This is a genomic window from Clostridium sp. MCC345 (assembly GCF_018785345.1).
In the GTDB taxonomy this organism is placed as follows: domain Bacteria; phylum Bacillota; class Clostridia; order Lachnospirales; family Anaerotignaceae; genus Anaerotignum_A; species Anaerotignum_A faecicola.
Genome location: NZ_WQPP01000003.1, coordinates 169,338 through 227,008, shown reverse-complemented (window position 1 = coordinate 227,008; position 57,671 = coordinate 169,338). Strand labels below are relative to the sequence as shown.

Here is a 57,671-nt window from a genome sequence, read left to right as displayed (position 1 = left end):
CAGACCACGCATACCTGCCAGCTGTTTGATCTGTCTGTTGGAACCACGGGCACCGGAGTTCGCCATCATATAAATGTTGTTATATTTCCCCAGACCTGCCAGCAGTGCTGCCGTAATCTTATCATCGGCAATGTTCCATGCCTCGATAACCTTCTGGTGACGTTCCTCGTCCGTCATCAGACCACGTCTGAATTTCTTTGTAATCATATCAACCTTGGATTCTGCTTCCTCCAGATATTCTGCCTTTTCCTTAGGAATTTCCATATCGGAAACAGATACGGTCATTGCCGCTCTTGTGGAGAATTTATAACCCAGAGATTTGATTTTATCCAGTACGGATGCTGTTTCTGTTGCACCGCAGCGGTTGATGCACTTATTGATAACCTTACCGATTGCCTTCTTATCTACCAGGAAGCTGATTTCGTAATCGAATTTTGTTTCCTCGTTTGTTCTGTCAACGTAGCCCAGATTCTGAGGAATTGCCTCATTAAAGATAATACGGCCAACGGTTGTCTGTACCATTCTTGTTTCGGGTACGCCGTCAAATTCCAGCGTTCTTCTTACTCGGATGATTTCCTGCAGGCTTACCTCGTGGTTATCGTATGCCAGTATTGCTTCCTTTTCATCCTTGAAGGGACGAATCATCAAATCGCCTGCTTTTTTGATTACATTGCCTTCCGCATCCAGAATATCCTCTGTGTATCTCTGGTTCAGATCGTCTCTTTCCAGAGTCAGGTAATACATACCCAGAATCATATCCTGAGAGGGTACGGTTACAGGCGCACCATCGGAGGGCTTCAGCAGGTTATTGGGAGAAAGCAGCAGGAATCTGCATTCTGCCTGTGCTTCTACGCTCAGAGGAACGTGAACCGCCATCTGGTCACCGTCGAAGTCGGCGTTAAATGCGGTACATACCAGAGGATGCAGCTTAATCGCACGGCCTTCTACCAGAACGGGTTCAAATGCCTGAATCCCCAGTCTGTGCAGTGTCGGCGCACGGTTCAGCATAACGGGATGCTCTCTGATAACCTCCTCCAGAATATCCCAAACCTCTGTCTGCAATCTTTCTACCATTCTCTTAGCGGATTTGATGTTGTGAGCCAAGCCATCCTCTACCAGCTTCTTCATTACAAAGGGCTTAAACAGCTCGATTGCCATTTCCTTCGGCAGACCGCACTGATAGATTTTCAATTCGGGACCTACAACGATAACGGAACGGCCGGAGTAGTCAACACGTTTGCCCAGCAAGTTCTGACGGAAACGGCCCTGTTTGCCCTTCAGCATATCAGAAAGAGATTTCAGCGCACGGTTGCCGGGGCCCGTTACGGGACGACCGCGGCGACCATTATCAATCAGTGCGTCAACTGCTTCCTGCAGCATTCTCTTTTCGTTTCTTACAATAATATCGGGTGCGCCCAGATCCAGCAGTCTTTTCAGACGGTTGTTTCTGTTGATAACCCTTCTGTACAGGTCATTCAGGTCACTTGTTGCGAAACGGCCGCCGTCCAGCTGTACCATAGGACGAATTTCGGGCGGAATTACCGGAATCGCATCCAGAATCATCCATTCGGGCTTATTGCCGGAAAGACGGAAGCTTTCGATTACCTCCAGCTTCTTGATAATACGCACGCGCTTCTGCCCTGTGGTGTCCTGCAGCTGTGCCTTCAGCTCTACGGATTCCTTTTCCAGATCAATGTCCTGCAAAAGCTTCTTAATCGCTTCTGCGCCCATTGCCGCCTCAAAGGTATTGCCGTATTTATCATAAGCCTCTCTGTATTCTCTTTCTGTCAGAAGCTGTTTGTACTGCAATTCTGTATCCCCTGCATCCAGTACAATGTAGGATGCAAAGTACAGAACCTTTTCCAATGCTCTGGGGCTCATGGAAAGGATCAGACCCATTCTGGAGGGAATCCCCTTGAAATACCAGATATGGGAAACGGGAGCGGCCAGCTCAATATGGCCCATTCTCTCACGTCTTACCTTTGCTTTTGTTACCTCAACGCCGCAGCGGTCGCAGACAACGCCTTTGTAACGGATTCTTTTATATTTACCACAATGACATTCCCAGTCTTTTGTGGGCCCGAAAATTCTTTCGCAGAACAGACCGTCCTTTTCAGGTTTCAGTGTTCTATAGTTAATGGTTTCAGGTTTTTTGACTTCACCTCTGGACCATTCATGGATTTTTTCGGGAGATGCCAAACCAATCTTGATGGAATCAAACACGATTCCCTGATCTGTATTCTGTGTGCTCATGGGTTTGTTCTCCTTTCTTATTCTTCATCCTCGTAATCGAAATCGTCAGCGGAATCGCCGGAGTAATCATCAGAAAGCAGGTCGCTGTTGTCCGCCTCCACGCCGGTTTCATCGTCAAAGAGGAATTCTCTCATCAGCTCCTCCTCTGCTGTCATGCTACGAGGCTGACGGTATTCGTCCTCTTCATAGCCGTCGATGTTTACATTCAGATCATCCACATCTTCGATACATTCCTTAATTTCAACCTCTGTCTGATCCTCACGCAGCACGCGAATATCCAGTGCCAGAGCCTGCAGCTCCTTCAGCAGTACCTTGAAGGATTCGGGAACGCCGGGTTCAGGGATATTTTCACCCTTTACGATTGCTTCGTATGTTTTTACACGACCAACGATATCGTCGGATTTTACTGTCAGAATTTCCTGCAAGGTATAGGCTGCGCCGTATGCCTCCAGTGCCCAAACCTCCATTTCACCGAAACGCTGACCGCCGAACTGCGCTTTACCGCCCAAGGGCTGCTGGGTAACCAGAGAGTAAGGGCCTGTGGAACGTGCATGAATCTTTTCGTCTACCAGATGGTGCAGCTTCAAGTAGTGCATGAAGCCAATGGTTACGCGGTTGTCGAAGGGCTCGCCGCTGCGGCCGTCTCTCAGCTGAACCTTACCGTCTCTGCCAAGTGCAACGCCCTTCCATTCTTCTCTGTGGTCTCTGTTTGCATACAGTTCATCATAAATGTCACCATTCAGCAGAGGCTTCCATTTTTCAGAGAATTCCTCCCAGCTTGTGTTGACATAATCATTTGCCATTTCCAGTGTATCCATGATGTCGATTTCGTTTGCACCATCGAATACAGGTGTGCTGATTTTCCAGCCCAGTGCCTTTGCCGCCAGGGACAGGTGGGTTTCCAATACCTGCCCGATATTCATACGGGAAGGAATACCCAGAGGGTTCAGCACGATATCCAGAGGACGGCCGTTCGGCAGGAAGGGCATATCCTCTACAGGCAGTACACGGGAAACAACACCCTTGTTGCCGTGACGGCCCGCCATCTTGTCACCAACAGAGATTTTACGCTTCTGTGCAATATAAACACGAACCAGCTGGTTTACGCCGGGGCCTACATCATCGCCGTTTTCTCTTGTGAATACCTTTACGTCTACAATGATACCTGTTTCGCCGTGAGGTACACGCAGGGAGGTATCTCTAACCTCTCTTGCCTTTTCGCCGAAGATGGCACGCAGCAGTCTTTCCTCTGCTGTCAGCTCTGTTTCGCCCTTCGGTGTTACCTTACCAACCAGAATATCATTGGGGCGTACCTCAGCACCGATGCGGATAATACCTCTGTCATCCAGATCCTTCAGCGCATCCTCGCCCACGTTGGGAATGTCTCTTGTGATTTCTTCAGGCCCAAGCTTTGTATCTCTTGCGTCTGCTTCAAATTCACTGATATGAACGGAGGTATAAACGTCCTCCTGTACCAGCTTTTCGCTCAGCAGAACGGCATCCTCGTAGTTGTAGCCTTCCCATGTCATGAAGCCGATCAGAGGGTTCTTACCCAGTGCCAGTTCGCCCTTGCAGGTGGAAGCACCGTCTGCGATAATCTGGTCTGCCTCTACTCTCTGTCCCAGGTCTACAATAGGCTTCTGGTTCAGACAAGTGCTCTGGTTAGATCTCTGATATTTGATCAGCTTATATACATCTCTCTGGGAGTTATCATTTCTGATTACAATTTCATCTGCGGAAACTCTTTCTACAATGCCGGGGTTCTTCGCAATAATGCAGATACCGGAGTCCTTCGCAGTCTTATATTCCATACCTGTGCCGACAACAGGGGAATCTGTTACCAGCAGAGGTACTGCCTGACGCTGCATGTTAGAGCCCATCAGCGCACGGTTCGCGTCATCGTTTTCCAGGAAGGGAATCAATGCAGTCGCAACGGATACCATCTGCTTGGGCGAAACGTCCATCAGCTGTACCTGTTTTCTGTCTACCTCGATGATTTCCTCTTTGCGTCTACCGGAAACCTTCTTATGCACAAAATGTCCTTCCTCATCCAGAGGCTCATTCGCCTGTGCTACGTTGTAGATTTCTTCCTCGTCCGCAGTCACATAGATAAATTCATCTGTAACAACTGGTTCGTCGCCGCTCTGGTCAACCTTTCTGTAGGGTGCCTCAATAAAGCCATATTCATTGATGCGTGCGAAGGTTGCCAGTGTATTGATCAGACCAATGTTCGGGCCTTCTGGTGTCTCAATGGGGCACATTCTGCCGTAATGAGAATGGTGAACGTCACGCACCTCGAAGCCGGCTCTGTCTCTGGACAGACCGCCGGGGCCCAGTGCGGAAAGTCTTCTCTTGTGTGTCAGCTCGGACAGAGGGTTATTCTGGTCCATGAACTGAGACAGCTGAGAGCTGCCGAAGAATTCCTTAATTGCCGCTGTAACAGGGCGCACGTTAATCAGTGCCTGTGGTGTTACCACAGCCAGATCCTGTGTTGTCATTCTTTCGCGCACCACACGTTCCATTCTAGACAGACCGATGCGGAACTGGTTCTGCAGCAGCTCGCCAACGGAACGGATACGTCTGTTGCCCAGATGGTCGATATCGTCCACATTGCCGTAGCCGTAATCCAGATGGATCACATAGTTAATGGATGCAAAAATATCCTCCAATGTAATATGCTTGGGCAGCAGCTCGTGGATGTTTTCCTTGATTGCCGCCTTCATTTCCTCTGCGGTTGCGTTTTCCTCCAGCAGCTTCGCCAGCATGGGATAGTAAACTCTTTCCTTGATGCCGAATTCCTCTGCCGTCAGCCCGAACTCCTCCAGATAGCCGTCAATCTTAACGGTCTGGTTGCTCAGGATTTTTACCTTCTTTTCTTCCGCCATGATATACAGATAGCCTGCACCGCTGTCCTGAATCCGGTCGCACAGCTCCAGTGTCAGAACTGCGCCCTCCTCTGCGATAACCTCGCCTGTCATGGGGTCAACCACGTTTTCTGCCAGAACTGCATCACGAATACGGTTTCTCAGCGCCAGCTTTTTGTTGAATTTATAACGACCAACCTTCGCCAAGTCATATCTCTTGGGATCAAAGAGCATGCCATTCAGCAGAGAAGCGGAGCTTTCTACTGTAGGGGGCTCGCCGGGACGCAGCTTTTTATAAATCTCAATCAGACCTTCTTCATAGGATTTTGCAACGTCCTTTTCCAGTGTTGCCAGAATCTTAGGCTCTTCGCCAAACAATTCAATGATTTCCGCGTCGGAACCAACGCCCATCGCACGAATCAGAACAGATACAGGCACCTTTCTGGTTCTGTCAACTCTTACATAAAATACGTCGTTGGAATCTGTTTCATATTCCAGCCAAGCACCTCTGTTGGGGATGACTGTGGAGGAAAGCAGCTTCTTGCCGACCTTATCAAATTCAGATGCGTAATAGATACCGGGAGAACGAACCAGCTGGCTGACAATAACACGTTCCGCACCATTGATGATGAAGGTACCTGTTTCTGTCATCAGAGGAAAATCACCCATAAAGATTTCCTGTTCTTTCAATTCATCCAGTTCTCTATTGTAGAGTCTTGCCTTCACACGCAGGGAAGCGGCATAGGTCGCGTCTCTTTCTCTGCATTCTTCAATAGAGTATTTGGGTTCGGAATCCAAAGAAAAATCAATAAATTCCAGTATCAGATTGCCGCTGAAGTCTGTAATGGGGGAGATATCCTCAAATACTTCCTTCAGACCTTCGTCCAAAAACCACTGATAGCTGTTCTTCTGCACCTCAATCAGGTTCGGCATTTCCAGAACTTCGTTGATTTTGGAATAACTGATTCTGGTTGTGTCGCCCGAACGGAGCGCACGAATTCTGTTTTTTTCCATCTTGTCACCTCTCGTAATCTAAACTGCACCGACAAAATCGCCGCCGTGAAGCGGAGCAAAGAGACCGTTTCGTCTCTTCATTTCTTTTTTTACCCATAAAAACGGTTCGTCTGCATCCCTTTACACAAAAATTTAGAATTTCTCAAACAAAGCAAGACCTTTGCCTGCCCTTCCTTTGATCAGAAGTCATGACAAAAGCCTGTTTTATTCAAAAAATTCTATTCCTACCGTTGCAAAACTCACACCGAAGTGCGCCGTTTTTATATAATCTGAACAAAAACCACATCTCTTTCCGCATTTTACAGGGCATTTTGCCTGTAAAAGCTGCCAATTTCAAAACTTTCTGTTGAAATTTGTTTCCCCCTGTGCTATACTCAATAGCAACATGGGTTGATGTGCGTATCTGCTAATGTGGAAATTATTTTACCACGCTTAGCGCCGCCTGTCAAGCCTTTTTTTGTGCCTTTCCCCTTGGAATCAGGGGTTTTCCCCCTTCTCGCCCTCCCCCCCCTTCGGGAAGAAATCCCCTCCCCTCTACAGGCAGTTTTCCCTCTCGTTTTCCCTCTTTTCAGTGATGTTTGACACTTGATTTTCTGTCGAAATTCCAATTTCACTAAAACAAACATGACTTTCTCCAGAAATTTCATAAGATATTTTTTGTTTTTCCATTTCAAATTTTTGCATTTTTGTGAATTATTTTTGCACTTTTTTCAGTACAATCAAACCTTCCTTTACTTCTCCCCCTTTTCCTGTTAAACTGAATGATATGATTTTCTACAGAAAGAAGGAGATTTCTTGAAACAGAATTACCAACTCGTGCTGGAGAAAACCCTCAAGGCTCTACAGGCAGAGGACAAACGCCCATCTCTGCTGCTGCATAGCTGCTGCGGACCCTGCTCCTCCTATGTCATGGAATATCTGGCACAGTATTTTGATATCACCATCTTCTATTATAATCCCAACATTTCCCCTGCGGCGGAATTTCAGTTTCGCGCAGAGGAACAGCAACGGCTGATTCGGGAAATGGATCTCGGCGTGTCCTTCCTCCTCGGAAAATATGAGCCGGAGCGCTTCTTTTCCTTGGCAAAGGGACACGAAGCGGAACTGGAGGGCGGCGAACGCTGCTTCAAGTGCTATCGTCTGCGTCTGGAGGAAGCGGCAAGAGCTGCTAAGGCAGGCGGCTTTTCTTATTTTACCACCACCCTTTCCATCAGTCCCCACAAAAACGCGCAGGTCTTAAATGAATTGGGAAAGGAAATTTCCGATGCCTTCGGCGTTCCCTATCTTTATTCCGATTTCAAAAAGAAAAACGGCTATCGTCGCTCCTGCGAATTATCCACAGAATATCATCTTTATCGACAGGATTACTGCGGCTGTCCCTTCTCCAAAGCAGAGGCAGAGGAACGCAAACGCCGCGCACAAGCCTGAGCCACGCATACAAAAGAAAGGAAGTCTTGAAATGTCACAAAAAAATAAAGGGGTCTGCTGTATCCTGCTTTCCTCCTTCTCCTTCGCGCTGATGAATTTATTCGTCCACCTTTCCGGAGATTTGCCCTCTGTCCAGAAAAGCTTTTTCCGTAATTTCGTTGCAATGCTTTTCGCCCTGTTTATCCTTCTGAAGGAACGCCCCACAATCAGGCTGGATGGAACTTCCAAGAAATATCTTTTCCTCCGCTCCTTCTGCGGTACCGTCGGCATCCTGTGCAATTTCTACGCGGTCGATCATCTCGTTCTCGCGGATGCGTCCATGCTGAATAAGATGTCTCCGTTTTTCGCCATCCTTTTCGGCATCCTTATCTTAAAGGAAAGAATCAATCTCTTTCAGGGACTTTGTGTGGTTGCCGCTTTTATCGGTACGCTGTTCGTCATCAAGCCTACCCCCTCCAATCTGGCATGCTTCCCTGCGTTGATTGGTCTGCTCGGCGGCTTGGGTGCCGGCATTGCCTATACCTGTGTGCGCGCCTTGGGCATGAAGGGTGTAAAAGGGTCATTCATCGTGTTCTTTTTCTCCGCATTTTCCTGCGTTGTCACCCTGCCCTATCTCATTTTCCGCTATCACCCCATGACGTTGCAGCAGCTCGGCATTCTCCTGCTTGCAGGACTTGCGGCGGCAGGCGGTCAGTTCACCATCACCGCAGCCTATACCTACGCCCCCGCCAGAGAAATTTCCGTCTATGACTATAGCCAGATTATCTTTTCGGCAATTCTCGGCTATTTCATCTTCGGTCAGGTTTCCGATGCTCTCAGCTGGATTGGCTACATCATCATCACCTCGACAGCCGTTGCCATGTTCCTGCGCAACAATAGAACGCATCATCCCGAACAGGCTCAAACAAAAAGGGTAATATAATCAAATAAAAGGAGATTTTTATGCTATTGGAATCTGTTTTTGAAACACTCAGAAGAATCGAAAATGAACGCCTGCAGCTCCCGATTTTCTACGAAAGCCCCATAGCCCTGCGCTTTGAAACAGGTGACCCTTCTCTGGATATTTTTCTGGATAAAACGCACCTCAATCCGAAGTATCTGCGGAGTGCCTTCTGGCGCGTTTCCTTTTTATATGAAAAAATCGCGCCGTTTGATACGCTCCTTTGGGTACTGTATCGCACGCCGGATTTGGAAACAGATGTCACTGCCATCATCGACCGCTTCTGTACGCTGACGCATCTGCCCTCCCCTGCGGAGGTCTATCAGCAGGAGGTCACAACCTCGGATGAGGAACCCATGACGCGCATTTTCCTTCTTTGGGATATGAAGCAAACGCCTCCCCTCATTGCCCCCTTGCTGAAAGGCATTTTGTCTGCCGATTTCAAGGGCTTTCGGGAGCTGTCCTCTGCCGTTTTCTTTTTCGATACCGAAAGACACCTCCTCTTTCATCCCTATGATGATCGGGGTGCAGATGTCGTTGCGGAAAAAGCAGAAACCATCCGCTTTCTGTATGAGGACTGCAAAAACTGGCTTTTAGAATACGATTTACAGCGCATGCAGAAAATTTTCGAGAACTAAAAAAGACCCTTTCGGGTCTTTTTTTATTTCTCCGCCATTTCAATTAAGTCCTTCAGCTTATAGCTTACCGTTTCATTCCCGTAATTCACATTGACGGTATATTCGTCCGTATCAAATTCGGATTCATCGCCAAGCACAACCGCCGTCACGCTGTCGCCTTCCTCAAACATTACTGCGGCATTTGTCGTTCCGCTCTCGTTGTCAATCGTCACGCTGTTCTCGTTCGGCACCTCCACAACCGCAAGACCGCCATCAATCAGCTGCATCTCCATGCGTTCCCCACTGCCAACCGTCAGCGCGCGCAGATTCATCCCCCAGCGAAACCGATTCGGTTCGTTCTGCTCCGCGTCCCCGGGCGAAGCCCAAGCCTTCCGCAAATCAATCGAAGCCATGGTCTGATCGTACATCGAAGCACTATGCACCAGCACCCCGTCCTTCACCTCGAAATTCAGATAAAGCATATCTCCATCCAGTGTCGGTTCCATCGTAATCTCGTTGGGGTTGATGGCAAAGCCCCTCGCAAACGCCTTGTATCCAAAGCCGCCCACGCCAATGCAAATCACAACCGCCATGGCAACCGCCCTTCTCATTCTGCGGTTAAACTTCCGAAACGGGTTGATTTTCCGTTTTTCCTTCGGTGCCTTCTCCTGCACCTCCTCCTGCATTTGCTCCAAAATTTCCTTGCAGGGCGCACATTCCGCAACGTGTGCCATAATCTCCCGATTGCTTTCCTCGCTCGTCAAGCCGTCCACATAGCTAGGCAATAAATCTCTGATAATTTCACATTTCATCTCCGCCAACCTCCTTCATAATCCTTTGCTTTGCACGATAAAAGGTCACTCTCGCCCAGTTTTCATTCCTTCCGCAGATTTCCCCAATCTCCTTAAAGGAAAATCCTCCCGTAATGCGCAAGAGAAAAACCTCTTTCCCACTTTCCTCTAGGATATGCACTGCCTTCATCACTTCCATCGTCTGTTCTTTCCTGCAATAGTCATTTTCCAAGCCATCCCCCGTTCCGTTTTCCTGCAACGGTTCGGTTTTCTTTCTCCTTCGCCGATCCAATTCTTGATACCAGATATGCTTTGCAATCTGGCAAAGCCATGTGGAAACCTTGCAGCTTCCGTCAAATTTCCCCGAAGAACGAATTGCCCGATAAAAGGTTTCCTGCGTCAATTCCTCTGCAAGGTCTGCATTGCCGCAAAGGCTCATCAAATATTTAAATACAAACATTCCATATTCTTCAAAATCCTTTTCGGGCTGAAACATTTTTTCTCCTCCTCTCTTGTGGATTCGCTTATATATCCGTTTGCAGCAGATTTCGTTACACACATTTCCAGATTTTTTTAAAATAAAAAGAACCTCAGCCCCCTTAATACATGATGCAAGCTGAGATTCCTGAGATTCTTTTTATTCCAAAAACAGGAAAAGGGACGGATCTCTCCGTCCCTTCCGAGTATTTTGCTTATCGTCTTTGTGTAATCGAACGCAAATTTTTCAAATTAGGTTAAATTATACCAGACCCTGAGCCATCATTGCAGCTGCAACTTTCTTGAAGCCTGCGATGTTAGCACCAGCAACCAGGTTGTAGCCCAGACCAGCGCCTTCTGCTGCTTCTACAGAAATCTTGTGGATGTTCTTCATGATACCAACCAGTTTAGCGTCAACTTCTGCGCCATCCCAGCTATATCTCATGGAGTTCTGAGCCATTTCCAGAGCGGAAACTGCTACACCACCAGCGTTAACTGCTTTAGAAGGAGCAACAATCATGCCGGGTTCTGCCATAGCACGAGCCAGACCTTCGTTTGTTGTAGGCATGTTAGCTACTTCGATGTAGTACTTTGTGCCGTTAGCGATGATCTGTTCGATTTCGGGAACGTCCAGTTCGTTCTGGTAAGCTGCGGGCATGCAGATATCTACTTTCTGGCCCCAAGGTTTCTGTTTAGGGAAGAATTCGCAACCGAACTTGTCAGCGTAGTCCTGCGCACGGTTTCTGCCGGAGCTTCTCATTTCCAGCATGTAGTTGAATTTTTCTTCTGTTGTGATACCTTCGGGATCGTAGCAGTAGCCGTCGGGACCGGACAGAGTAACAACTTTACCACCCAGCTGAGCAACCTTCATAGCAATACCCCATGCTACGTTACCGAAACCGGACATAGCAACTGTCTTGCCTTCGAATGTGTCGCCGCAGTGTGTCAGAACTTCGTTTACATAGTATGTAGCGCCGTAGCCTGTTGCTTCGGGTCTGAACAGGGAACCGCCGTATTCCAGACCTTTACCTGTCAGTACGCCATTTTCCCAGCAGCCTTTGATTCTCTTGTACTGGCCATACAGGAAGCCGATTTCTCTGCCGCCTACGCCGATGTCACCAGCAGGAACGTCAACGTCGGGACCGATGTGTCTGTAAAGTTCTGTCATGAATGCCTGGCAGAATCTCATGATTTCCATATCGGATTTGCCGTTAGGGTCGAAGTCGGAACCACCCTTGCCGCCGCCGATAGGCAGACCTGTCAGGGAGTTTTTGAAGATCTGTTCAAAGCCCAGGAATTTAACAACGCCGGAGTATACGTTGGGAGCGAAACGCAGACCGCCCTTGTAAGGCCCGATTGCAGAGCTGAACTGTACTCTGAAACCTCTGTTTACGTTTACCTTACCAGCATCGTCTACCCATGTAACTCTGAAAGAAACCTGTCTTTCAGGCTCTACCAGTCTTTCCAGCAGACCCATTTTTTCATATTCGGGGTGCAGTTCTACTTCTTTTTCGATAGAAGCGAAAACTTCTTCTACTGTCTGGATGAATTCAGGTTCATGTGCGTCACGTCTTTTAACCTGTTCGATTACGCGTTCAATATAAGCGTTCATAACTCTTTGACCTCCTATTGTTTATACAATAACAATTAGTATTTTTCCGCACGGTTAAAATGCGGTTCTGCCCCATGCGGTTAGGGCAAAATGAAGAGAAAGCTCCGAGGAAAACTGCTGCTTTTGTGTAGCATAACAAATCCTCTTGCCTCTTTCCGAAAATATTATAACACATATTTTAAACTTGTGTAGTATTTTTTTCAATTTTTGGGATAATTTTTACACAAATTTTGACCCAAAAAATTATGCAAAAAAACGTTTCTTTTATTTTTCCGTCATATATTCCAACGAATTTCCATTATTTCACCTTTCTTTTCAGCAGTTCGCACCGATTTCACAAAAAAACTGCATTTTCATCCATACAACACCAGCTTTTTGTCATGCTCCGCCCCATAAGAAATTGTTATTTATCTGTCACGATTGTACTTTATTTCAGTCATAGCAGCCCTTCTCTAAAAGAAAAACACCTGCCTTTCAACAGGTGTTTGATGGTATCCGTAAAGTTAATGCTCGTGTCGAAATCCTGATTTCGCCTTAAGATTCCGTTTTCTTTCTGAACAGTCCGCCGATGTCAAATCCGTGTTTTTCCTTCTGCTCCTCATCGCCGCCTTCAGAAATAAATTCGATATAACGGCCCGTGCCGATGGCAACGCAGCTAACCGCATCCTCCGCAACCATCGCGTGGATGCCCGTTCTGCTCTGAATCAGCTTATCCAGACCATACAGCAGGCTGCCGCCGCCCGTCATAACAATCCCTCTTTCGTAGATATCCGCCGCCAGCTCAGGGGGTGTTTTCTCCAGAACGCCATGCACCGCCTCCGCGATTGCCGCAACGGATTCCTGCAATGCCTCCAGCATTTCGTCCGAGGTTACGGTAAAATTCTTCGGCAGTCCCGTAATCAGGTTCCTGCCGCGCACATCCATGCTTACCGGAATGGTACGCTCAAATGCCGTACCGATTTTAATTTTCAGATCCTCCGCCGTTCTTTCGCCAATCAGCACATTGTGCTTCTTTCTGATGTAGCGAATGATGGCATCGTCAAAATTATCCCCCGCAATCTTCAGGGAGTAGCTGACTACCGTTCCCCCAAGGGAAATCACCGCAATATCCGTTGTGCCGCCGCCGATGTCCACCACCATACTGCCGCACGCACGGGAAATATCAATCCCCGAACCAATCGCCGCCGCAATCGGCTCTTCAATAATATGCACCCTCCTTGCGCCTGCCTGTCGGGTTGCATCCTCAACGGCTCTTTTTTCCACCTCTGTTACGCTGCTTGGTACGCAAACCGCAATGGTCGGCTTCACGAAGGAACGCTTGCCCATCGCCTTTTCAATAAAATACTGCAGCATTTTTTCCGTTACCTCATAATTGGAAATAACGCCTTCACGCAAAGGACGAATCGCAACGATATTGCCGGGAGTTCTCCCCAGCATACGTCTCGCTTCCTCACCCACAGCTAAAATCGTATTGGTGTCTTTATCGATGGCAACCACAGAGGGTTCCCGAATCACGATGCCCTGCCCCTTAATATATACCAGAACAGTGGCAGTACCCAGGTCAATGCCGATATTCTCGCCAAAACTCATAAAATTAAACATACCGCCGCTCCTTTGTTCTTTCCGTCAAAAATTTTTTCTATGTCTTTTCAGTATACTGGAATCTTGCGCTCTTGAAAAGCCCCGTTTATAGAAAAAACAACATTTTTCTTCTATATGAATCGGAATCTGCGTTATTTTTTCTTATTTCAGCTGTTCTTCCATCACCTGCAGACCCTTTTGCAGCTGCGTATCCTGCTCTGCGGGGATCTCTGTCAGCGGTGTGCCGCTGTATGCTTCGGGCAGCTCCACCTTTTCATCCGGTTCAATGCCAACCCCATGGATGGAGGTTCCGTTCGGCGTATAGTATTTCTGTACCGTCACATTCAGACCGGAGCCGTCCGGCAAAACAAACAGCCGCTGCACCAGGCCCTTGCCGAAGGTCTGGTTGCCCACCAGTGTGCCGCGCCCCGTATCCTTCACCGCGCCTGCGAAAATCTCCGACGCACTGGCGCTGTTTTCATTCACCAGCACTACCAGCGGAATATCCAGATATTTCTCATCACATTTCAAATCATTTCTGTTTTGCTTTTTGTCCAGAGTATAAACCATCGTGCCCTCCGGCAGCAGCTCATCCCCGATTTCATATACAGAACGCACCAGACCACCCGGGTTATCCCGCAAATCCAGAATCAGCCCCTTCATGCTGTCCTTCTGCAGTGCCGTCAGTGCCTCCTTGAATTGGCTGTAGGTGTTTTCCTTAAAACCGCTGATGGAAATATACCCGATTTTGTTCTCCATCATACGGGAGGAAACGCTTTCCACCTCAACCGTTGCACGTTCCATGGTAAATTCCTTCTCCTCATCGCCGCGCTGCACCCGAATCGTAACCGCAGTGCCCTTCTCACCGTGAATCTTTGCCGCAACATCCGAAAGCAGCTTTCCCTTCATATCCTCGCCATCCACGCCGATAATCACGTCGCCCGCCTGCAGGCCTGCCGTTTCCGCCGGCTGTCCCGGCATCACGCTGCTGATGACAACCTCACCGTCCTGCGTAGTGTAAATCTCAATCCCCACGCCGTCAAAGTTCCCGTTGGTGTTGGTAAGATATTGCCGCAGGTTTTCCTTCGGCATATAATATGTATACTTATCTCCCACGCCGGCAAGCATCCCTGCAAAAAGCGTATCCTCCAGCTTGCCTTGGTCTATGTCCTCCACATAATATTTATCCAGATAGCTCTGTATCATATCCACCTTTGCATCCTTGCTCATGCTAATTTCAAAGGGAAGGAGATGCCATGGAATTGCGCGGCAGATGGGCTTCCATGCCAGATTCAGCACCACAACCAACGCCAGTGCCACACCAAAGCCCTTCCAAAAGTCTTTTCTTTTCATTGTATCACCTCTTTTTCAATCTTGCTTTATCCTATGTTTCCCCAAAGGGAATTATCCTATAAGAAAGGGGAAGTATTCTCCAAAACACTTCCCCTCTTTTTTCATTGTTATTTTGTTTTTCCGACTGCTTATACCCGCAGATGCTTACGAATCGAGGATACGCTGCCGATAACCCCCAGTGCCACACCAAAAACGATGCCGAAGGGGAACAGGAATCCAAATACATCCCCCGTCAGACGGAACTGGATAAATTTAATCATAGGCAGATAATCAAAAATCGCACTCGTCACCTTCGTATAAATCGGAAGTCCCAGCACCAGCGGCACCAACGCACCGATGATACCGATGATAATGCCTTCCACAATGAAGGGCCACCGGATAAACCAGTCTGTCGCCCCAACATATTTCATGATGTTAATTTCCACCCGTCGGTTCATCACGGAAATACGAATGGTGTTAATGATAATCATAATGGAAATCACACCCAGCAGCAACATAACCAGTACGCTCCCGACATTGAACACACGGCTCGCCTTCAGCAATACCTCTGTCTCTGTCTGCCCATGCCGAATGTTGTCAATCCCGTCAATTTTTTCCAATGCAGTCAGCACTGCATCCTGATTTTCAATATTGTCCAAGGAAATCGAAAAGGAATGGGACAAAGGATTGTTCTCCCCATCCAGACCCACAAAGATATCCTCGTCCGCGCCCCAGTCCTTTTTCAGCTCCACCAGAGCATCCGAAGGGGAAATATATTCCACACTCTGCACATGGTCTATCTTTGCAATTTCATCTTTCATATTTTCAATCTGTTCCCCGCTCAGGTCTCCCTTCAGGAAAACGGAAATGCCAATGGAATCCTCCATCTGCCCCAGCATATACCGCAGATTGCTCCCTACGCAGTAGGAAAAGGATAAAATAGAGATGCAGGCTGCAACAGCGACAATGGAAGCCATGGTCATTAGCATATTCATCTTCAGCCCGCTGAGACCCTCTCTTATAAAATATCTAATCGTACTAGGCTTCATCGCTATAACCACCTTTTTCAATATCTCTTATAATGTGACCCTTATGCAGCGTAACCACGCGCTTCTGCATCGCATCTACAATATCTCTCGCATGGGTTGCCATAACGATGGTTGTCCCACGCTTGTTGATGTCATCCAGCAGCTTCATAATGCCGTATGCTGTTTCGGGGTCAAGGTTCCCTGTCGGCTCGTCGCAGATTAAGATAGGAGGATTATTCGCAATGGCTCTTGCCAGTGCCGTTCTCTGCTGCTCCCCACCGGAAAGCTGATTGGGATAGCTTCTGCCCTTCTGTCCCAGTCCAACCAGAGAAAGCACGGCAGGCACGTTTCTGCGTATAATGCGTCCGGGTGCCTCGATCACACGCATCGCAAACGCCACATTTTCATATACCGTTTTATTGGGAAGCAGACGGAAGTCCTGAAACACAACCCCCAGATTACGCCGCAGATAAGGGATCTGCCTTCTGTTCAGTTCATTTGTTTTCACTTTATTGATGATAATATCCCCTTCGGTCGGGTCAAGCTCCTTCAAAAGCAGCTTCATCAGCGTGGATTTCCCCGAACCGCTCGAACCAACGATGAATACAAATTCACCCTTGTTGATGTGCAGGTTGATGTTTTCCACACCCGTAGAACCGTTGGGATATACCTTTGTTACGTTATTCATGTGAATCATAACGTATCTCCCTCTTTCTGAAAAAGTTTTATTCTAAAAAACGACGGATGTTCCCATATTTCGTCTTTACACATTTTAAGATTATACCATAAATAAAATAAGCGAACAAGTAGCAGAGCCTTGGTAAACCTTTCGATTTTATTAAAATCCTCTTAATTTTTCCGTTTTCCACAAAAAAGAGGGAGCAAAGATGCCCCCTCAGTTTTTCAGTTTTGCTTAATATGCCATTTTATCCATGTAAATCATATATTTGCTTACCATCAGCGTAATCTTGAAGATAATCGCATCATCAAAATTCCGCAGATCCAAGCCCGTCATCTTCTGCAGCTTATCCAGTCTGTATACCAGTGTATTTCTGTGGATATACAGCTGACGGCTTGTTTCGGATACGTTCAGGTTGTTTTCAAAGAATTTATTTACCGTTGCCAGTGTTTCATCATCGAAATCATCCATCGTCAGCCCATGCAGAACCTCCTTGATGAACATCCGGCACAGCGGCAGAGGCAGCTGATAAATCAAGCGGCCGATGCCCAGCTTTTCATAGTTCACGATATATTTATCCGTCTCGAAGATTTTGCCAACCTCCAGCGCCATCTTCGCTTCCTTATAGGAACGGGAAACATCCTTCAAATCGCTTACAATCGTACCGCTGGAAATATAAACACGGCTGTTTGTTTCCGCATTCAGTGTTTCCTCGATGGTCTTTGCAATGCGGTCGATTTCGTCCGCGGTTTCCTTCTCGCGCAGCTCCTTCACCAGAATAATGCTGTGCTCATCCACCGCCGTTACAAAATCCTTTGTTTTTGCAGGGAAAATGCTCCGTACAATTTCCACCACATTCATTTCCTTATCAATATTCGTTTCAATTAAATACACGATACGATGTACGTTATTTTCAATATGCAGCTTTTTCGCGCGGCTGTAAATATCCACCAGCAGCAGGTTATCCAGCAGCAGATTCTTGATAAAGTTGTCCTTATCATATCTTTCTTTATACGCAACCAGAAGGCTCTGAATCTGGAATGCGGCAATCTTGCCGATCTGATAGCCGGATTCGTCCTCCCCCTTCACCTGAATCACATACTCAGGCACGCCGTTGTCATAAATCTTAAAATACTGATAGCCCAGAATTAACTGACTTTCCGCAGGGGAACTGATAAAATTCTCCACCGCATCAATCTGACGGCCGATCATATTTTCCTCTGTGGTGGCAATCACCTTGCCTTCCTTTTCCACAACGCTCAGTTCTTTTCTCGTGATACTTTTCAGTCCGTCGATGGTACTCTGCAAAATCTGATTTGAAATCATCGCTTTCACCTCAATACTTTTCTCTGCATCTGAAATGCAGCTATTCTGTTTTTGCTTCTCTGTATAAATTGCCTAAAAACCTCTCTGCAAAGAGGTATCAAATTCGCCTATGCTCATTTTATAACAAAATGACAAAAAAAGAAAGAGGAAAGTATAAAAAAACAGTAAAAATCTCTTTCAGCTTGATTTTTACATAAAAATAGGGCCTGTTTTTTATTAAAACTGACCCTTGCTTTTCCGAATACTACGGTAAAACCTCAATTTTTCGTTCTCTTTACGCTGTCATTTTTTACTTATCCCCGACCACGTTTCTCAAAACTACCCGAATATCCGTCAAACGAAAAAGGGCATTTCGGTCGATATTCATAATAATCCTTTTTCCGAAATGCACTTCTTTCTTTGAAAAAACACAAAAGAATGTTTCCCGTCCTTCACCGGTGTACTTTTCCGTTGTCGGAACTGCCGTTTTCCCCTGCACAATTCCGACAAAAGTCCTGCCGCATTCTCCTCTTTTTTGTCCAAAATGATTCGCGCCGCATGGGGCGCTTTCGCTTAACGTCCCCTTGTTCTGAGAACCGTCAGCGCAAATTTCGGCAGACGCATCATGCGCCGCCATCTCGTCGGCTGTGTAATCAGGCGGTGGAACCATTCCAGTCCCAGTCTGCGGAAAATCTTCGGTGCCCGCTTCACATTGCCTGCCATTACGTCAAAGCTGCCGCCAACGCCAATGGCTACCTTCGCCCCAACCAGACGAATGTTGTCATAAATCCATTTTTCCTGCTTGGGCGCACCCAGTCCTACCAGCAGTATGGACGGAGCCTTCTTTTTTATGTCCTGAATGATTTTCTTTTCCTCTTTTTCATCGAAGTAGCCGTTATGCACGCCCACAATCTTCAGTCCGGGGTATTTCTTCATCATTTTTCTTGCCGCCGTTGCCGCAACTCCGGGCGCGCCGCCAAAGAAATAAAAGGTTTCCTCGCTCGCCGCAAGGTCTGCCATCAGGTTCTGCGTCAGGTCATAGCCTGCCACACGCTCCTGCAAGCGAATCTCGCTGTATTTGGATGCCCATACAACACCGATTCCGTCCGGCACAACCAGATCCGCCTCCCGCAGAATACTCATCAGCTCTGCGTCCTTTCTTGCCTCCATTACAATTTCCGGGTTAGGGGTACAGATGAAATGCTGCCCTTTTTCCTTGAGCAGTCCTTCTGCCCGTGCTACAGCTTCATCCATCGTCACAACATCGAAGGGTACTCCTAATACGTGTGTTTTCCTGTTCATACTACGCTCCCCCCTTATTTTTTTCTGCGCTCCAGCAGTTTTTCCAAATATCTTTCGTTCTTGTGTGCCATTTTTTCCAGTTCCTTTTCCTTCTGTGCAAGCTTCGTCACATAGCTTTCCTTGTTTTGGATCACATCCTCCACCAGAGCCAGTGTTTTCTCCTTGTCAAATTCCTTCAGCTTGCCGCCGCTGGGCATATCCAGCTTCTCGAGATAATATTCGATCTTAGGGTCATAAATAAAGCCAATCAGCGGCACTCTCTGTCTTGCCGCAAAAATCAGCGTATGCAGGCGCATGCTCAGAATGAAATCCGCCTGAGAAATAATCCCCATCACCTCATAGGGAGAGTAGCTGCTCTTTAAAATATAAGCGTTCTGCTTCATTTTTTTGCGTACCTTTTCGCTCACCGTCACGTCATGCGGCATCTGCATGCTCAAAAATACGATGTTCCGCTGATATTTTTCCACAATGGTATCACATAATTCCGCAAATTGCCCGATGAATTTGTCCATATCCTTCCAGTTGCGGACAGAAACCACAACCATCGGCTTATCTGTCGGAATCCCTTCTTCTCTGAGGATTGCCTGTGTTGCCTCCTCGCTCACGCCGTCCATTGTAAATACAGGGTCAGCCGTCACAAAGCATTTCTTCGGGTTTACCCCCATGGAAAGCAGCTCCTCGTAGGAATTTTCCTCACGCAGGGTAATTAAATCCGCCTTGTTCACCACCTGCTTCACCAGTCTGCGGTTGCGCTTGCCGGAAACAGGCCCGATGCCGTTTGCGTACAGCATCACCTTTTTGCGCATCAGCTTTGCCGCCGCCGTAATCGAAAGGTAGTACATCAGAGAACGGGTAGAGGTGCTGTCCTGCAGCAAAGAGCCGCCGCCCGAAAGCAACACGTCACACCTGTGAATCGCACGGAACACATCCATAAATCCAAAGCGGTATACCGCCTCAATCCCGTATTTCTCCTTTGTTTCCTTCGGCTTGTTGGAAAGCACGGTAATATGGTAATTCTCGCCCATCTCCTGAATATTCTTGTGCATAGAAAGCATGATTGCCTCATCGCCTGTATTGTTAAAGCCGTAATAGCCGCTCATCACCACATTGTACTGCTTTTCATGGCTTTCCTTCCATGCCGCATTATATGCACACACGCAGTCGCCCGCCATCTTCGTTACGGAATAATATTTGAAGATAACCTCTCTGCCGTATGCGCCCATTTTCTGCCGCTGTTCCTCCGTCAGGTCATTGAACGCATGCACCACATCCCGATACAGCAGATTTTCGTTGGAAAGCTCGCATCCGCGACAGCAGAAATTGTTTTCCTGCGCCAGCTCTAGCTTATCCTCTCCGAACAGCCCGATATATCCTTCATTCCCTGCAACGATCACAGGCTTTTCTGCCGCCATCGCCTCCAGAGCCGCGCGGCTTACGCCAACAAAAACATCTGCCACCGCTACCAGCTCATTGATATCCGTTCTGCCGCCCGTCATGGTGATGCACTCTCTGCCAATCTGCGCGTTTGTTTTTCTGGATTCCTCCAGCAGTTCCTCAAACACATCTCCGCCGCCGACAATCAGCATCCGCAATCCGGGAATGGCCTGCGCCAGCTTCGGTGCAATCGCAATCAGCTGTCTTGCCACCAGCGCGCGGCTTTCATCCATGCGGCTGACATAAACCAGTGTCGGCTCCTCCGCCTGCAAGCCAAATTCCGCCCGCACCTTCGTGCCGTCCGTCTCAGGAGAAAATTTTTCGGTATCAATCCCGTTGATGGTCACAAAAATATCCTCATACCGCACCTTATAATTTTCCATCAGATACTCGCGAATATCGTCGCTGACCGCAATCACCTTCTGCCCCCAGTTGGAGATGTATTTCAGCCCCATCCCCGTATAAAATACCCAATGCGCGGAGGTCACAAAGGTAAAGCTGTTTTTCATTCTTTCCTTCAGAAGTCCGCAGACAAAGCTTGGAATTCTCGCATGCGAATGAACAATATCTACCTTTTCCTTTTTGATAATTTTTTTCAAAATGAAATAGGAGCGCGCCATTTTCAGCACATTTCTCTGGTTCAGCGGCACATGGTAATGGCGAATCCCTGCCTCTGCCAGTTCCTTTTCATAAACGCCGCCGTTGGAGGCAACAATAATATCATAGCCCTGCTTTTTCAGCTCCTTGGAAAGCTCCACCACATGGGTTTCCGCCCCACCGATTTCCAGCCCCATCAGAGCCATCAGAATTTTATACTTTTTCATGTCTTAACCCCCACTCATTCGCTGATGCTTGTGATTTTCATTACGGGTTTCGCATATTTTGTCGCTACATTCATTTCGGAATTTGCCTTCATTTCCACAACGCCGTCCACAAAATAGCCCTCGTCCTTCTCCACCACAGGGCCGTCAATCGTCAGCGTCACGCTGTAATAATCGGGAAATTCCACAGGCTGAATCGTGCCGTCATTCAGCAGTACATTTTTCAGAAACGGCTCGTGCTTCACTGCTGTAATCGTCCCTAAGCAGATGCCTGTTTTCTCGTCATAAATTTTATCCCCTTCATGCAGTGCATTGACCGTAGCCATCCGCACCTCGTCAATCAGCGCCGTGTAGGTTCTCTGCTCCTCGGAGGCATCCACCCCTGCGGATTCCTTCTGATTCACCACGCCGAATTTGAACACCGCCACCGCGCAGAGCGCAACCACAACTACGATAATGAGGATATCCACAATGTTCGGTTTTCTCTTTGCCATATCACTCACCATCCCTTACTTCTACAACAATGCCCTTAAAGGCATAGCCCTTGCCCTTGACATTCAGCTCCATCCCAACCTTTACGGTTGTTCCTTCCACGGTAATGTCCTTTTCCGTTTCCGTTCCGTTTCCTTCAATCGTCACATAAATATTGCTGTAGCCGTCCACAGGCACCTTTTCATATTTCCCCGTAGTGCGGTTGAACATCGTTTCCGTAAACGGCTCTGTTTTCACATCCTTCACCGTACCCAGATAGGTCGAGGTGGAGCTTTCATAGGCATTGCCGCCCACAACGGGGAAATTCGCCGTTTCCGCAACCACTTCTTCCCCCATCACCACATAGGAATAGGTCTTTGTATCCGCGCCGCTCTCTGCCGCGCCTCTGCCGCCCAAAAGCATCCTTCCGCCGACAATGCCGACAATTATCACAATCAGAATCAGCAAAATATCCACGATATTAAAAATACCGAATAATTTGTTTCTTTTCATTTTCCTGCCTCCAGATAGAGTTTTTCGATTTTTCTTGTCATCTGCTCTGCCAAAAAGGTTGCCTCGGCATCCTTCTTTGCCTGTGCGCCAAAGGCGCTTCGCTTCGCGTCATCCGCAAGCAGCTCGTCCAGTCTCTCTGCCAGTGCGTCGCTGTCCCCGACAGGAATCAGAAAGCCATTTTCGCCATGACGAATCACCTCTGCCACGCCGCCGCTGTCCGTCCCGACCGCCGGAATCCCTGCAATCATGCTTTCCAGAATAGAAAGGCACAATGCCTCCGCCCTCGATGTAATCACCGCAATATCAAGTGCCGCTTCGATTTTTTCCACATCCTGCAAAAAGCCCGTAAAGGTCACATGTTCACGAATGCCAAGCGCCGCCGCCTTCTGTTCCAGCTGCTTGCGCAGACTGCCGTCCCCGACGATATAAAACCGCACATCCTGCCGCTTGTCCAGAAGCTTTTTCGCGCCAAGCAGAAAGGTTTCATGGTCTTTCACTTCCTCCAGACGCGCCACCATGCCGACCGCCTTCTCCCCTGCCTTGCCGCCAAAGGAGGAAAGCAGTGCCGCCTTTTCCTCTGCGCTCGGAATGGGAATCCGCTCAATCCCGTTATAAACCACCGCAATTTCCTGCGGCTTTGTGCCGCCTGCAATCATGCTTCTGCGTACCGCCTTGCTGACCGCGATAATTTTATCACTGAACACCGCATTGATTTCTCTGCGGAGAATCTTCTTTGCCAGTCCGCCCGGCGCGCCCTCCATGCAGTGCTTTGTATTGAAGATATACGGCACTCTCGCCCGTCTTGCCGCCATGCGCGCCGTCATGCTCGCATGCGTATGCACAATATCGGGCTGCTCCGCACGAAACATTCTTGTCAGTGCCTTCAGTGCTTTTTTATCGAAGGATTTATCCTCCATCTCCTCCATCGCAAGCACAGGCACATCCAATGCCTGCACCGCCGCCACCAGAAGGCTGTCATGCGGCAGAACCACCTTCACCGCAAATTTTTCTCTGTTATGATATTTCAGATAATACAATAGCCAACGCCCTGCGCCGCCAATATTTCTGTCTGTCAGAACATGGAGGATTTTCATTCTTTTTTCCGTCATTTCATTTCCTCCGTTTCTCTTTCGCCCTTCTTTTCTGCCACACGCACCGTTGCCATGCCGATGCCGATGAAGCACCAGAAGAACAGCACAATGCGGTAATCAAACCAGAGGTGATCCGTCAACCCCTGCAATAAAAGCCCTGCAAAGCCGCCGAAGATTGCCCCCAGCAGAAAACGGAACCGCTTCGGTGCCGTCCGCATACCGCTGTAAAGCCTCTGGAAGAAGAACAAAAGCAGCAGCAGCAGTACAGCAAAGCCGACAATCCCCAGCTCGATAAATTCCTGCAAAAACAGGTTATGCGCGTGGTACGCATTCGCCGCCTCAAAGGAGAACAGCGGATAAATCTGATTAAATGCACCGATTCCGATGCCCGTCACCCAATAATGACGAATAATATCCAACGCCGCCGTATAAATCGACACACGGTACAGCGAGGAGGAGTCGCTCATCGTAACGGAGCTTGCAATTCTCGCCCACAGACCTGCCGGGAGAATAAACGGCATCAGCAAAAGCAGCACCACCCCAAGGGGAATCAGCCGCTTTTCGGAAAGCAACACGAAAAGTCCTGCCGAGAACATCAGCCCAAGCATTGCCCCACGAGAGCCCGTTGCCACAAGGCCCAGACAAATCACACCGAAGCAGCCTGTATAATATAATCTGCCGCACCAGTTTTTCATCTTCCAGATCATCCCTGCCGCCAGAGAGCCGACCAGAATCAAGTATTCCCCCAGAACATTCGGGTTGCTGAAGGTTGCATACGCGCGCGTGGTGATGTCAAAGCTTTCCTCATCCACCCATGCGGCATCCATTTCCACCCCAATGATATATTGATATACCGCGTAAAGCGCAATCAGCGCCCCTACGGTAATCAGTACCCAAAGCACAAAATTCAGCTTTTCTTCTGTATCAATGGCATCCTTCGCCACAAAGAATACCGCCATCAGAATCAGGAACAGGCTCATTGCCAGCAGTGCCGAAGGGAAGGCATAGCTTGTCACCCCTGCATAAAGGATACAAGCCCCGAAGCAGCCCAGAAGCACGCTCACCATGCTCGTCCGCTGCATCCGGATTCTTCCCAGAAAAAGCTGAATAAAATACAGCACAAAGGTTCCCAGAACCAGAACCGCCAGAAGCATCGTCGGCAGAACGGGAATCGCCGCCACAATCCCTGCCAAACAGAAAATCAGGAAATTCTGATTAAATACGCGCAGGAAAAAGCTTTCGCCCATTGCCGCCGCAAGACCGTTGCTTTCTCTGCGCACCGCCATGCCGCTCCAATGCACCAGATTATGCCAGAACCGCGGCAAAATCCCCTGCCTTGTATTGAGCCTTCTATCCCAGTTTGTACGCAAAAAGCCAAGAATCGCGCTGTTTTCAAACGCATTTTTGAATCCCCTGCAAATTGCCGCATAAATGCTGTACGCAATGCTGTTCATCCAGACAGAGCGCAGCAGCGTGCAGATTGCCGCAAGCAGGCGGAAACAAAAGCTGTCTTCAATTATCGCAGAAATTTTTTCTGTCATCGTATACGTTCTCCGTTTTTTCCTCTTACGGGGTGCGCCTTGCGCCGTTTCCCCGTCTCCTCTGTGCCGCAGCCTTTTCAGCATGCCAAACACAAACTCACCTTCCTCAATTTTCAGAAGCCTTGCAAAAAGCATGTAGGCAGCCACGCCAACGCCGCCGCAGATGCAAAGCAGCAGAATCTGCCCAAGCACGCGTCCGCCCAGTCTCGGCAGCAGCAGCCATTTGCACCCAAGCACCGGCACAAGCATCCCTGCCGCCGCCAGAAGCATCCGCCCAATCTGGAGCACAAAGCCCTTATCCAGAATATCGGGATACTGCTTCACCGCCGGAATCAGAAGCACTGCTGCCGCCGCTGTGGAGGAAACCGCCGCAGATAATGCCAGACCGCCAATCCCCATCGGCTTCAGCAAAAGCCAACACAAAACCGCATTGATAACGATAGAAACCAGTCCCGAATAAAACGGGGTTTTCCCGTCCTGATTCGCATAAAAGGCGCGGCTCAGAATATTCTGCACGCCGTAGCCAACCATGCCCAATGCAAAGAAGAACAGTGCCGCCGCCGTCAGCTGTGTTGCCGTTTCGTCAAAGGCCCCTCTCTGGTAAATCAGCGAAACCACAGGCTGTGCCAGAGCCATCAGCCCCACCGTCATGGGAATCAGCAGGAAAATCATCGATTTCAGCGTCCCTCTGACCGCCAGTCCGAATTCCTTTTTGTCCTCCGTCATACGGGAAAATTTCGGAAACACCATATTTGCAATCGCAAGCACGAAAACGCCCACGATAATCGTATACAGGTTATTCGCATATTCCAGCGCAGAAACGCCCAGCTCCCCGTTCACCGCACTGCCGCCCGAAAGCTGCGAAGCAAAGCGCGTATTTACCATAAAGTTAATCGGCTGAATCCATGTGCTGACCATAACCGGCAGCATCAGCTTCCCGATTTTTCTCAGCCCATCGTCCTTAAAATGAAAATCCGGGCGATAATGATAGCCCTTCTTCCAAAGGGACGGAATCTGGATTACCGCCTGCATCGCCCAGCCAATCAGAAACGCCGCCGTCAGCCCCAGAATCCCGAATTTCTCGTTAAAGAAAATATAATACAGAATCAAAACGCCGTTGGAAACCACGCTCAGTGCCGCAGGCACATTAAATTCCTCCAACGACTGCAAAATCCCCACAAAGGAAAAGGCAACCGCCGTAAAGAGCATCGTCGGGAAAAGCATCCGCAGAAGCCCCACGCAAAGCGTCACCGTTTCCACATCATAGCCGGGCGCAATCAGAAGCGTCAGCGGCTTCGCAAACGCCATCCCCAGAAGCATCATCAAAAGCGTAACGGTCGAAATCATCGTAATAAAGCGGTTCGCAAGCGAAAACGCCTCCTGCCGCCCCTTTTTCTGCAAATATTCCACAAAAACAGGGATAAAGCTTGCAGAAATTGCCGATGCAAAAATCACATCAAAAAAGGTACGGGGAATCCGGCTTGCCAGCAAAAATGCCGCCGCCTGCATATCCGTTCCGTAGTTTGCCGCCAGCAGCTGCTCGCGCACCATTCCCAGTATTTTCCCAAAAAGGGTAATTAACATCATAAAGCTGACGGTTTTCACCGCCTGATTGCCTTTTTCTGACATAATAAACTCCTAAAATCCATTGAAAATTTGTTTTCTTTCGTGTCAATCGGTAAAAATACTCTTTGTAATCCATTTTATATAGTACCTTATTCTCCCTTTTTTTACAACCAAAAGCGGAGAATCCAAAAAAAATGTTTTCGGGAGAAGCTCCCCCGAAAACATCTGCATTTTTATTTGATATGAACTGCTTCGTATGTCACAGCGCCGTCCTTCACACGGAAGCGCAGCATTTTATAATTCGGGTTTACCGTCCCGTCTGCCTTCCAAAGATCGGGCAGGTTGATGTAGCGCACGCCGTCCTTTGTGGAGGTCCAGTAAGACGTACTGCCGCAGGAAATCACAAATACCTTCTTGCCCTGCTCCACATACTTGCTCAGAATTGCGCGGAAATAATTGGTTTCCGCCGCGGAGCTGAATGCAGAAGGGGTCTTGTCCATCACCAGAACAATGGTGCTGTTGTTTGCCGCATCAATGTCTCTTGTGAAGCTTGCCCACTGAGAGGGGTTTGTTGCGGTAATGCCGCCCTTTGCCGCAGAAAGCATTGCCACACTCACGCCGCCCCTGTTCAGGAAACGATAACTCCCGTTCCATGTCAGAGAATCCACCTTGTTTGCCGTCTGCAAATCGTTTTTGCCGCCGTAAATTGCCACATTTGCGTTTGCATCCACATAGGCCTTTGCCTTTTCTCTTGTGGAAGTATAGGCTGCCGCGTCAATCTTATTTGTGCCTGTGTATGCAAGCTTACCCGCTACGTTGAAATAATGCGCCCCGTCATTTGCCACTGTTACCGTCTGGTTCAGCACATCCTTCGCCGCCGCTGCCGCAGGTGCCTTGACTGCCGCTGCATTGCCCACGGTTACTGTGATATATGCCACAACGCCATCCTTTTCGCATTTAATATAGGTTGCGCCTGTCTTTTTTGCTGTGAAAACATTACCGGAAACAGAGCCAATGCTGCCATCCGCCACGCTGTAATTTGTGCTTGTGGATGCCCAGTAGGAGAACCCATCCTGATCGTATGCGTTCATGGCAATCGTTGCCGTTTCGCCTGCCTTGTTCAGCTTGATGCTTGCATTTGTGGGGCTGAGTCTTGCCACCTTGCCGCTCACCACATTCTGCTGATATGCCACCAGATTGTTGTAGGTTGCAATGACAGTAAATGTGCCGCTTGTCTTGGGTGTGAAGCTGTAGCCGTTCCATGTCCCTTCCACGCCGACAGCATCCAGTGTCACCTGCTCTGCCGGAATCTCAATGCGGTTGTAATGCTCATCCAGACCATACACCGTAAAGGTAATAGGCTTGCCTGCCAGTGTTCTTGTCATAGAGGGCTGCATCCGAATTTCCTGCACTGCACCCTTTTCTGCCGTCTGGAAAATGCCGACTGCGTTGATTACCCTACGTTCAGAGCCTTCGGAAACCTTGTTTACCACGTTCACAGAGGAATCCTCTGTTGTTTTCACCGCCATGGTAGAGGAGCCGCCGCCGTCTAGGTGCATTGCCTCATACGCGCCGTATTCCTGCATCAGCACGCCCATTTCCCAGTGTGTTGCGCCAATGCTGTCCCCTCTGCCGTCCACAACCATGAAAATTGCGGTCTTGCCATCCTTGGAAACGCCGAATGCCGTTCTGGGCTGTCTGCCCTTCGCAACAATGGAGTTTGCCTCTACGATTTTCCCGTCAACCAGCAGCTTGCCGCCGCCGCCAAAGGCGGTTTCCATCCCGTCCAGGTTCACAGAGGAATTGATATCCAATGTCATCTGGTCGCCCACCTCGAACATATATGCCGCCTTATCGCGATAATCGCCGCTCATCACGATTAAGTAGCCATCCTCCGGAACCGCTACGGTTTCGCCCTTTTCGGAAATCTGCGTAATCGTGTCATTCTGCACCACAAATTTCACAAGGTTCTGGAAACGGTTATCCAGACCGGAGGTATTTGTCATGGCATTTCTGTCCAGATAAATCGGGAATACCATGGAGGTTACCTTATTCAAAGATGCAAGCTCCATCATCTTTTTCTCGTTGCCGCATTTTGCCGTCATGGTGAAATAATCGAAGAAGGGGTTGCCGTTCTCATCCATGAAGAACGCCGCATACTGCCCCTCGCCCTTGTTTATGCTTGTCCCTGCGGAAATTATCTCGCCGTCTCGCACAATCGGACCAAATGCCGCAGAATAGGAGCCGCTCAAGCCGAAGAAGTCAGAGTTTACCCCGGCAACCGCGCCGTTATCCGTCAAGAGCTTCTTAACGGTTTCCTTCAAACCATAGTCCGTCTTGCTTTCCACTTCCTTGAATTGCAGTGTACTTTCCGTCAGGTCAACCTTCAGCACATGTATATTCTGAATACCCGCATCCGTCATACGGCTGCTCTTTTCGTATGTCACCCCGCGGGTTACGGTTTTCTCCGTTTTCTGGTTATAATAGGTCGTTGCCGCATACGCCGTTTCCGTCCCCAGATAGCTCAGGGGGGAAAGCAGCAGCACTGCGGCGAGCGCCATCCCCATGGCACGCTTTGCCGTTTTCTTGTTTCTGTTCATTCCCTCATCTCCTTTGATCAACGCATCATAAACATACTTTTTATTCAGACGGAAACCGTTCGGAAAAGTTCCCGTATTTTTCTGATTCTGTCAAATATCATATCACAATGCAATGCGTTTTTGTTCCTTTTTCGGAAAACTTAAAGAAATTGTAAAACTTTTCGGCACAAAAAAAGAGCGCCGTTCCCTGCACTCTCTTTTCATTCCTTCACAACCTCGATTTTTTCTATGCCATACGCCCGAAAAAGCGGCAGCAGCTCTGCTGTGATTTCCTCTCCGCTTGCCGCAATCGGAATCGCCGGTGGGCAGGAAACACAGGGGCTTGCACAAATCCGTCCCACCGCTTCTTCGCAGGAAATTTCCTCCCATCTGCCGAAAATCGCCTCCCGAATCCGCATTTTTTGCTTCGGCAGAATTTGCGGCATCTGTGAGGGTTCGATTTTTTCCTTCTGCGGCAAGCGCTCCAGTGCCTTTTCAATGCGCTGAAAATCCCGTTCCGTATTTTCGGGGGTTGCCATCAGCACCACCGCATCCAAATCGGCAAATTCACATTCGACTTCATGCGCACGCAAAACTTCTGCGACCTCTCTGCCGCGATAGCCCTTTTCGCCCGTAAAAATTGTCAGCTTCAGAGGGTCGCTGTCCATCATGACTGTCCACCCCTGCTTTTTTAGCTGTCCTCTCAGGTGTCCAATCTGTCCAATCGTCCACTGTAATTTTTCCCGATAGCCCTCCGCCAGATAGCGGTTGCATAAATCCAAAGACTGCAAAATCAGATAGGAGGGGCTTGTCGAGCCAAACAGCTCCATGGCTTTTTTCGCCTGTCTGCCAACCCTTTCCGCCCATTCCTCCGACAAATGCAGATACGCACCCCCCGTCAGCACAGGCAAGGTTTTGTGCGCGGAATCGCAGCTCATCGCCGCCCCCAAATCCAATGGATGCTTGGATGGATGCAGAAATTTCAGATATGCTCCATGTGCATTATCTATCAAAAGCGGCACACCCGCCGCCCTGCAAGCCGCCGCAATTCCCTTGATATCCGGGGAACCTCCCAGATAATCCGGCGCGGTAATATAAACGGCGAAAGCGCTTGATTTTTTCAGCCCTTCGGCTACCTGCTCTGCCGTAATCGGGCAGGCGCAGAGGGATTTTGCCCCTTCCGGAAGCAGCCATTCCACATCCACATCCAGCAGGGCACAGCTATACAAAAATGCCTTATGGGCATTGCGCGCCGCCAGAATCACAGGGCGTTCCGTGCGGCTCTTCCTCTCCTGCAGCGCAAGAAACAGCATGGTACGGATGCACTGCGAGGAGCCCTCCGTCCCATAAATCGTCCTGCCAAAGCCAAAAAGCGCGTTCGCATTTTTCTCGCTTGCCGCAATAATGCCCTCCGCCTCGTAAAGCTCATCCGCGCCGCAAATCTCCGTAATATCTCGATTTTCGCACCCCAAAAAGGGCACGCCCTTGTGCCCCGGCATGTGGAGACGGGAGGTGCCCTTCGCTTCGTATTCCTTTATGAAATCACAAATCGGTGTATCCATAAAATCTTCCTTTTCCATCTCACAGGCATGATTACTCCGTTGCTTCGCTTACCTGCATCATAATGGCACATTCGATTCTTTTTTTGAATAAATCACAGCCATATTCATAAATGCCCGTAATGCTGCCTGTTGCATGGTACGCATTTGCCGCACAGCCGCCGGAGCAATACAGCTTCGCCCAGCAATCCTTACAGCCCTCTCTGGCATAGGCGTTGCAGCACTTAAATTCATCCTGCACCTCTTTATTGGTAACACCCTTCCAGATATCGCCCATGCTGTATTTTTCATCCCCGACAAACTGATGGCAGGGATACAGCTCGCCCCAAGGGGTCACTGCCATATATTCCGTGCCGCTGCCACAGCCGGAAATTCTCTTATAGATACAGGGGCCATGCTCCAAATCCAGCATATAATGATAGAAGGTCAGCGGTCTGCCCTCTTTTTTGCGTTTCAGCATTTCCTTCGCCAGCAGCTCATACTGCTCGAAAAGAATGGGCTTATCCTCTTCTGTCAGCGCATACGGGTCATCAGGCGCACAGACAACAGGCTCCATGCTCAGCTCCGTAAAGCCCAGATCCGCCATGTGGAACAAATCATTCGTAAAATCTACATTATTATGGGTAAAGGTACCACGCATATAGTAGTTCTTATCCCCACGCTTTTTCACAAATTCCTGAAATTTCGGCACAATGCGGTCATAGCTGCCGTTGCCTGCATAATCCTTGCGCAGATGGTCATGCACTTCCCTTCTGCCGTCCAGAGAAAGCACAACATTGTGCATTTCCTTGTTTGCAAACTCGATAACCTCATCATCAATCAGCATCCCGTTTGTGGTCAGCGTAAAGCGGAAGTTTTTATCATGCAGCTTTTCCTGCTCTCTTGCATACGCAACCACCTGCTTTACCACATCCCAGTTCATCAAGGGCTCGCCGCCGAAAAAGTCCACCTCAAGGTTTCTTCTTGTGCCGGAATTTTCAATCAGGAAATCAATCGCACGCTTGCCGACCTCAAATGTCATGAGCGCACGTTCCCCCTGATATTTGCCCTGACTGGCGAAGCAATAGGAGCAGTTCAGATTGCAGGTGTGTGCAACATGCAGGCACAACGCCTTAATCACCGTATTTCTCGCCTTGAAATCATACGCCAGATGTTCATAATTATCGGGCGTAAACAGCTTGCCTGCCCGTCTGAGTGCCACCACATCGTCAATACATTCCTGCACATCCTCCGCTGTGACATCGTCATATTTTTCGAGCATGGCATCAATGATATCCCCCTGCGTATACTCGCGAATCATGCCGATGACATCATACGCCAGATCATCCACGCTATGGATGGAGCCACTGCAGGTGTCCAGCACGATGTTGTAACCATTCAATTTATATTGATGTACCATTTTTCTACCTCATCACTCTGTTAAAATCTATTTACATTCAAAAAAGGGCTGTTTGCTACAGCCCCTTTCCGATTTTGTCTCATGTTTGATTTGCGATTACTGTTTTTCGCAAGGCTGGTTTGCTACGCCGCAGGATGTTTTGCAAGCGGACTGGCAAGATGTCTGGCATTCGCCGCAGCCACCGTTCTGTACGGATTTGTTCAAATCGCGTGTTGCGATAGTTTTAATTCTGCTCATATTTTCTACCTCCCTAAAAGTCAAAAAATTCTTATCTGCTATAAGTTCCTAATCATTATACCCTAACGAAAGGGAATAATCAAGTAAAACATCTTGCAGGAAAATCAGACTGTCTGCTTTCGCAAAAGGATACCGCTAAATCGGAAGTTATCGAAGAGCATCACCTAATTGCAACAAGCCACTACGGATACTTTCTCCAGCTCCACCAATAGCCTGCGCTATAATGATTGCGGCAACTATAATTGCCACTGCGACAATAATCTTCCCAATCAAATGTTGATATTCTTTCATTTTGATTACCTCCATCTACAAGTATCGATTTATCTTTCACTTCACTCATGCAAATGATACCATATCTTTCCAAGCAACGCCAAAGCCTATTTTACCGCAAGGTGCAAAAACTCCGCCCTCTGCGACTATTCCGCCGGCAAAAATCATAAATTGAAGGGAACCCAATTTCAAAGGAGAACGCCATGAAACGATTTTTCTCACTTTTTCTTTCCTTCGTTCTGCTTTTTGCCGTCTGTGCGTGCAGTCGGGAGAAAAACCTGACGGAGCTTGAGGAAATCCAACAGCAGCTTGCCGAAATGGAGGGCTATGCCTGCACGGCAACGCTCATCCGCCAGACAGAAAACGGCGAAAAGATCTATGAGACCAAGCAATACTACAAATCCACGGGGGAATATCGCTTGGAGCTGACCGCACCGGAGACCGTTGCCGGCAACTACACCGTTTTTGACGGCGACCGCATCTGTCAGTACAACCCCAGAGTGAATGACTGCATCATCCGAGATGTGCCCGAATCACAGCACCGCAGTGAGCTGTTTCTGGGGCAGTTTATCAAAAACTATATGCAATCGGAGGGGGTCAGCGTGGAAACGGCTTCGTTTGATTCCTCCAAGTGCATTGTGCTGGAGGCTGTCATTCCCGGCAATGATGACGGACTTGCCACAGAAAAGCTCTGGATTGACCGCGAAAGCCTGCTGCCCGTCCGTTTTGTCATTTATGATGCAGATGACAAGGAGCGCTACCGGATGGACTATCACGAATTTACCTTCCATCCGCAATTCGATGCCGACACCTTCCGAATCGCGGAATAAACACCCCTGTTTTTGTCCATACTGAAAACAGTCAGCAGGAAGGGCATCCACTTACATATTATTCTTCCGCCGCTGACCAGACCAAACAGCGGAGTGTGAGAACATGATTGTCAGACGAGGAGATATATTTTTTGCAGACCTCAGCCCTGTGGTGGGCAGCGAGCAGGGCGGCATCCGCCCCGTTTTAATCGTGCAGAATGATATCGGGAACAAATACAGCCCGACAGTAATCTGCGCCGCCATCACCTCTCAGATGAACAAGGCGAAGCTGCCGACGCACATCGCGCTTTCCTCCGCAGTATACGCACTGCCGAAGGATTCCGTTGTGCTGCTGGAGCAGATTCGCACGATTGACAAGCAGCGCCTGCGGGAAAAGCTTTGCTGTCTGGATGATACCATGATGCGGCGGGTTGACCGAAGCCTTCTCATCAGCCTTGGGCTGAAATAACTTTAAGTCAATTTAAGTCAAAATAAGATTTTGACTTGCTTAACTTGCTTAAACAGAAAAAACCGAGGATTGGACAGAATTCCTTTCCTCGGTTCTTCTTATTATCTATTCTTTTTACTTACCAAAACCAGCCACAGGAAATACAACAGGATAAAGACCACTGTAAATGTAACAACCTGTCTGAGGCTGATTGCCATGCCCGTAATCAGCATAAATCCATGATAAAGCACACTGCACAGGCAGCCTGATTTTATCGCACGGATAAAAAGCATTTTATAATCCATATTGATTCTCCTATTCTTTCCGCAGCCTCTTACTGCTCATTGGTGCCAAGGACAATGCGGATATCTGCACTGCCGACTGCATTCGGCAGAACCTCCACTCTGGCATCCTTAAAATAGCTGACCAGATCCTGCCCAACGCCCTCATTCTTTACCAGAATACGGGTATAGCTGAGCTTTTCGCCGGTATAGTTCGTCGGCTCTGTCACAGTATAGCCTTCGTTCTTCAAAAGCTCCGTGAACCGTGCTGCCAGACCTGCTACCGTGCCGCCGTTGGAAACCTCAATGGTCAGATCCTTGCTGTTGCTGCTGTCGCTATCTGTATTGCCGGCAGGGGCTACATTATAGAACAGGCGATCCACCACCTCTGTCGTTTCGGCAGGGTCATGGATAAAGTAGGACACACCGCTGATATACTGACCGACACCGGGCAGAGTTTCCATCGTCATTTTGCTCATATCAATCTTGGTGATATAGTTTGCATATTTCAGTGCATCGGAAAGGCTTACATCCGTATCTACATATTTATACATCACCTTGATATAGTCCCCAAGGTTTTTCACAATGCTTTCCGTACTCAGCACCTTTGTTGCCAACGCCTTTAAGAACATCTGCTGCACCTGAATACGCCCGACATCACCGTTGGCATAGCCCTTACGGAAACGAACCAGCTGCAATGCCTTATTGCCATCCAGCGTTTGCAGACCTTTTTTCAGGTCAATCTTGATATCGCCGGTATCGCTCATGTCCCATTTCATATCCCGCGGCACATCTACCTCAACGCCGCCAACGGCATCGACGATTTCTACCAGTGCGTTAAAATCAACCTTTACATAATGATCAATCTTAATCCCCAGCATATCCTCCAACTGCAGCACTGCCGCCTGCGGACCATATTCCTTGCCGCCGATGGCATGCACTGCATTAAACTTCATGACACCGTATCTTTTGCCCAGAAGCTGCTCTACATCGGTACAGACATCCACACGCGTATCTCTCGGAATAGAAAGCAGGCTCAGGCTTTCCTGAGAGCTGTCATAATGCACAACAAAGGCAACGTCCGTTCTGGTGCCGTCCGCATCTACGCCGAACACTGCCACATTCAGCTTCATATTTCTGCCCAAAAGGGCATCCAGCATACTGGTTTCATCTGCATCCTTGGCAATCGTATCACCGCCAAAGGGCCACTCTCCCGTTACCTTATGATAGGCGAAGCAGGCACCGCCTGCCAAAACCACGAATACCATTACGATAGAAAGCATCACTTTGAAAAAGGTTTTCACCGGATTGAATGGCTTTCTTCTTTTCGGGTGTTTTCTTGTTCTGCTCATGGAATCCCTCACTCGTCTGTCTTTTATACGTCCTCATTCAGCTGATTGCCTTCTTGATTGCTTTCGTTGAACTGATTTTCTTCCTGCTCCTCCGTGCTGCTTTGGGGTGCAATGCCGTAAATACGCTCATTCACCAATTCCTTAATGCCATCCTCATCCAGCTCGACATATCTTCCGGGATTACCCAGATAGGGAACGGTATCACTGGTAATCTTTGCAGGGTCTAAGGCCTTCACATATTTCACATACTTCAGCGCTTCGGACACGGAAATATTACTTTCGGTGCAATCCAGCGCAACCTTTACCAGATCGTTCAGATTCCGCATCAGGGTATCCGAGCTGCATACCTTTTCAATCAATGCCTGAATGAACTGCTGCTGCACCTCAATACGCTTCAAATCCTTCTGCACATAGCCGTCTCTGAAACGAACCAGCTGCTCTGCCTTATCCCCATCCAAATGCTGCATTCCGGGGTACAGGTCGATATACAAATCCTGATAAGGGTCTACATAATACAATCTTTCTTCTACATTAAAATCCACGCCGCCGACGGCATCGACAATCTGGCGGAAGGCAGACAAATCAACCTTCACATAATAATCCATCTTCATGCCGAGGATTTCCTCCAGCATGGCAACGGAGAATGCACAGCGGTTATTTTCGCCTGCATAGGCATGCAGCTCTGTCAGCTTGCATTGCCCGTAAACACCGTTCTGTTCGGGGACATAGGCATTTTTGCTTTCCAGATAATCGGTCATTTCCTTTGTCATGATGACCTTGGAATCTCTGGGAACAGAGATAAAATGCAGCTCCTTCGTGCCGGTATTAAAGCTTGCGACCATATTTACATCCGCGCGGACACCATCCTCATCCGTACCAAAAACGGCAACATTGATGATTTCATCCTCCTCTGGGTCGGTCGTATCCGATGTTGTAAAATCGGATTTTTCCGCTTTATTTTCCCATTGCTGCACCGCAACCCAGATTTTCGCGCCGGCATACGCCGCTACCAGAAGCAACAGCAGCAAAATCACTACCAGAATATTTCTGCGCCGCCGTTTCTTCCGCTCTGCCTTTCTGCGGGACATTCTTCTGCCCTGCGCCACCCGACGCGGGTCGATATACGGCTGCTCCTCCTGCACACTTCTGTGCCTGCGCGGCTGTCTGTGTGGCTCCTGCGTCTGCCTGCGGCGTACCTGCCGCTGCTGCAGCTCCATATCCTCGGGAGGTCTGCGCCGTCTTCTGTATTCTCTCTTTTCACCCATGGTTTTTATTCTCCTCTTTTTCAGAGTTCTTTTCGCATGAAATTTTTCATAACCCTATAATTATAGCAAATCTGCCAAGTTCTGACAATATAGAAAAGCCGAATCTCTGATGTTTTTCAGAAAATTTCCTGTTTTTTCCGATGCTTGAAGCAATACTATTTTTATTATACACCATTTCTCTGCCCTGAAAAGAGACAATTTTCTTAATTTTTCAACGGATTTTGTACTGCCGAAAAAACACAACGAGCCACTTTCCTTTACATTTTCGACATTTTCTCGTATAATCCGTATTTATAGGGATAAAAAGATACAGGAACAAAAAGGAGGTATCCGCATGAAGGACCCCGAAAGGACTTCTTACCTTAATAAGGCAAAAAAATTTCTTTCCACGCCCGCCGGCATTGCGCTCACACTTCTCTGCGCCGCCGTTTTCATCACGGACATTGTTTATCTCATCACTACAACGAAGATTTTATATGTCGGCTGGAACATTCTGCATGCGCCCACAATGCTGCTGCTGAATATTCTGCCGGTGCTGCTGGCATTACTGCTGTTTTTCTTTCTGACCAGAAAAATCGGCTTTTCATGCAGTCTGGTCGGGATTGTGCTGATATTCTTTGCGGTTGTTGACCGTGTGAAGGTTTCCATGCGGCAGGAGCCGCTTCTGCCGACGGATCTGACCTTGGCAAAGGAGGTCATCGCCATTCTGAAAACCTTCCCCGTTTATCAGCTAGTGCTGATTGGGGTCATGCTGATTGTATTCGCGGCGCTTCCGGTATGCAGCTTTCTGAAATCGAAGGCGATTGCTCTGCCGCCTCTGCCACGGATTCTGGGGCTTGTGCTTGTGCTTGCCTGCGGCTTTGGGGCAAATCACCTCTGGTATGCAAATCAAGCGCTGTATGACAGCTACCCGACTGTGGACAATCCTTATTTTCAGGTGAACCAATACAACACACGCGGCATGATTTATTCCTTCCTGCATCAGTTTAACATCATGCAGGTCAAGGCACCCGAAGGGTATACTGCGGCGGACATACGGACACTGGAGGACACCGATTGGACACCCTCTGTCAGCACAGAAAAGCGTCCGCACATCATTATGATTATGGGCGAAGCATTTTCCGACCTGAGCGAAAACGAGCATCTGGATTTTACGGGCTACCGCGACCCGATGAAAAACTGGAAGGAAATCTGCGCGGAGGAAGGCACCATCAGCGGGCATATCGTTGTGCCGAACTTCGGCGGCGGCACCTCCAATACGGAATATGATGTGCTGACAGGCTGTGCAACACGATATCTCGGCAGCTCTTTGCCCCCCTACAGCTTTATCCACAGCGATTTTGACGGTATGCCCCGCCAGCTGCAAAAGCTTGGCTACGAAACGCTTTCCATTCACCCCGGCTATGCATGGTTTTATAACCGCCAGAATGTATATCCCGATCTGGGGTTTGCAGCCTCTTATTTCTTAGAGGATTCCTTCGACCTTGCGACGCAGGGCTATGGCGGCTATGTGAACGAAACGGCAACAATGGATAAAATCATCGAAACACTGGATACGCACATCAAGGAAACGGATACACCGCTGTTTTCCTTTACGGTAACAATTCAGAACCATGGACCTTATGAGAAAAAATACGGCACACTGGAGCAGAACTTCTCCAGCGATATCGAGCTGAACGAAACGCAGACAGACCTGCTGACGCAGTATTTCCAGGGGATTGGGGATGCGGATGAGCAAATCGGGCGTTTGAAGGAATATGCAGAAGGCTCCGATGAGCCCATTGTTCTGGTTTATTTCGGCGACCACCTGCCCGGTTTTTCCAACGGGATGGAGTTTTTCGATCTGCTGGATTACCCCATTGATGCCAACGGCTCGCCGGAGGAACAGCTTGCCGTTTACGAAACACCCTACCTCATCTGGCAAAACGAAAGCGCAAAAGCACTCGAAAATACAAAAACGGCAGCGGAAATCGGCCTGCCGGAGGACGGACTCATCAGCTCGCAGTTCCTCGGCTCTGCTGTGCTGGAGTTATTCTTGTCCGACTATGAATCCCCTTTGCAGCATGAAAATAATCAGTTACGCAGAGAATTGCCTGTTTGTGCAAAAAATATCTATGTTGATGCAAACGGAATCTACAAAACAGAAATTTCCGAAGAACAGCAGAAAACGCTGCAACGCTTGATAAACTGGCAATATTACAAGCTTTTTGACGAAAAGAACCCTTAACGGCATACCGAAATCTGTTTCACACCAAGAGAATTTCTCTTGGTGTGTTTCTTTTTACGAGGTGTTTTTGTTCTGACATGTGACAAGAATGTGACAGTTTTCTCTCTTTCAACATCCTAATTATTTCCATCTATAGTATAAACTTCTTGTTAATATTTTCCATTTTATGTAAAAAATCGATTGTAAATAAATGCCATCTTTTTCTTGATTTTTCCGTTTCTTAGCGTTGTATTTATTTAAATACAAACATTTCAACAAAAAATATTGTATTTTTTTAATTTTTTTATTGAAATTAAGCAAATTATACGGTAGAATAAGGTTACTACAAATCGCCGCAGTAATTTTTATTTCCAATGTCTTTTTTTACAGGCAAGGAAATCGGAGGGAGGGAATTACGGCGGCAGAAAAATTTCTCAGGAAGAAATTTTTCATAACAGGAGGTTCTTTCTACTCCGGCTATCATTCATTATTTTCTTAACGTAAGGAGGAATACTTATGTCTACAACTGAAAATCGCGGTCAATTTGGTTCAAAGCTAGGCTTTATCCTGTCCGCAGCAGGTTCTGCTGTAGGTCTGGGTAACATCTGGAAGTTCCCCGGCAAAGCGTATAATTGCGGCGGCGGTGCTTTCCTGTTGGTTTACATCATCATGGTTGCTCTGATCGGTACCACAGTTATGATGGCAGAATTTACGGTAGGTCGTAACGCACACAAAAATGCACTCGGTTCCTTCCGCGCCATCAGCCAGAAATGGGGCTTTGCAGGCGGTCTCGGCGTTCTGACAGGCTTCATCATCCTTTGTTACTATTGTCAGGTTGGCGGCTGGACTATGAAATACATCTACGCTTACATTGCAGAAGCAAAGATGGTATACGCTGATCCTACGGCTTACTTCCTTGGCATGCTGGGCGCAAACGGCTTCCCTCTGCAGGGTGCTGTTATTTTCCCTCTGATTTTCCTGTTCCTGACAGCCTTCATTCTGAGTCACGGTACAGCAGGTATCGAAAAGATGTCCAAGGTTCTGATGCCCTTACTGTTTGTACTGCTGATTGGTCTGATGATTCGCTCCTGCACACTGCCCGGCGCTGACGCAGGTCTGAAATACATGCTGAATGTTGATTTCTCTACCATCAACAGCAACGCTATTCTGGTTGCTCTGGGTCAGGCATTCTTCTCGCTCTCTCTTGGTATGGGTATCATGGTTACATACGCTTCCTATCTGTCTGATGAAGATAACCTGATTTCCAACACCGGTATCGTTTGCGTACTGGATACTCTGGTTGCTCTGTTCGCAGGCTTCATGATTATCCCCGCTGTATTCGCTACAGGCATCGACCCCGGTATGGGCGGCGGCTTCGCATTCGCAACACTGGCAGGCGTATTTGAAGCAATCCCCGGCGGTACACTGTTCGGTCTCTTGTTCTACTTCCTGCTGTTCTTCGCAGCAGTAACCTCCTCTACTTCCATCATGGAAGGTACGATTGCATTCCTGATTGAGGAAAAAGGTCTTAAGAGAAACCATGCACTGCTTGGTACATCCGTTGTTGTATTCATCATCGGCGTATTCTACACACTGTCTCAGGTTTACATGAACATCAAGGGTATCTGGGTTTCCAAGAACGGTATCGAATACCCCATCTTCGGCGACTTCCTGGAATACCTGACAGACAGACTGCTGCTGCCTTTGGGCGCACTGTTCTCCGTACTCTGTGTCGGTTGGGTTTGGAGCCCCGAAAAATCCGTAGAGGAAGCTACTTCTCACGGCAGATTCAAATTCTCCCTGGCACCTGTTTACAAATTCATGGTAAAAATCGTTGACCCTATCGCAATCGGTGTTATCATCATTGCAGGTCTGGTATTCGGTATGTCTATTTCTTAATTCAAAAAATTTCTCAAAAAGAAAATATTTCTTAAAGAGAAACATAAAAGCATACTGTTGCATAAACGATATGATAAAAAGGACGAAGGCTCCCCCTTCGTCCTCTTTTTTTGCCCATAATTTAGCATTTTTATAGGTGAAACGCCATTATGTATACTGTCCTTTTATTCATACTATACAATCACATTTCATTTTTGCCATTGACATTAAGAGAAACACGCCTAAATCTTAACGGTTTTTTTATGGAAATTTACATGATTTTCCGCTATTCTAGCCTTAGGATAAATTTGTAAGATATTGGAACTGCATACATTTTCTTCTTTATCAGGAAAGATTCCCTATCAGACATCATACAACTTAGAAGAGGGACTGAGAAAAGGATGTCTGAAAAGAAGGCCATTATATGTATCCATTATGCGTTTTATGTCGTTTCAGTATTCTTACATCTCATCCAGCGAAACAATAGGGCTTCAAATCTATCGTTTATCTGTAAAGGAGGAATACTTATGTCTACATCAGCTGAAAATCGTGGTCAATTTGGTTCGAAGCTAGGCTTCATCCTGTCTGCAGCAGGCTCTGCTGTAGGTCTGGGCAACATCTGGAAATTCCCCGGTAAGGCTTATTTCTGCGGCGGTGGTGCCTTCTTGATTATCTATCTGATTATCGTTGCTCTGGTTGGTACAACCGTTATGATGGCAGAATTTACGGTTGGACGTAAAACACACAAAAATGCAGTTGGCGCTATGCGTGAATTAAACGCAAAATGGTCCTGGGTTGGCGGCCTTGGCGTTCTGACAGGCTTCATCATCCTTTGCTACTACTGTCAGGTTGGCGGCTGGGCGATGAAATATATCGTTGCCTACATAGTAGATGTAAAAACCATCTGGGCTGACCCTACAGCTTACTTCCTGAATAATCTGCTGGGCGCAGACGGCACATTCCCTTTGCAGGGTGCTGTTATCTTCCCCTTCATCTTCTTGTTCTTAACGGCATATATCATCAGCCACGGCACAGCCGGTATCGAAAAAATGTCTAAGCTTTTGATGCCCCTGCTGTTCATCATGCTGATTGCTCTGATGATTCGTTCCTGTACTCTTCCCGGTGCAGATGATGGTCTGAAATACATGCTGAATGTTGATTTCTCCACTATCAACGGCGTTGCAATCCTGACCGCTCTGGGGCAGGCATTCTTCTCCCTCTCCCTTGGCATGGGCGTTATGATGACATACGCTTCCTATCTCTCCAATGAAGATAACCTGATTTCCAACACGGCTATCGTTTGTACATTGGACACTCTGGTTGCTCTGTTTGCAGGCTTCATGATTATCCCCGCTGTATTTGCGACAGGTATTGCTCCCGGTATGGGCGGCGGCTTTGGGTTTGCTACACTGGCAGGCGTATTCATGGCTATTCCCGGCGGCCAGCTGATTGGTACCGTATTCTATTTCCTGCTGTTCTTCGCTGCAATCACTTCTTCCACCTCCATTCTGGAAGGTACGATTGCTTTCCTGGTAGAAGAAAAGGGATTCGAACGAAAGAAAGCACTGCTCGGTGCATCCATCGTTATCTTTATCATTGGTGTTATGTATACACTTTCTCAGGCATACATGAACCTGAAGGGTATCTGGATCTCCGGCGACGGTATCAGCTATCCTATCTTTGGTGACTTCTTGGAATACCTGACAGACAGACTGCTGCTGCCTCTGGGTGCATTCTTTACAACTGTATTCGTTGGCTGGATTTGGGGTACAGACAATTCCGTAGAGGAAGCTACCTCCTATGGCAAGTTCAAATTCACCCTTGCACCTGTATACAAATTCATCGTTAAAATCCTTGACCCTATCGCAATCGGTGCTATCATCATTGCAGGTCTGGTATTCGGTATGTCTATTTCCTAATAGAACTCAAAAAAATGAAAATCGGCTGAGGCGGAAGCTCTCCCTTCCTTGCTTCCCCTCTCCGTCATTTAGATTATTACGCGGCAATGACAGAGGACTCGAAAGAGCCCTTTGTCATTGCCATTTTTCTTTTTCGGAAATCCCTTCGCACCATAATCGACTTTTTCCATAGTATAAATATTGTAAATGCCAAAAGGAGGAAACACGCATGAGAGAAATGTGCAGAAACTTCGCCTGTAATCAGCATTGCAGACAAAACAACACAGAGACCGCTTCCGCCACGCTGACACCGGCTACCATGATAGGAAATTGCAACGCCTGTGTGCTGGAGCAAATTGGGCCGGCGCAGGCTATGGTGCCCTTCCAGCCCTATGAAGCACCGATGGAGGCTGAGCAAAGCCTTATCTGCGGCACGGTCTTTGCCGATCTGGCTATCCCCTATTGCTCCGGCTGGAATCTTTATCGTTTCGGAAGGGGGGCAGAGGTATGAATCAGGAGGAATTATTGAAATCCTTGATGGAGCTTGACTTTATTGCTGTAGACTTGGGGCTTTTTCTGAATACGCACCCCGATGACAGCGATGCCATTGCAGCATACAATCAGGTCATCACTGCCGCTGACACGGTTCGTATGAAATACGAGGAGACATTTGGGCCTCTTTGCTCCTTCCGCAGCTATGCCGCCAATACACAGGCTTGGCAGTGGATGGAAAATCCATGGCCTTGGCAGAACGATGCCAATTTTTCTCTGGCAGGAAAGGAGTGTAAATAAATGTGGATTTATGAAAAGAAATTGGAATTTCCTGTGAAGATTACAAAACCAGATGCAAGACTTGCGAAAATCATGATTGAACAATATGGGGGTGCAGATGGCGAGCTGGGTGCATCCCTGCGGTATCTCAGCCAGAAATTTACGATGGTAACGCCCGAGGCAAAAGCAACGCTGAATGACATTGCTACAGAGGAATTCGCCCATTTGGAGATGATGGGCACCATCGTGCATCAGCTGACACAAGGGCTAACAAAGGACGAAATTCTTGCCGCCGGCTTAGATCCTTATTATGTGAACCATGGCTTAGGCGTATACCCCTCCTCCGCCGCGGGTGTTCCCTTCACTGCTGCGTATCTGCAATCCAAGGGAGACCCCATTACCGATTTGTATGAGGATATGGCAGCAGAGGGTGCGTTTGCATAAGCACAACCTTTTTCTTCTTTTCCATTCAGAAACAAAGCTGTCTCTCCCCTTCTGTTTCTTTCCCGAATACGAGCCGTTTTTCCTTTTCCCTTCGGAAACAAAGCCAATCCCTTTCGCTTTAAAGGCTTTTGATACTCTTTCACAATTTCCTCTATACAAATCGGGATAAATGTGCTATATTAACTGACGGATGGCATTCTGAAAGAAGCTATACTGCAAATTTTATATATTTTATTTTTTTGATTCGCCGGATGGCTGTATCCTCGGAACGGCACAAATGGCAGCAGATGTATCTTGTCTTATCACTTCTTTGTGAAGGAAGGTGATAGGTATGAGAGCAGGTTTTATCGGAGCCGGAAAGGTCGGCTTCACACTGGGTAAATATCTTGCGATGCACGGCATCGAAATCAGCGGTTATTACAGCCGCACACCCGCCTCCGCGAAGGAGGCCGCAGAATTTACACAGAGCAGATACTATACAAGTATAGAAGAAATTACGAAAGACAGTGATACCCTTTTTCTCACTGTGCCGGATGGCACAATCGGTGAGATATGGGATGACATGCGTAATCTGCCTATCAAAAATAAAAATATATGTCATTGCAGCGGTTCGATTCCATCGACCGTTTTTTTTGATGCAGAAAACAGAGGAGCCTATCGGTATTCGATTCATCCCCTGTATGCAATCAGCAGCAAAGCAACCTCCTATCTGGATTTGGGGAAGGCGTGCTTTACCATCGAAGGAAGTGACGCACATCTTGCGGAGCTAAAAGCACTGTTCAGCGAAATGGGAAACACCGTAGTTGCCATTTCTCCCGACAGCAAAGCCCTCTACCATGCAGCCGCAGTTATGGTCAGCAACCAGATTGTCGCACTGGCAGATATGGGCACCGCCCTGCTTGTCAAATGCGGCTTTTCCGAAGCGGCGGCAGCAGAGGCTTTATCTCCCCTTCTTCTGGGAAATGCGCAGAGCGTGGCAGAAAAGGGTGCGGTAAATGCACTTACAGGCCCCATCGAGCGTGGAGATGCCCAAACCGTATCGAAGCATTTGCAGGAGATACGGAAATTTGCAGCGGAAAGCACTGTAGGTCAGGATATTCTGACAGCCTACACCGCCCTTTCCAAACAGCTTATCAGAATTGCTCAGCAAAAGCACCCGCAGAAGGATTACAAGCATTTGGAAAAGGAGTTGGAACAATGAAAAACACAGTAGCTACCCTGCAGCAGCAAAAATTGGACGGAGACAAAATCACTATGCTGACCGCTTATGATTATTCCACAGCAAAGCTAGTGGATGAATGTGGCGTAAATACCATTTTGGTTGGCGACTCTTTGGGCATGGTTATGCTCGGCTATGAGGATACCATCTCCGTTACCATGGAGGATATGATTCACCACACCGCCGCTGTTACCAGAGGTGCAAAAAATGCACTTGTTGTCGGCGATATGCCCTTTATGAGCTACCAGACCTCCGTTTATGATGCCGTTGTGAATGCAGGCAAACTGATGAAGGAGGGCAGATGTCAGGCTGTCAAGCTGGAGGGCGGCGCGTCTGTTTGTCCCCAGATTAAAGCAATCACAGAGGCATCTATCCCCGTTGTGGCACACATCGGGCTGACCCCTCAGTCTGTCAATGCCTTCGGCGGCTTTAAGGTGCAGGGTAAGAGCGAGGCAGATGCACGCAGATTGATTGAAGAAGCAAAGGCAGTTGAGGCAGCAGGCGCTTTCGCCATCGTTCTGGAATGTATCCCTGCAAAGCTGGCAAAGCTGATTACAGAAAGCGTTTCCATCCCTACCATCGGCATTGGCGCAGGTGCGGACTGCGATGGTCAGGTTTTGGTTTATCAGGATATGCTTGCGCTTTTCTCCGATTTCAAGCCGAAATTTGTAAAGCATTTTGCAAACGCAGGCGAAGTGATGAAGCAGGGCTTTACGGAATACATCAAAGAGGTTAAGGAAGGCACCTTCCCTGCCGCAGAGCATACCTTTAAAATCGCAGATGACATTATCAATAAATTGTACTAATACGGAGGCAAACCATGAAAATCGTAAAAACAATCGCAGAAGTCAGAGCAGCAGTGAAGGCATGGAGAGCAGAGGGGCTTTCCGTTGGATTGGTTCCCACAATGGGCTTTCTGCATGAGGGGCATAAAAGCCTGATTGACAGAGCAGTAAAAGAAAATGACAGAGTTGTTGTAAGTGATTTTGTAAACCCCACACAGTTCGGGCCTACAGAGGATCTGGCAAGCTACCCCAGAGATTTGGAACGCGATGCCGCACTTTGCGAAAACGCAGGCGCTGCGCTTCTTTTTAACCCCGAACCCTCCGAAATGTACGCAGAGGATGCGTGTACCTTTGTGGATATGAGCGGACTGACAGGCGAGCTTTGCGGCAAGAGCAGACCCATTCACTTCCGTGGCGTTTGCACCGTTGTTTCCAAGCTGTTCCACATCGTAGCACCCGACCGTGCTTATTTCGGACAAAAGGATGCACAGCAGCTTTCTGTTATTCGCCGCATGGTGCGTGATTTGAATTTTGATATTGAAATCATCGGCTGCCCTATTGTGCGTGAAGCAGACGGTCTGGCAAAAAGCTCCAGAAATACATACCTGAATGCAGAAGAACGCAAGGCCGCTCTGGTGCTGAGTCAGGCAGTGAAGCTGGGGCAGAAGCTGGCAGCAGATGGCGAAGCATCCGCAGATGCCATCACAACAGCTATGAAGGAATTGATCGAAAAAGAGCCTCTGGCACGCATTGATTATGTAAAAGCAGTGGATGCCGTTTCCGTTGAGCCTGTCAGCAAAATGCAGCCGCCCGTATTGGTTGCTATGGCAGTTTATATCGGCAAAACCAGATTGATTGACAACTTTATTTACGAGGGCTAAGGAGAAAACGATATGTATTTGAATATGTTAAAGGGAAAAATTCACAGAGCGACTGTCGTACAGGCAGAGCTGGATTATGTCGGCAGCATCACCGTTGATTCCGATTTGCTTGCCGCGGCAGGGATTCTGGAATACGAAAAGGTGCAGATTGTAGATATCAACAATGGGGAACGCTTTGAAACCTACACCATCGCAGGCGAAGCAGGCAGTGGCATGATTTGTCTGAACGGTGCGGCGGCGCGCTGTGTGCAAAAGGGTGATAAAATCATTCTGATGTGCTATTGCCAGATGACACCTGAGGAGGCGGCTGTGAATCCGCCGAAGGTTGTTTTCGTGGATGATGAAAATAAAATCAGCCGTGTTTCCAGATATGAAAAGCACGGACGCTTGGAGGATATGTAATCCCGATAGGCGAAAAGAGGTCTGTACCCTTTGGTACAGACCTCTTTTGCATTTCCTCTTATTTTTTGAGGGCAGGCAGTGCCGCAAAGCCTTCCTCCGCCTGTGCCACTGTCTTCTGAATAATTTCCTCTGCCATGCGCCGCAAATCCATTTGCAGCACCGCCGCAATTACGCCCTTTCTCTGCTCCTGCGGCACATCATACAGCTTGAGCGAGCATTCCAGAAAGCGAGAAATTTTCGCTTCCATGGTAAAATAAACATCGCACGGCATTGCCATGAAGCCCCGCATGATGCTTGCCGATGCAATTTCCATTTCGTAGAAATCCTTCAATTCCAAATCGGGCATATATTTCCCGAAAATGGACTGCAGCCGCCCTGCCATGCTCTGATAGATATACGCCGAGGTGGTCGGCAGGGAATACCCCACCACATACAGCTCACGCAGCGGCTCTGTCAGCTCCGCAATATGCAGCTGCAACGATGTTTCCACCGCATACAGAAGCACCGGGTCCTCGATGCCGCTATGCTGCTCCGCCAAGGCAAACTGTCCCCCGAACATCCGCCGCACCAGCTCCAGCAGCAGTGCCTCCTTGCTCGCAAATGCCCGAAAGAAAGAGCTTTGTGTCATGCCTGCCGCCTTTGCAATTTTTGCCGTTGTGGTTTTTTCGTAGCCGCTTTCCAGAAACAGTGCTACTGCCGCACGCAGCATTTTCTGTTGCGTAAGCAAGCCATTCGTCTGTTTTCCTCTTGGTGACAAAATCGTCCCCCTCTTTCCGTTTTACTTGTGATTATAATCACATTTTATCATCTATTTCACTCCGCCGCAAGGGCAAACGCGCCGAAATACGCTTTTGGGGAAAGGCAAAATACCCTCCCTGCCGTTTGACAAAGAGGGTATCTGTCAAAATTTTATTTTGTAATGGTTACTGTTTTTTCGGCTTCATTCCATGCCACCTGTGCGCCAAGGGTTTCGGAAACGAACCGCAGGGGCAGATAGGTTCTGCCGTTTTCCACGAATGCCGCGGCATCCAGCTTCACAGCCGTGCCATTGACATACGCCGTATCTGCGCCGATGGTAATGAGAATGACATCTGCGCCCTTCTGAATGGTGACGCGCTGCAGCTCGCCGTTCCATGTTACGGTTCCGCCAAGGCTTTCCGCCACAATACGAATCGGGAGCATGGTTCTATCGTTCACGATTTTCGGGGCAACGTCATTTTGGATTTCTCTGCCGAAAACAGAAATCTTCCGACTGCCAATCGTGAGGATAATTTCGTTATTTTCTTTCCATTTTGCGTAAAGCGTGCTATTCGCGGTCAGCTCTGCGCTGAAATCAAAGGGCTTGGTCAGCTTGCTGTCGCTATACCAGCCGACGAAAATATAGCCCTCTTTTGTCGGGTCGGCAGGTCTTTCGATTTTGCTGTTTTTATCCGTTTTTACCTTATCGACCGCACTGCCGCCGTTTGTATCGAACTGCGCGGTATAGGTCTGGGTTGCTGCGCCGCTACTGCTGCTGCGCTTTTTCGTCAGCACAAGCCCTTCGAAAATCTCGCAGGCAAAGGGGTTGATATCGCCATCTGCCGCACGGGTGATTTTCACATCGTATGTCCCTGCGGTATTGGGAACGGCACTCGTCCATGCGTCTGTATCATGCAGACGATATTGCACTTCAAATGGCGTATTGCCGATATTCTCTGTGGGAGAAAGCACCTTTACCACAAAGCCGTTGCCGATATTTCTGGTGGTGAAGTGCTGGGGTGTTTTGTCGATGGTAAGGTCTTTGCTCGGCAGGTTGGGCAGGTCGGGATATTCACCCCCATGCAAAGAGGGGAGCTTATACGCTTCGGTCGGGATTGACCAAATAGTTGTATCAAAGCCCGTCCAAGCAAATACTTCGCCCTTCTGCACATCCGTCATAAGCTTGCCTTTGGAAACGAAAACAGTTGTACCTTGTTTTACATCTGTGGTATCAATATCCGCATAGCCTTCTTTCCCGTATACTACAAGCTTGGTTCTGTTGTAGCCGTAGTTGCTCGTTAAGGTTACATTCTCAACCCTACTCACATCCCCTACAATACGGTTTACAAAGTCGCTGTCTGTCACGCTCTTTGCCAGAGAAACGCAGTTTTTTATTGTAGAACCGGAGACAAATCCTGCAATGCCACCTGCGGTATTTCTCGCCGAAACATTGCCGCCGTAATAGCAGTTTTCTATGGTAACATGGTAAGCATATCCGGCAATGCCACCTGCAATGAATTCTGTTGCAGTCACATCTGCCAAGGCGTAGCAGTTTTTGATTGTGCCACGAGCACTTCCGGCAATACCGCCTATATAAGAATCTTCCCCCGTCACATCTCCCCGGAAGGAACAACTCAAAATCTGCGTTTTTCCATATGCATTACCCACAACGCCGCCTACATAGTCATATCCGTTTACTTCCCCTGTGACATTGCAGTTCTGGATGATTGCACCATCTACATAGCCGAATAAGCCGGCATTATTACTATTACCTGTTACTTTAAGGTTGGTAATCTTGTACCCATCGCCATCAAAAGTTCCTTTAAAAGGTCTTGCATCTTTTCCATCATTAGTTACCGTTCCGATGGGGGTCCAATTTGGTTCGTTCTCCAAGTCAATGTTTGCGGTCTGCTTGAAGTATTTGTTTGTGTAGGTTTCGCCGCTGTTTACCTTTTCCGCCAGCAGCTTCAAATCCTCTACATCTTCAATGAGATAAGGGTTTGTTTTTATACCAAAGCCATCAAAACCAACGCCTGTCATGCATTTCGGCAGTTCCGAAAACTGCACGCCGCCTACGTTTTTTAATATCGGCAAGCCGTTGTCTGTGAAGTCCCATGCGGAATCAGTATCCTTAAAAATATCAGAGAACTGCTCGGAAAGTTCTCCGTTTGTATAGGTAAGGGCTGCACCGTTTACCCATCCTGCGTCATCAGCAGAAACGGGATTGCCATTTATTGTTGTGCCGTCCCAAGCGTAGTTATTTGTTAATGTTGCATTATAATTATACCCTGCAATGCGGTTTACATAGTCGCTGCCCGACACGCTTTCTGCCAGAGAAACGCAATTTTGGATTGTGCCTCTCCATGCAGTTCCGGCAATGCCGCCTGCATAATTTTTTGCGGATACCTCCCCGCTGTAATAGCAATTTTCTATGGTGACACCGTAAGCATATCCGGCAATGCCGCCTGCATTGACTCCTGTTGCAGTTGCTGTTGCAGTTGCTGTTACATTTGCCAAGGCGTAGCAGTTTTTGATTGTGCCAACGCCATATCCGGCGATACCGCCTACCTCCTTATCACCTGTCACTGTCCCTGTTACAAAGCAGCCGCTGACTTCACCTCCGCCTGACATATATCCTACAATGCCGCCTCTTCCCTCACCTTTGCCCTTCACATTGCCTTGGAAGGAGCAATTCAAAATCTTCGTATTTGCATCTGCATACCCAACAATGCCGCCTGTATAGTTATATCCATTGATTTTCCCTGTGACATTGCAGCTTTTGATGACAGCACCTTCCGTATGGCCGAATAAGCCGGCATACTGTCCGCCGTTGGATATTTTAAGATTGGTAATCTGATACCCATCGCCATCAAATGTTCCTTGAAAAGGTCTTACTTCTTCGCCCTGCAATGTTCCGATGGGGGTCCATTCTTCATTCTTCAAGTCAATGTTTGCGGTCAGCTTGAAGTGTTTGCCTTCGTAGGCTTCGCCGCCGTTTACCTTTTCCGCCAGCTTCTTCAAATCATCCACATTCTGAATCTTATAAGGGTTTGCCGCTGTGCCTTCCCCTTCAAAATCCGCAGTTTCATTTTCGAATACCGCTGTGCTGTTTTCCTCTCCCATCAGCAGAGAAATTCCTTTCGGCAGCCCTTTCTTGCTTTCCTCCTGCGGCTCGGTTTTCTCGTCAGATTGCTCCTGCAATTCCTCTTTTTCTTCTTTTTCTTCTTTTTCTTCTTTTTCCTCTTTTTCTTCTTTTTCTTCTTTCGGTTCCTCTTTCAGTTCCTCCTTGATTTCCTCAAGCATTTTCTCCTGCACGAGCTCCTCCTGCGCCACGGCACGCATCGGCACCGCCGTTACCGCAAGGCATACTGCCGCCGCAATGCTTATCCATTTCTTCCAATTCATATTACCCCTCCTTCATGCGCTTTTGCGGACTACGGCAAAGCCCCCATATCATCCGCAAAAATTTCACTTGTGATTATAATCACATGGTATCATATCTGCTTTTTCTCCGCAAGGAAAAATAAGGTAAATTTTTCTTTTTGGAGAAAATAGACAAAACCAAGGGTGCGCCCAAATGGGAAAAGCGGCTGAGGCGGAAATATTCGCCCCTTTGCCGGAATACACTTAAAAAAGGGGGGATTTTTATGGAAAAAGCACCTTGCCGCAGTATTTTCAAAAACGGAACAGACCGCACCACGCAGGCAGAGGTTACACGAATCTGGGCAGTTCTCATCAATCAGGCAGAAAAGGCAAGCACCATCCTCGCGAGGGAAAACGCATAGCATGAAAAGGGAAAGAGCCGCCATTTACTGCCGCCTATCGGAGGAGGACAAGGGCAAGGGCTCCGCCGAAAACGACAGCAACAGCATACAAAACCAACGCGCCCTGCTGACGGAATATGCCCATTCCCACGGCTGGGAAATCTACGAAATCTACATTGATGATGACTACAGCGGCGCAGACCGCAGCCGCCCTGCCTTCAAGCGCATGCTGCATGCCGCCGAGGAGAAAAGGTTCGACATCATCCTCTGCAAAACACAATCCCGTTTCAGCAGGGAATTAGAGGTGGTGGAACGATACATCAACCGCCTATTTCCGCAATGGGGCATCCGCTTTCTGAGTTTGGTGGACAATGCCGATTCCGCAAACGAGGATAATCTGCTTCTGCGGCAAATCAACGGCATTATGGATGAGCATTATCTGGCGGAGCTATCCAAAAATATCCGCAGTGTGCTGACGCACCGCAGAAAAAACGGCTTTCACATCGGCTCCTTTGCGCTCTATGGCTACAAAAAGAATCCCGACCGAAGGGGACATCTGCTGATTGACGAGGAGGCGGCGGCGGTGGTGCGTGAGGTTTTCACGCTTTTCTCGCAGGGCTACGGCAAAACCGCCATCGCGCGCATGCTCAACGAAAGAGGGATTCCAAATCCAACGGAATATAAACGCTTACAGGGGATTCGCTATCGGCAGCCGAAGGGCAAGGGCAGTACGCTCTGGAAATATTTCGCTATCTCCAATATGCTGACAAATGAAATCTACATCGGCAACATGGTGCAGGGAAAATACGGCAGTATTTCCTACAAAACCAAGCAAAACAAGCCGCGCCCCAAGGAAGAATGGATACGGACAGAGGGGACGCACGAGCCGATTATCGAACAGGAATTATGGGAGCGCGTGCAGAAAATGCTTGCCGAAAGAGCAAAGCCCTTTCCATCCGGAACAATCGGGCTGTTTGCGCGGAAGGCGCGCTGTGCGGAATGTGGCTACACGCTGCGTTCCTCGAAAACCAAGGGGAAATATTATCTGCAATGCCCCAATCATCACATTTCCAAGGAGAGCTGCAGGGGGGCGTTTATTTCTGTGGAGCGGCTGGAGCGGATGGTTTTGCAGGAATTACATACGATTTCCGATGCCTATCTGAATTGGGAGGAGCTGGAACGGCAGCTTGATTTTTGCAGTCATTTAAAGGAGCAGAGGGCTTCTTTACAGAAAAGCATCCACGCCCATGAGAAAAAAATTGAGGAAGCTCATAAGGCAGTGCGGGAGCTGTATCCGGATAAGGTGCGCGGTGTTCTCTCCGAAGCGGAATATCTCGATTTATCGAAGCATTTTTCAGCGGAACTACAGCAGCAGGAGCGGCTGATTGCGGACGCAGAGCGGAAAATCATCGACCTTGACGCACGCATTGCCGCAGGGGATAACCGCCGCGCCATCATTGAAAAATACATCAACCCGACGCACCTGACAAGGGAAATGGTCGAAATTCTGATTGATTCTATTTCTGTCGGCAGACGGATTGCAGGGACAAGGGAGGTTCCCATCACCATATACTGGCGCTTCTGAAAAATGGGCGAAAGCAGTGCCGCCCGAAAATTTTGTAGCAAATCTGACAAAATCTGTAAAACACTATTCCGTTTTGTCTTTTTATATGTTAGAATGTATTCACGATATTATTTTTGAATACAAATATAAAGGAGGTACTATTATGGTCTATATCGAATCCCCCAGCACAAATCCTGCTTTTAATCTGGCTCTGGAGCAATATGTTTTCGACCGAATGGACAGAAGTCAGGAATACTTCATGCTTTGGCAGAACGATAACACCGTTGTCATCGGTAAAAATCAGAACGCCTTTGCAGAGGTCAATCAAAAGGTTGCCGATGCAAAGCATATCTCCGTTGTCCGTCGACTTTCCGGCGGCGGTGCCGTATATCATGATTTGGGGAATCTGAACTTCACATTTATCCTCAATGCAAAGGATGCAACCGATCTGGATATTCGTCTGTTCTGTCAGCCGATTGCAGAGCTGCTGCGTTCTCTCAACGTGCCTGCTGAGGTCAACGGCAGAAACGATATCAGCATTGAAGGGAAAAAATTTTCCGGCAATTCCCAGTATCTGAAGCAGGGCCGCATCATGCACCACGGCACGCTGATGTTTCATTCAGACCTTTCCGTTGTTGCAGATGTGCTGAATGTTTCCGCAGATAAATTCCAGTCAAAGGCTGCAAAATCCGTAAAAGCAAGAGTGACAAACATTGCGCCTTATCTGCCTGAGGGCTTTACGCTGGCACAATTCAAGGCTCTTCTCTTAAAATACATTTTGAAAGAAGAAAATGTTCAGCCCTATGTATTCTCCGCAGAGGAGCTGGCTGAAATCGAAAAAATCAAAAAGGAACGCTATGATAAGTGGGAATGGAATTACGGCTTTTCTCCCTCCTACAGCGTAGAAAAGAGCCGCCGCTTTGAGGGCTGCGGAAAAATCGAAGTACACATGAATACGGAGGACGGCAGCATTACCGATTTGCAGTTCTTCGGCGATTTCTTCGGCGTAAAGGACTCTGCCGACCTTGCCAAGGCTTTGATTGGCACAAAGCTGGAGCAGCAGGCTCTGGAAAGCCGCCTTGCCGATTTCGATATCGCACAGTATTTCCATGGACTGGAGAAGAATGATTTCCTCAATCTTCTGCTGCAAAGTGAATAAAGACATACAAAAGACATACATTTGCCGCCTTTCGGTGTGTCCCAATAAGAAAACATGAAGAAAATGAAATAGCTGAAAGACTGCGGATACAAGGAAGTTTCCCGCAGGCATCCTTTGACTTAGGCTGTCAAGGGGAACTGACACAGTAGCCGTCGCTTTCAGCATTTTAGGATGCAAGGTTTCTTATCCGGGCGCACCTTTTGAGGCGGCTTTTTTATTTGGGTATCCCCAAATTTTGCAAAAGAAAATGCCCCGACCGATACGAAATCAGCCGAGGCATCTTCTTTTATTATAGTTATATGTCTAAAGTAACAACTTAAAAGGGATGCGGCTATGGGCTCAGCACAGCCGCAAAAAAAGAGTTATGAAGGAGATTTTGTCTTGCTAAATCCTGCTCCCTCTTTAGAGGGGAGGGGCGGCTGCAAATCCGACTCCACAGCCGCTGTGTATCTCAAAAGTGAACACTTATGTTCATCAAGTTTTTGTTTATCCTTTATCTTTTGCATTTATACTGTTGATTTTTATTTATTGGGAATATGAATTGCTCTCTTTTCTGCTGCCAGAGCCGCTTCTCTCACCGCTTCGGTTACAGTAGGATGTGCATGGATTGCCGCAATAATATCCTCTACGGTCGCTTCCATACCGATGGCCAGCGCACATTCACCAATCAGATCTGTTGCTCTGGGGCCAAGAATATGTACCCCCAGAACCTCTTTATATTCTGTCCCGATGATGAACTTAATGCTGCCAACGCCGCCGTTCATAATCAGAGATTTACCGTTTGCCATCAGAGGGAATTTGCCTACCTGATATGCAATGCCCAATTCCTTGGCTTTTTCTTCTGTCAGACCAACGCCTGCAAATTCGGGGTCCGTATATACACAGGAGGGGTTGGTTGCACCATTGTAAACCGCATTTTCTCCCAATGCATTTTCCGCTGCCACTTCACCCTGTGCAGATGCAACGTGCGCCAGCATAACCTTGCCCAGACAGTCACCGATGGCATATACATTCGGTACATTTGTTTCCATCTTATCATTTACTGTGATGCGGCCTCTGTCATTTGCAATGCCTGCCGCATCTAAGCCCAAGGCCTCTGTATCTGTTCTTCTGCCGACAGCAACCAGTACCTTTTCTGCTTCAAAGGGCTGCACCTTGCCGCCAATTTCCACATTCACCTTTGCGCCGACTGCCGCCGCTTCTACAGACTGCACCTTTGCGTCTGTCATAATCTTTACGCCTTTTGCCTCCATCAGCTTGCGCAGCTGTGCTGTCAGCTCGCCATCCATCATGGGCAGCAGCTTAGGTGCGGCTTCTACCACCGTTACCTCTGTACCGAATTTGGAGTACGCAGTTGCCAGTTCGATACCAATTACGCCACCGCCAATGACCAGAAGGCTTTTTGGAATTTCTTCAAAAGACAAAGCGCCTGTCGAATCTACGCAGTTTGCATTTTCCTTTACCCCGGGAATGGGAGGCACCGCGGGGACGGAGCCTGCTGCGATGATGATTTTATCAAATGTCATGTTTTCCTTTGTACCGTCCTTTTTCAGGACAGCCAGAGTATCCTTGGATGCGAAGGATGCTGTTCCCTCCACAACCTGAATCTTATTTGCCTTCATCAGACCGGTAACACCGCCTACCAGCTGTGCGGTAATGGCATTTTTCTTTGCCTGCACCTGTTTCCAGTCTACATTTTTCACTTCAATATGGATGCCATATTCCGCCATTTCCTTTGCTTCTGTCAGCGCCTCTGCCGCATGCAGGATTGCCTTTGTGGGAATACAGCCGACATTCAAGCAGGTGCCGCCCAATTTATTCTTTTCAATCAGCGTTACCTTGCCGCCCAGCTGTGCCGCTCTGATTGCCGCAACATAACCGCCGGGACCGCCGCCGATGACTGCTACTTTTGTTTCGCCGGCAGGCTTTTTCTCTGCCGCGGGAGCGGCTGCCTGTACGGGTGCTGCCTGTGCGGGTGCTGCTCCAACCTGCTCGCCTGCTTCGCCGATATATGCCAGGAGCCCCTTTACGGGTACATCCTCGCCTTCCTGTGCCACGATTTTAATCAGTGTGCCTTCTGCTTCTGCTGTCACCTCACTGGTCAGCTTATCTGTTGTAATTTCCAGCAGAACATCGCCAACCTTTACGGCATCGCCTTCCTGCTTTACCCATTTGGAAACCGTGCCTTCTTCCATTGTCAGCCCAAGCTGAGGCATTTTAACCTCTACTGCCATAGTCTATTCCTCCTGTCTATTCAGGTTCCTTTTCTTGATTTCTGTCTCCTTTTTCTTCCGATGTTACAGCAGAATCTGCATGGGATGCTCCATCAGATCCCGGATAGCCAGCTCAAATTTTGCTGCTGTCGCACCGTCAATCAATCTATGGTCGAATGTAAAGGAAATGCGCATGAACTGTCTCTTTGTGATGTTGCCTTCTGCATCCATTACCAGCTCATCCTGCACTGCGCAGACACCCAGAATGCCTGCATCCGGCTGATTGATGATAGGATTAAAGGTTTCTACGCCGAACATACCCAGATTGGAGATGGAGAAGGTAGAGCCCTTATATTCATCCATCGACAGCTTATTTGTTCTTGCACGCTCTGCCAGATCTCTCGCTGCTTCGGAAATTTCACCCAGACTCATCTTATCCGCGTCCTTGATAACGGGCACAATCAGACCATCCTCCAGCGCAACCGCCATACCGATATTCACATGGGCGCGCTTGATAATCTGGTCGCCGTCCAGACTTACCAGAATATGCTTGTTATTTTTCAGTGCCTTTGCCGTTGCTTTCAGCACATAATCATTCAAAGAATATTTAACGCCAAGGTCATTGTTAATCTTCTTACGGAATGCCATCAGCTCTGTCACATCAATGCGGACATTCTGCGTAACGGTAGGGATTTCCTGTGCGGATTTTGTCATTCTTTCGGAAACGACCTTTCTCATCCCTGCCAGCTTTACAACCTCGTCGCCATCCATCAGTTCCAGTGCGGTTTTCTTCGGTGCTGCCTTTTCTTCTGCCGCCTGTGCTGCGGGTGCAGGTGCGGCTTTTGCAGCTTCTGCTGCCGCCAGAATATCCTTCTGCACGATTCTGCCCA

46 protein-coding genes and 1 pseudogene (2 of these 47 cut by a window edge) are annotated in these 57,671 nt (G+C 48.2%); 18 read left to right on the top strand and 29 right to left on the bottom strand.

Annotated features, from left to right (window positions below):
* Together rpoC and rpoB are read right to left on the bottom strand one after the other, a co-directional pair.
* Window positions 1–2,253: the 5' portion of a DNA-directed RNA polymerase subunit beta' gene (gene rpoC, locus GPK49_RS01150; RefSeq protein ID WP_215676501.1), read on the bottom strand. The gene continues 1,398 nt to the left of window position 1, outside the view; 2,253 of the gene's 3,651 nt are visible here — the first part of the coding sequence; the start codon lies at window positions 2,251–2,253; its stop codon lies beyond the left edge, outside the window.
* 17 nt (window positions 2,254–2,270) lie between these two features.
* Entirely contained in the window at window positions 2,271–6,131 is a 3,861-nt protein-coding gene (rpoB, locus tag GPK49_RS01145) for a DNA-directed RNA polymerase subunit beta (protein WP_215676500.1), read from the bottom strand.
* 795 nt (window positions 6,132–6,926) lie between these two features.
* Between rpoB and GPK49_RS01140 the strand changes: the two genes are divergently transcribed.
* The 3 genes from GPK49_RS01140 to GPK49_RS01130 are packed head-to-tail and all read left to right on the top strand — an operon-like array spanning window position 6,927 to window position 9,137.
* Window positions 6,927–7,559: an epoxyqueuosine reductase QueH gene (locus tag GPK49_RS01140; RefSeq protein WP_215676499.1), complete on the top strand. Its 633-nt coding sequence runs from the start codon at window positions 6,927–6,929 to the stop codon at window positions 7,557–7,559.
* A gap of 31 nt (window positions 7,560–7,590) precedes the next feature.
* Complete coding sequence (locus tag GPK49_RS01135) at window positions 7,591–8,481, top strand: DMT family transporter (RefSeq protein WP_215676498.1); 891 nt, start codon at window positions 7,591–7,593, stop codon at window positions 8,479–8,481.
* A gap of 20 nt (window positions 8,482–8,501) precedes the next feature.
* Window positions 8,502–9,137: a DUF3885 domain-containing protein gene (locus GPK49_RS01130; RefSeq protein WP_016406999.1), complete on the top strand. Its 636-nt coding sequence runs from the start codon at window positions 8,502–8,504 to the stop codon at window positions 9,135–9,137.
* A 23-nt stretch (window positions 9,138–9,160) separates the two neighbouring features.
* On the opposite strand, the gene GPK49_RS01125 is transcribed toward GPK49_RS01130, so the two are convergent.
* From GPK49_RS01125 to GPK49_RS01030, 20 genes are all read right to left on the bottom strand, one after another.
* On the bottom strand, window positions 9,161–9,928 hold the full coding sequence (locus tag GPK49_RS01125) for a zf-HC2 domain-containing protein (protein WP_215676497.1): 768 nt from the start codon (window positions 9,926–9,928) through the stop codon (window positions 9,161–9,163).
* Window positions 9,918–10,403: an RNA polymerase sigma factor gene (locus GPK49_RS01120; protein ID WP_215676496.1), complete on the bottom strand. Its 486-nt coding sequence runs from the start codon at window positions 10,401–10,403 to the stop codon at window positions 9,918–9,920. Before GPK49_RS01120 ends, GPK49_RS01125 begins: the two co-directional genes overlap by 11 nt.
* Before the next feature lie 243 nt (window positions 10,404–10,646).
* Window positions 10,647–11,996, bottom strand: a complete 1,350-nt coding sequence (gene gdhA, locus GPK49_RS01115; protein WP_215676495.1) for an NADP-specific glutamate dehydrogenase — start codon at window positions 11,994–11,996, stop codon at window positions 10,647–10,649.
* Window positions 11,997–12,530: 534 nt separating this feature from the next.
* Complete coding sequence (mreB, locus tag GPK49_RS01110; protein ID WP_118581200.1) at window positions 12,531–13,586, bottom strand: rod shape-determining protein MreB; 1,056 nt, start codon at window positions 13,584–13,586, stop codon at window positions 12,531–12,533.
* Between the two features lie 153 nt (window positions 13,587–13,739).
* On the bottom strand, window positions 13,740–14,930 hold the full coding sequence (locus GPK49_RS01105; RefSeq protein WP_215676494.1) for a S41 family peptidase: 1,191 nt from the start codon (window positions 14,928–14,930) through the stop codon (window positions 13,740–13,742).
* Between the two features lie 128 nt (window positions 14,931–15,058).
* Window positions 15,059–15,958: a permease-like cell division protein FtsX gene (gene ftsX / locus GPK49_RS01100; RefSeq protein WP_215676493.1), complete on the bottom strand. Its 900-nt coding sequence runs from the start codon at window positions 15,956–15,958 to the stop codon at window positions 15,059–15,061.
* Window positions 15,948–16,634, bottom strand: a complete 687-nt coding sequence (gene ftsE, locus GPK49_RS01095; protein ID WP_016406992.1) for a cell division ATP-binding protein FtsE — start codon at window positions 16,632–16,634, stop codon at window positions 15,948–15,950. The genes ftsX and ftsE overlap by 11 nt, the downstream gene beginning before the upstream one ends.
* Before the next feature lie 216 nt (window positions 16,635–16,850).
* A complete protein-coding gene (locus GPK49_RS01090) occupies window positions 16,851–17,942 on the bottom strand; it encodes a PucR family transcriptional regulator (protein ID WP_016406991.1) in 1,092 nt (363 codons plus the stop codon).
* Window positions 17,943–18,231: 289 nt separating this feature from the next.
* Window positions 18,232–18,558 carry a DUF2179 domain-containing protein gene (locus GPK49_RS13115; protein WP_412397203.1) on the bottom strand — a complete coding sequence of 109 codons (327 nt, stop codon included), beginning with the start codon at window positions 18,556–18,558 and terminating at the stop codon, window positions 18,232–18,234.
* Entirely contained in the window at window positions 18,495–19,223 is a 729-nt protein-coding gene (locus GPK49_RS01080) for a WecB/TagA/CpsF family glycosyltransferase (RefSeq protein WP_016406990.1), read from the bottom strand. The genes GPK49_RS13115 and GPK49_RS01080 overlap by 64 nt, the downstream gene beginning before the upstream one ends.
* 14 nt (window positions 19,224–19,237) lie before the next feature.
* Entirely contained in the window at window positions 19,238–21,481 is a 2,244-nt protein-coding gene (csaB, locus tag GPK49_RS01075) for a polysaccharide pyruvyl transferase CsaB (RefSeq protein WP_215676491.1), read from the bottom strand.
* A 14-nt stretch (window positions 21,482–21,495) separates the two neighbouring features.
* Complete coding sequence (locus GPK49_RS01070; RefSeq protein ID WP_016406988.1) at window positions 21,496–21,972, bottom strand: DUF4330 family protein; 477 nt, start codon at window positions 21,970–21,972, stop codon at window positions 21,496–21,498.
* 1 nt (window position 21,973) lies between these two features.
* Window positions 21,974–22,462, bottom strand: coding sequence for a DUF4330 domain-containing protein (locus GPK49_RS01065; RefSeq protein WP_016406987.1), 489 nt, complete (start codon window positions 22,460–22,462; stop codon window positions 21,974–21,976).
* Window positions 22,459–23,571, bottom strand: a complete 1,113-nt coding sequence (locus tag GPK49_RS01060) for a glycosyltransferase family 4 protein (RefSeq protein ID WP_215676490.1) — start codon at window positions 23,569–23,571, stop codon at window positions 22,459–22,461. The genes GPK49_RS01065 and GPK49_RS01060 overlap by 4 nt, the downstream gene beginning before the upstream one ends.
* Entirely contained in the window at window positions 23,568–26,723 is a 3,156-nt protein-coding gene (gene murJ, locus GPK49_RS01055) for a murein biosynthesis integral membrane protein MurJ (RefSeq protein WP_215676489.1), read from the bottom strand. Before murJ ends, GPK49_RS01060 begins: the two co-directional genes overlap by 4 nt.
* Before the next feature lie 170 nt (window positions 26,724–26,893).
* Window positions 26,894–29,260: a phosphodiester glycosidase family protein gene (locus GPK49_RS01050; RefSeq protein ID WP_215676488.1), complete on the bottom strand. Its 2,367-nt coding sequence runs from the start codon at window positions 29,258–29,260 to the stop codon at window positions 26,894–26,896.
* Window positions 29,261–29,460: 200 nt separating this feature from the next.
* A complete protein-coding gene (locus GPK49_RS01045; RefSeq protein ID WP_215676487.1) occupies window positions 29,461–30,801 on the bottom strand; it encodes an amino acid decarboxylase in 1,341 nt (446 codons plus the stop codon).
* Window positions 30,802–30,832: 31 nt separating this feature from the next.
* Window positions 30,833–32,197, bottom strand: coding sequence for a thioether cross-link-forming SCIFF peptide maturase (gene scfB, locus GPK49_RS01040; protein WP_215676486.1), 1,365 nt, complete (start codon window positions 32,195–32,197; stop codon window positions 30,833–30,835).
* A gap of 96 nt (window positions 32,198–32,293) precedes the next feature.
* Window positions 32,294–32,434, bottom strand: coding sequence for a six-cysteine ranthipeptide SCIFF (scfA, locus tag GPK49_RS01035; RefSeq protein ID WP_016406981.1), 141 nt, complete (start codon window positions 32,432–32,434; stop codon window positions 32,294–32,296).
* A 147-nt stretch (window positions 32,435–32,581) separates the two neighbouring features.
* Window positions 32,582–32,725 (bottom strand): hypothetical protein, encoded by a 144-nt coding sequence (locus GPK49_RS01030; protein ID WP_172681212.1) that lies wholly within the window; start codon window positions 32,723–32,725, stop codon window positions 32,582–32,584.
* 182 nt (window positions 32,726–32,907) lie between these two features.
* On the opposite strand from GPK49_RS01030, the gene GPK49_RS01025 reads away from it, so the two are divergent.
* Window positions 32,908–33,534, top strand: a complete 627-nt coding sequence (locus tag GPK49_RS01025) for a LolA family protein (RefSeq protein ID WP_215676485.1) — start codon at window positions 32,908–32,910, stop codon at window positions 33,532–33,534.
* 103 nt (window positions 33,535–33,637) lie between these two features.
* Entirely contained in the window at window positions 33,638–33,982 is a 345-nt protein-coding gene (locus GPK49_RS01020; RefSeq protein ID WP_215676484.1) for a type II toxin-antitoxin system PemK/MazF family toxin, read from the top strand.
* A 101-nt stretch (window positions 33,983–34,083) separates the two neighbouring features.
* Here GPK49_RS01020 and GPK49_RS01015 read toward each other — a convergent pair whose 3' ends face one another.
* From GPK49_RS01015 to GPK49_RS01005, 3 genes are read right to left on the bottom strand one after another with little or no spacing between them, the layout of a single operon-like run.
* Window positions 34,084–34,266 carry a hypothetical protein gene (locus GPK49_RS01015; RefSeq protein ID WP_016406978.1) on the bottom strand — a complete coding sequence of 61 codons (183 nt, stop codon included), beginning with the start codon at window positions 34,264–34,266 and terminating at the stop codon, window positions 34,084–34,086.
* Window positions 34,267–34,295: 29 nt separating this feature from the next.
* Window positions 34,296–35,594 (bottom strand): LCP family protein, encoded by a 1,299-nt coding sequence (locus GPK49_RS01010; RefSeq protein WP_016406977.1) that lies wholly within the window; start codon window positions 35,592–35,594, stop codon window positions 34,296–34,298.
* A 23-nt stretch (window positions 35,595–35,617) separates the two neighbouring features.
* Window positions 35,618–36,859 (bottom strand): LCP family protein, encoded by a 1,242-nt coding sequence (locus GPK49_RS01005; RefSeq protein WP_215676483.1) that lies wholly within the window; start codon window positions 36,857–36,859, stop codon window positions 35,618–35,620.
* Between the two features lie 334 nt (window positions 36,860–37,193).
* Between GPK49_RS01005 and GPK49_RS01000 the strand changes: the two genes are divergently transcribed.
* The 10 genes and pseudogenes from GPK49_RS01000 to panD all read left to right on the top strand — a co-directional run bounded on the left by GPK49_RS01000 (window position 37,194) and on the right by panD (window position 47,343).
* Window positions 37,194–39,086 carry an LTA synthase family protein gene (locus GPK49_RS01000; RefSeq protein WP_215676482.1) on the top strand — a complete coding sequence of 631 codons (1,893 nt, stop codon included), beginning with the start codon at window positions 37,194–37,196 and terminating at the stop codon, window positions 39,084–39,086.
* A 495-nt stretch (window positions 39,087–39,581) separates the two neighbouring features.
* Window positions 39,582–40,964: a sodium-dependent transporter gene (locus GPK49_RS00995; RefSeq protein WP_016406974.1), complete on the top strand. Its 1,383-nt coding sequence runs from the start codon at window positions 39,582–39,584 to the stop codon at window positions 40,962–40,964.
* Between the two features lie 506 nt (window positions 40,965–41,470).
* Window positions 41,471–42,862: a sodium-dependent transporter gene (locus tag GPK49_RS00990; protein ID WP_160117371.1), complete on the top strand. Its 1,392-nt coding sequence runs from the start codon at window positions 41,471–41,473 to the stop codon at window positions 42,860–42,862.
* 208 nt (window positions 42,863–43,070) lie between these two features.
* Window positions 43,071–43,352, top strand: a complete 282-nt coding sequence (locus tag GPK49_RS00985; protein WP_118580614.1) for a spore coat associated protein CotJA — start codon at window positions 43,071–43,073, stop codon at window positions 43,350–43,352.
* Window positions 43,349–43,633 (top strand): spore coat protein CotJB, encoded by a 285-nt coding sequence (locus tag GPK49_RS00980; RefSeq protein WP_016406971.1) that lies wholly within the window; start codon window positions 43,349–43,351, stop codon window positions 43,631–43,633. The genes GPK49_RS00985 and GPK49_RS00980 overlap by 4 nt, the downstream gene beginning before the upstream one ends.
* Window positions 43,634–44,041 (top strand): annotated as a pseudogene (locus GPK49_RS00975) (manganese catalase family protein); the annotation flags it as partial.
* A 346-nt stretch (window positions 44,042–44,387) separates the two neighbouring features.
* Entirely contained in the window at window positions 44,388–45,257 is an 870-nt protein-coding gene (locus tag GPK49_RS00970; protein WP_215676480.1) for a Rossmann-like and DUF2520 domain-containing protein, read from the top strand.
* The gene (gene panB, locus GPK49_RS00965) at window positions 45,254–46,081 is read left to right on the top strand and encodes a 3-methyl-2-oxobutanoate hydroxymethyltransferase (protein WP_215676479.1); all 828 of its coding nucleotides are present in this window, start codon (window positions 45,254–45,256) and stop codon (window positions 46,079–46,081) included. The genes GPK49_RS00970 and panB overlap by 4 nt, the downstream gene beginning before the upstream one ends.
* Window positions 46,082–46,095: 14 nt before the next feature.
* The gene (gene panC, locus GPK49_RS00960; RefSeq protein ID WP_215676478.1) at window positions 46,096–46,941 is read left to right on the top strand and encodes a pantoate--beta-alanine ligase; all 846 of its coding nucleotides are present in this window, start codon (window positions 46,096–46,098) and stop codon (window positions 46,939–46,941) included.
* 12 nt (window positions 46,942–46,953) lie between these two features.
* The gene (gene panD / locus GPK49_RS00955; RefSeq protein WP_215676477.1) at window positions 46,954–47,343 is read left to right on the top strand and encodes an aspartate 1-decarboxylase; all 390 of its coding nucleotides are present in this window, start codon (window positions 46,954–46,956) and stop codon (window positions 47,341–47,343) included.
* A 58-nt stretch (window positions 47,344–47,401) separates the two neighbouring features.
* On the opposite strand, the gene GPK49_RS00950 is transcribed toward panD, so the two are convergent.
* Window positions 47,402–48,100, bottom strand: coding sequence for a TetR/AcrR family transcriptional regulator (locus tag GPK49_RS00950; RefSeq protein WP_016407886.1), 699 nt, complete (start codon window positions 48,098–48,100; stop codon window positions 47,402–47,404).
* Window positions 48,101–48,252: 152 nt separating this feature from the next.
* Window positions 48,253–51,486 carry a stalk domain-containing protein gene (locus GPK49_RS00945; RefSeq protein ID WP_215676476.1) on the bottom strand — a complete coding sequence of 1,078 codons (3,234 nt, stop codon included), beginning with the start codon at window positions 51,484–51,486 and terminating at the stop codon, window positions 48,253–48,255.
* Window positions 51,487–51,728: 242 nt separating this feature from the next.
* On the opposite strand from GPK49_RS00945, the gene GPK49_RS00940 reads away from it, so the two are divergent.
* From GPK49_RS00940 to GPK49_RS00930, 3 genes are all read left to right on the top strand, one after another.
* Window positions 51,729–51,866 (top strand): hypothetical protein, encoded by a 138-nt coding sequence (locus GPK49_RS00940; RefSeq protein WP_016407888.1) that lies wholly within the window; start codon window positions 51,729–51,731, stop codon window positions 51,864–51,866.
* 1 nt (window position 51,867) lies between these two features.
* On the top strand, window positions 51,868–53,430 hold the full coding sequence (locus GPK49_RS00935) for a recombinase family protein (protein WP_215676475.1): 1,563 nt from the start codon (window positions 51,868–51,870) through the stop codon (window positions 53,428–53,430).
* A gap of 142 nt (window positions 53,431–53,572) precedes the next feature.
* Window positions 53,573–54,568, top strand: a complete 996-nt coding sequence (locus tag GPK49_RS00930; protein WP_215676474.1) for a lipoate--protein ligase — start codon at window positions 53,573–53,575, stop codon at window positions 54,566–54,568.
* A 521-nt stretch (window positions 54,569–55,089) separates the two neighbouring features.
* Here the strand turns inward: GPK49_RS00930 and lpdA are convergent.
* Together lpdA and GPK49_RS00920 are read right to left on the bottom strand one after the other, a co-directional pair.
* Window positions 55,090–56,802 (bottom strand): dihydrolipoyl dehydrogenase, encoded by a 1,713-nt coding sequence (lpdA, locus tag GPK49_RS00925; RefSeq protein ID WP_215676473.1) that lies wholly within the window; start codon window positions 56,800–56,802, stop codon window positions 55,090–55,092.
* A 63-nt stretch (window positions 56,803–56,865) separates the two neighbouring features.
* Window positions 56,866–57,671: the 3' portion of a dihydrolipoamide acetyltransferase family protein gene (locus GPK49_RS00920; protein WP_215676472.1), read on the bottom strand. 433 nt of this gene lie beyond the right edge of the window; the window shows 806 of its 1,239 coding nt (coding positions 434–1,239); its start codon lies off the right edge, out of view — the gene reads right to left on this strand; its stop codon occupies window positions 56,866–56,868.

Excerpts from the sequence above, each read along its gene's own strand:
- rpoB (WP_215676500.1), bottom strand. The coding sequence starts at position 6,131 with ATGGAAAAAAACAGAATTCGTGCGCTCCGTTCGGGCGACACAACCAGA.
- GPK49_RS01135 (WP_215676498.1), top strand. The coding sequence starts at position 7,591 with ATGTCACAAAAAAATAAAGGGGTCTGCTGTATCCTGCTTTCCTCCTTC.
- GPK49_RS01130 (WP_016406999.1), top strand. The coding sequence starts at position 8,502 with ATGCTATTGGAATCTGTTTTTGAAACACTCAGAAGAATCGAAAATGAA.
- GPK49_RS01125 (WP_215676497.1), bottom strand. The coding sequence starts at position 9,928 with ATGAAATGTGAAATTATCAGAGATTTATTGCCTAGCTATGTGGACGGC.
- GPK49_RS01120 (WP_215676496.1), bottom strand. The coding sequence starts at position 10,403 with ATGTTTCAGCCCGAAAAGGATTTTGAAGAATATGGAATGTTTGTATTT.
- gdhA (WP_215676495.1), bottom strand. The coding sequence starts at position 11,996 with ATGAACGCTTATATTGAACGCGTAATCGAACAGGTTAAAAGACGTGAC.
- mreB (WP_118581200.1), bottom strand. The coding sequence starts at position 13,586 with ATGAGTTTTGGCGAGAATATCGGCATTGACCTGGGTACTGCCACTGTT.
- GPK49_RS01105 (WP_215676494.1), bottom strand. The coding sequence starts at position 14,930 with ATGAAAAGAAAAGACTTTTGGAAGGGCTTTGGTGTGGCACTGGCGTTG.
- ftsX (WP_215676493.1), bottom strand. The coding sequence starts at position 15,958 with ATGAAGCCTAGTACGATTAGATATTTTATAAGAGAGGGTCTCAGCGGG.
- ftsE (WP_016406992.1), bottom strand. The coding sequence starts at position 16,634 with ATGATTCACATGAATAACGTAACAAAGGTATATCCCAACGGTTCTACG.
- GPK49_RS01090 (WP_016406991.1), bottom strand. The coding sequence starts at position 17,942 with ATGATTTCAAATCAGATTTTGCAGAGTACCATCGACGGACTGAAAAGT.
- GPK49_RS13115 (WP_412397203.1), bottom strand. The coding sequence starts at position 18,558 with ATGGCGGCGCATGATGCGTCTGCCGAAATTTGCGCTGACGGTTCTCAG.
- GPK49_RS01080 (WP_016406990.1), bottom strand. The coding sequence starts at position 19,223 with ATGAACAGGAAAACACACGTATTAGGAGTACCCTTCGATGTTGTGACG.
- csaB (WP_215676491.1), bottom strand. The coding sequence starts at position 21,481 with ATGAAAAAGTATAAAATTCTGATGGCTCTGATGGGGCTGGAAATCGGT.
- GPK49_RS01070 (WP_016406988.1), bottom strand. The coding sequence starts at position 21,972 with ATGGCAAAGAGAAAACCGAACATTGTGGATATCCTCATTATCGTAGTT.
- GPK49_RS01065 (WP_016406987.1), bottom strand. The coding sequence starts at position 22,462 with ATGAAAAGAAACAAATTATTCGGTATTTTTAATATCGTGGATATTTTG.
- GPK49_RS01060 (WP_215676490.1), bottom strand. The coding sequence starts at position 23,571 with ATGACGGAAAAAAGAATGAAAATCCTCCATGTTCTGACAGACAGAAAT.
- murJ (WP_215676489.1), bottom strand. The coding sequence starts at position 26,723 with ATGTCAGAAAAAGGCAATCAGGCGGTGAAAACCGTCAGCTTTATGATG.
- GPK49_RS01050 (WP_215676488.1), bottom strand. The coding sequence starts at position 29,260 with ATGAACAGAAACAAGAAAACGGCAAAGCGTGCCATGGGGATGGCGCTC.
- GPK49_RS01045 (WP_215676487.1), bottom strand. The coding sequence starts at position 30,801 with ATGGATACACCGATTTGTGATTTCATAAAGGAATACGAAGCGAAGGGC.
- scfB (WP_215676486.1), bottom strand. The coding sequence starts at position 32,197 with ATGGTACATCAATATAAATTGAATGGTTACAACATCGTGCTGGACACC.
- scfA (WP_016406981.1), bottom strand. The coding sequence starts at position 32,434 with ATGAGCAGAATTAAAACTATCGCAACACGCGATTTGAACAAATCCGTA.
- GPK49_RS01030 (WP_172681212.1), bottom strand. The coding sequence starts at position 32,725 with ATGAAAGAATATCAACATTTGATTGGGAAGATTATTGTCGCAGTGGCA.
- GPK49_RS01025 (WP_215676485.1), top strand. The coding sequence starts at position 32,908 with ATGAAACGATTTTTCTCACTTTTTCTTTCCTTCGTTCTGCTTTTTGCC.
- GPK49_RS01020 (WP_215676484.1), top strand. The coding sequence starts at position 33,638 with ATGATTGTCAGACGAGGAGATATATTTTTTGCAGACCTCAGCCCTGTG.
- GPK49_RS01015 (WP_016406978.1), bottom strand. The coding sequence starts at position 34,266 with ATGGATTATAAAATGCTTTTTATCCGTGCGATAAAATCAGGCTGCCTG.
- GPK49_RS01010 (WP_016406977.1), bottom strand. The coding sequence starts at position 35,594 with ATGAGCAGAACAAGAAAACACCCGAAAAGAAGAAAGCCATTCAATCCG.
- GPK49_RS01005 (WP_215676483.1), bottom strand. The coding sequence starts at position 36,859 with ATGGGTGAAAAGAGAGAATACAGAAGACGGCGCAGACCTCCCGAGGAT.
- GPK49_RS01000 (WP_215676482.1), top strand. The coding sequence starts at position 37,194 with ATGAAGGACCCCGAAAGGACTTCTTACCTTAATAAGGCAAAAAAATTT.
- GPK49_RS00995 (WP_016406974.1), top strand. The coding sequence starts at position 39,582 with ATGTCTACAACTGAAAATCGCGGTCAATTTGGTTCAAAGCTAGGCTTT.
- GPK49_RS00990 (WP_160117371.1), top strand. The coding sequence starts at position 41,471 with ATGTCTACATCAGCTGAAAATCGTGGTCAATTTGGTTCGAAGCTAGGC.
- GPK49_RS00985 (WP_118580614.1), top strand. The coding sequence starts at position 43,071 with ATGAGAGAAATGTGCAGAAACTTCGCCTGTAATCAGCATTGCAGACAA.
- GPK49_RS00980 (WP_016406971.1), top strand. The coding sequence starts at position 43,349 with ATGAATCAGGAGGAATTATTGAAATCCTTGATGGAGCTTGACTTTATT.
- GPK49_RS00970 (WP_215676480.1), top strand. The coding sequence starts at position 44,388 with ATGAGAGCAGGTTTTATCGGAGCCGGAAAGGTCGGCTTCACACTGGGT.
- panB (WP_215676479.1), top strand. The coding sequence starts at position 45,254 with ATGAAAAACACAGTAGCTACCCTGCAGCAGCAAAAATTGGACGGAGAC.
- panC (WP_215676478.1), top strand. The coding sequence starts at position 46,096 with ATGAAAATCGTAAAAACAATCGCAGAAGTCAGAGCAGCAGTGAAGGCA.
- panD (WP_215676477.1), top strand. The coding sequence starts at position 46,954 with ATGTATTTGAATATGTTAAAGGGAAAAATTCACAGAGCGACTGTCGTA.
- GPK49_RS00945 (WP_215676476.1), bottom strand. The coding sequence starts at position 51,486 with ATGAATTGGAAGAAATGGATAAGCATTGCGGCGGCAGTATGCCTTGCG.
- GPK49_RS00940 (WP_016407888.1), top strand. The coding sequence starts at position 51,729 with ATGGAAAAAGCACCTTGCCGCAGTATTTTCAAAAACGGAACAGACCGC.
- GPK49_RS00935 (WP_215676475.1), top strand. The coding sequence starts at position 51,868 with ATGAAAAGGGAAAGAGCCGCCATTTACTGCCGCCTATCGGAGGAGGAC.
- GPK49_RS00930 (WP_215676474.1), top strand. The coding sequence starts at position 53,573 with ATGGTCTATATCGAATCCCCCAGCACAAATCCTGCTTTTAATCTGGCT.
- lpdA (WP_215676473.1), bottom strand. The coding sequence starts at position 56,802 with ATGGCAGTAGAGGTTAAAATGCCTCAGCTTGGGCTGACAATGGAAGAA.